The organism is Palleniella intestinalis (assembly GCF_013166595.1).
Lineage (GTDB): Bacteria > Bacteroidota > Bacteroidia > Bacteroidales > Bacteroidaceae > Prevotella > Prevotella intestinalis.
This window is the reverse complement of the sequence record NZ_JABKKG010000004.1, coordinates 346,029-403,616: the sequence shown is the minus strand read 5'-3', so window position 1 is coordinate 403,616 and position 57,588 is coordinate 346,029. Positions and strand designations below refer to the sequence as shown.

39 protein-coding genes, 1 tRNA gene, 1 rRNA gene and 1 pseudogene (1 of these 42 cut by a window edge) are annotated in these 57,588 nt (G+C 49.9%); 23 read left to right on the top strand and 19 right to left on the bottom strand.

The annotated features are described in order from the left end of the window. Nucleotide 1: 1 nt before the first annotated feature. A tRNA-Ile gene (locus tag HPS57_RS08105) sits at nucleotides 2-75 on the bottom strand. A gap of 232 nt (nucleotides 76-307) precedes the next feature. Continuing rightward, nucleotides 308-1,836 (bottom strand): 16S ribosomal RNA (locus HPS57_RS08100). A 428-nt stretch (nucleotides 1,837-2,264) separates the two neighbouring features. On the opposite strand from HPS57_RS08100, the gene HPS57_RS08095 reads away from it, so the two are divergent. Continuing rightward, entirely contained in the window at nucleotides 2,265-2,603 is a 339-nt protein-coding gene (locus HPS57_RS08095) for a hypothetical protein (protein ID WP_172181951.1), read from the top strand. A 276-nt stretch (nucleotides 2,604-2,879) separates the two neighbouring features. Here HPS57_RS08095 and HPS57_RS08090 read toward each other — a convergent pair whose 3' ends face one another. Further along, nucleotides 2,880-3,545 (bottom strand): isochorismatase family protein, encoded by a 666-nt coding sequence (locus HPS57_RS08090; RefSeq protein ID WP_253946498.1) that lies wholly within the window; start codon nucleotides 3,543-3,545, stop codon nucleotides 2,880-2,882. A gap of 176 nt (nucleotides 3,546-3,721) precedes the next feature. Between HPS57_RS08090 and HPS57_RS08085 the strand changes: the two genes are divergently transcribed. Beyond that, on the top strand, nucleotides 3,722-4,558 hold the full coding sequence (locus HPS57_RS08085; RefSeq protein WP_172181948.1) for an OmpA/MotB family protein: 837 nt from the start codon (nucleotides 3,722-3,724) through the stop codon (nucleotides 4,556-4,558). Nucleotides 4,559-4,806: 248 nt separating this feature from the next. Here the strand turns inward: HPS57_RS08085 and HPS57_RS08080 are convergent, their stop codons facing one another. From HPS57_RS08080 to HPS57_RS08050, 7 genes are all read right to left on the bottom strand, one after another. Continuing rightward, complete coding sequence (locus HPS57_RS08080) at nucleotides 4,807-5,970, bottom strand: FprA family A-type flavoprotein (RefSeq protein WP_172181945.1); 1,164 nt, start codon at nucleotides 5,968-5,970, stop codon at nucleotides 4,807-4,809. 70 nt (nucleotides 5,971-6,040) lie between these two features. After that, on the bottom strand, nucleotides 6,041-6,613 hold the full coding sequence (locus HPS57_RS08075) for a chromate transporter (RefSeq protein ID WP_172181989.1): 573 nt from the start codon (nucleotides 6,611-6,613) through the stop codon (nucleotides 6,041-6,043). A 58-nt stretch (nucleotides 6,614-6,671) separates the two neighbouring features. Then, a complete protein-coding gene (locus tag HPS57_RS08070) occupies nucleotides 6,672-7,262 on the bottom strand; it encodes a chromate transporter (protein ID WP_172181942.1) in 591 nt (196 codons plus the stop codon). A 156-nt stretch (nucleotides 7,263-7,418) separates the two neighbouring features. Then, entirely contained in the window at nucleotides 7,419-11,195 is a 3,777-nt protein-coding gene (purL, locus tag HPS57_RS08065) for a phosphoribosylformylglycinamidine synthase (protein ID WP_172181938.1), read from the bottom strand. Nucleotides 11,196-11,426: 231 nt separating this feature from the next. Continuing rightward, nucleotides 11,427-11,678: a hypothetical protein gene (locus HPS57_RS08060; RefSeq protein WP_172181936.1), complete on the bottom strand. Its 252-nt coding sequence runs from the start codon at nucleotides 11,676-11,678 to the stop codon at nucleotides 11,427-11,429. A gap of 234 nt (nucleotides 11,679-11,912) precedes the next feature. Further along, nucleotides 11,913-13,007 (bottom strand): GDP-mannose 4,6-dehydratase, encoded by a 1,095-nt coding sequence (gene gmd, locus HPS57_RS08055; RefSeq protein WP_135938332.1) that lies wholly within the window; start codon nucleotides 13,005-13,007, stop codon nucleotides 11,913-11,915. Between the two features lie 47 nt (nucleotides 13,008-13,054). After that, entirely contained in the window at nucleotides 13,055-14,227 is a 1,173-nt protein-coding gene (locus HPS57_RS08050; RefSeq protein WP_172181935.1) for a GDP-L-fucose synthase family protein, read from the bottom strand. 144 nt (nucleotides 14,228-14,371) lie between these two features. Here HPS57_RS08050 and ispD point away from each other — a divergent pair, with 144 nt between their 5' ends. The 11 genes from ispD (at nucleotide 14,372) to HPS57_RS07995 (ending at nucleotide 27,434) form a co-directional block, all read left to right on the top strand. Next, a complete protein-coding gene (ispD, locus tag HPS57_RS08045; RefSeq protein ID WP_172181934.1) occupies nucleotides 14,372-15,067 on the top strand; it encodes a 2-C-methyl-D-erythritol 4-phosphate cytidylyltransferase in 696 nt (231 codons plus the stop codon). A 197-nt stretch (nucleotides 15,068-15,264) separates the two neighbouring features. Continuing rightward, the gene (locus tag HPS57_RS08040; protein WP_172181933.1) at nucleotides 15,265-15,987 is read left to right on the top strand and encodes an IspD/TarI family cytidylyltransferase; all 723 of its coding nucleotides are present in this window, start codon (nucleotides 15,265-15,267) and stop codon (nucleotides 15,985-15,987) included. After that, nucleotides 15,984-17,012 carry an NAD-dependent epimerase/dehydratase family protein gene (locus HPS57_RS08035; protein ID WP_172181932.1) on the top strand — a complete coding sequence of 343 codons (1,029 nt, stop codon included), beginning with the start codon at nucleotides 15,984-15,986 and terminating at the stop codon, nucleotides 17,010-17,012. Before HPS57_RS08040 ends, HPS57_RS08035 begins: the two co-directional genes overlap by 4 nt. After that, a complete protein-coding gene (locus tag HPS57_RS08030) occupies nucleotides 17,005-17,811 on the top strand; it encodes a LicD family protein (RefSeq protein ID WP_172181931.1) in 807 nt (268 codons plus the stop codon). The genes HPS57_RS08035 and HPS57_RS08030 overlap by 8 nt, the downstream gene beginning before the upstream one ends. A 52-nt stretch (nucleotides 17,812-17,863) precedes the next feature. Next, entirely contained in the window at nucleotides 17,864-18,928 is a 1,065-nt protein-coding gene (locus HPS57_RS08025; RefSeq protein WP_172181930.1) for a hemolysin activation protein, read from the top strand. Between the two features lie 295 nt (nucleotides 18,929-19,223). Beyond that, nucleotides 19,224-20,663 (top strand): lipopolysaccharide biosynthesis protein, encoded by a 1,440-nt coding sequence (locus tag HPS57_RS08020; RefSeq protein ID WP_172181928.1) that lies wholly within the window; start codon nucleotides 19,224-19,226, stop codon nucleotides 20,661-20,663. 36 nt (nucleotides 20,664-20,699) lie between these two features. Further along, nucleotides 20,700-21,758, top strand: a complete 1,059-nt coding sequence (locus HPS57_RS14515) for a glycosyltransferase (RefSeq protein WP_172181926.1) — start codon at nucleotides 20,700-20,702, stop codon at nucleotides 21,756-21,758. Nucleotides 21,759-21,836: 78 nt separating this feature from the next. Continuing rightward, on the top strand, nucleotides 21,837-23,279 hold the full coding sequence (gene pepD, locus HPS57_RS08010; RefSeq protein WP_172181924.1) for a beta-Ala-His dipeptidase: 1,443 nt from the start codon (nucleotides 21,837-21,839) through the stop codon (nucleotides 23,277-23,279). Between the two features lie 155 nt (nucleotides 23,280-23,434). Next, a complete protein-coding gene (locus HPS57_RS08005; RefSeq protein WP_172181922.1) occupies nucleotides 23,435-24,565 on the top strand; it encodes a glycosyltransferase in 1,131 nt (376 codons plus the stop codon). Beyond that, nucleotides 24,558-26,000 (top strand): DUF6080 domain-containing protein, encoded by a 1,443-nt coding sequence (locus HPS57_RS08000; protein ID WP_172181920.1) that lies wholly within the window; start codon nucleotides 24,558-24,560, stop codon nucleotides 25,998-26,000. The genes HPS57_RS08005 and HPS57_RS08000 overlap by 8 nt, the downstream gene beginning before the upstream one ends. A gap of 69 nt (nucleotides 26,001-26,069) precedes the next feature. Then, nucleotides 26,070-27,434, top strand: coding sequence for a DUF6080 domain-containing protein (locus HPS57_RS07995; RefSeq protein ID WP_172181918.1), 1,365 nt, complete (start codon nucleotides 26,070-26,072; stop codon nucleotides 27,432-27,434). A 164-nt stretch (nucleotides 27,435-27,598) separates the two neighbouring features. Here the strand turns inward: HPS57_RS07995 and HPS57_RS07990 are convergent, their stop codons facing one another. From HPS57_RS07990 to cysK, 8 genes and pseudogenes are all read right to left on the bottom strand, one after another. Beyond that, on the bottom strand, nucleotides 27,599-29,611 hold the full coding sequence (locus HPS57_RS07990) for an acyltransferase family protein (protein WP_172181916.1): 2,013 nt from the start codon (nucleotides 29,609-29,611) through the stop codon (nucleotides 27,599-27,601). A 61-nt stretch (nucleotides 29,612-29,672) separates the two neighbouring features. Beyond that, nucleotides 29,673-30,296, bottom strand: a complete 624-nt coding sequence (locus tag HPS57_RS07985; protein ID WP_172181914.1) for a DUF4294 domain-containing protein — start codon at nucleotides 30,294-30,296, stop codon at nucleotides 29,673-29,675. A 28-nt stretch (nucleotides 30,297-30,324) separates the two neighbouring features. After that, nucleotides 30,325-32,454, bottom strand: coding sequence for a type IX secretion system anionic LPS delivery protein PorZ (gene porZ / locus HPS57_RS07980; RefSeq protein WP_172181912.1), 2,130 nt, complete (start codon nucleotides 32,452-32,454; stop codon nucleotides 30,325-30,327). Nucleotides 32,455-32,495: 41 nt separating this feature from the next. Continuing rightward, on the bottom strand, nucleotides 32,496-33,410 hold the full coding sequence (locus HPS57_RS07975; RefSeq protein WP_172181910.1) for a glycosyltransferase: 915 nt from the start codon (nucleotides 33,408-33,410) through the stop codon (nucleotides 32,496-32,498). Between the two features lie 13 nt (nucleotides 33,411-33,423). Continuing rightward, nucleotides 33,424-34,059, bottom strand: coding sequence for a non-canonical purine NTP diphosphatase (locus HPS57_RS14330; RefSeq protein ID WP_253946507.1), 636 nt, complete (start codon nucleotides 34,057-34,059; stop codon nucleotides 33,424-33,426). Nucleotides 34,060-34,086: 27 nt separating this feature from the next. Beyond that, a pseudogene (locus HPS57_RS14325) lies at nucleotides 34,087-34,887 on the bottom strand (YitT family protein); the annotation flags it as partial. A 207-nt stretch (nucleotides 34,888-35,094) separates the two neighbouring features. After that, entirely contained in the window at nucleotides 35,095-37,932 is a 2,838-nt protein-coding gene (gene leuS / locus HPS57_RS07965) for a leucine--tRNA ligase (RefSeq protein ID WP_172181906.1), read from the bottom strand. A 265-nt stretch (nucleotides 37,933-38,197) separates the two neighbouring features. After that, nucleotides 38,198-39,145 (bottom strand): cysteine synthase A, encoded by a 948-nt coding sequence (gene cysK, locus HPS57_RS07960; RefSeq protein ID WP_172181904.1) that lies wholly within the window; start codon nucleotides 39,143-39,145, stop codon nucleotides 38,198-38,200. Nucleotides 39,146-39,513: 368 nt separating this feature from the next. On the opposite strand from cysK, the gene argS reads away from it, so the two are divergent. From argS to HPS57_RS07930, 6 genes are all read left to right on the top strand, one after another. Then, entirely contained in the window at nucleotides 39,514-41,298 is a 1,785-nt protein-coding gene (gene argS, locus HPS57_RS07955; protein WP_172181902.1) for an arginine--tRNA ligase, read from the top strand. 154 nt (nucleotides 41,299-41,452) lie between these two features. Then, entirely contained in the window at nucleotides 41,453-41,935 is a 483-nt protein-coding gene (locus HPS57_RS07950; RefSeq protein WP_172181900.1) for an RNase H family protein, read from the top strand. Between the two features lie 120 nt (nucleotides 41,936-42,055). Further along, entirely contained in the window at nucleotides 42,056-43,894 is a 1,839-nt protein-coding gene (locus tag HPS57_RS07945; protein WP_172181898.1) for a 2-oxoacid:acceptor oxidoreductase subunit alpha, read from the top strand. Nucleotides 43,895-43,980: 86 nt separating this feature from the next. Beyond that, nucleotides 43,981-44,985 carry a 2-oxoacid:ferredoxin oxidoreductase subunit beta gene (locus HPS57_RS07940; RefSeq protein ID WP_172181896.1) on the top strand — a complete coding sequence of 335 codons (1,005 nt, stop codon included), beginning with the start codon at nucleotides 43,981-43,983 and terminating at the stop codon, nucleotides 44,983-44,985. Then, entirely contained in the window at nucleotides 44,985-46,343 is a 1,359-nt protein-coding gene (locus HPS57_RS07935) for a glycoside hydrolase family 28 protein (RefSeq protein ID WP_172181894.1), read from the top strand. The genes HPS57_RS07940 and HPS57_RS07935 overlap by 1 nt, the downstream gene beginning before the upstream one ends. A 315-nt stretch (nucleotides 46,344-46,658) precedes the next feature. After that, nucleotides 46,659-48,059, top strand: a complete 1,401-nt coding sequence (locus tag HPS57_RS07930; RefSeq protein ID WP_172181892.1) for an MATE family efflux transporter — start codon at nucleotides 46,659-46,661, stop codon at nucleotides 48,057-48,059. 232 nt (nucleotides 48,060-48,291) lie between these two features. On the opposite strand, the gene upp is transcribed toward HPS57_RS07930, so the two are convergent. Further along, the gene (gene upp, locus HPS57_RS07925; protein WP_172181890.1) at nucleotides 48,292-48,951 is read right to left on the bottom strand and encodes a uracil phosphoribosyltransferase; all 660 of its coding nucleotides are present in this window, start codon (nucleotides 48,949-48,951) and stop codon (nucleotides 48,292-48,294) included. 227 nt (nucleotides 48,952-49,178) lie between these two features. Between upp and pckA the strand changes: the two genes are divergently transcribed. The 4 genes from pckA to HPS57_RS07905 all read left to right on the top strand — a co-directional run. Further along, complete coding sequence (gene pckA, locus HPS57_RS07920; RefSeq protein WP_172181888.1) at nucleotides 49,179-50,780, top strand: phosphoenolpyruvate carboxykinase (ATP); 1,602 nt, start codon at nucleotides 49,179-49,181, stop codon at nucleotides 50,778-50,780. 375 nt (nucleotides 50,781-51,155) lie between these two features. Next, entirely contained in the window at nucleotides 51,156-54,314 is a 3,159-nt protein-coding gene (locus HPS57_RS07915) for a SusC/RagA family TonB-linked outer membrane protein (protein WP_172181886.1), read from the top strand. 24 nt (nucleotides 54,315-54,338) lie between these two features. After that, complete coding sequence (locus HPS57_RS07910; RefSeq protein ID WP_172181884.1) at nucleotides 54,339-56,294, top strand: RagB/SusD family nutrient uptake outer membrane protein; 1,956 nt, start codon at nucleotides 54,339-54,341, stop codon at nucleotides 56,292-56,294. 1,093 nt (nucleotides 56,295-57,387) lie between these two features. Continuing rightward, nucleotides 57,388-57,588, top strand: partial view of a DUF6242 domain-containing protein gene (locus HPS57_RS07905; RefSeq protein ID WP_172181882.1) — the beginning only. Its footprint extends 1,245 nt past the window's final position; the window shows 201 of its 1,446 coding nt (coding positions 1-201); the start codon lies at nucleotides 57,388-57,390; the stop codon falls past the right edge of the window.

The window sequence follows — 57,588 nt, the reverse complement described above, 5'->3', positions numbered from 1 at the left end:
GTAGTCCCAGGCAGACTTGAACTGCCGACCTCCACATTATCAGTGTGGCGCTCTAACCAACTGAGCTATAGGACTGTCTGCAAAGTTCACGCTCCGCTTCAACCTTCTCTATTATTGAGTACAGACAAGAGGGCGTACAAGAGAAAGGCACAGGAAGGAAACTTCCTTCTGCATCTTTCTTCTTTTGTTTCTTTTTTATTGCTGTGAGCGAAGGACATATATATTATATGATCAGTATTGTCAGTATTGTCGCCACTGTCAGTAATGACAGCAGTGACGAGACCGGACCGTGTCCTCGCTGCTCCAGAAAGGAGGTGTTCCAGCCGCACCTTCCGGTACGGCTACCTTGTTACGACTTAGCCCCAATCACCAGTTTCACCCTAGGCCGACCCTCGCGGTCACGGACTTCAGGCGCCCCCGGCTTTCATGGCTTGACGGGCGGTGTGTACAAGGCCCGGGAACGTATTCACCGCGCCATGGCTGATGCGCGATTACTAGCGAATCCAGCTTCATGGGGTCGGGTTGCAGACCCCAATCCGAACTAGGACGCACTTTCAGGATTTGATGCCATTTGCATGGCACCCGCTCTCTGTATGCGCCATTGTAACACGTGTGTAGCCCCGGACGTAAGGGCCGTGCTGATTTGACGTCATCCCCGCCTTCCTCGCACCTTGCGGCGGCAGTGTCTCCAGAGTGCCCAGCATCACCTGATGGCAACTGAAGAGAGGGGTTGCGCTCGTTATGGCACTTAAGCCGACACCTCACGGCACGAGCTGACGACAACCATGCAGCACCTCCGCAGCAGCCCCGAAGGGAAGGGGTGTCTCCACCCCATGCAGCTGCAGTTCAAGCCCGGGTAAGGTTCCTCGCGTATCATCGAATTAAACCACATGTTCCTCCGCTTGTGCGGGCCCCCGTCAATTCCTTTGAGTTTCACCGTTGCCGGCGTACTCCCCAGGTGGGATGCTTAACGCTTTCGCTTGGCCGCGCACCACAAGGGCGCACAGCGGGCATCCATCGTTTACCGCGCGGACTACCAGGGTATCTAATCCTGTTCGATACCCGCGCTTTCGAGCATCAGCGTCAGTTCCGCTGCAGCAAGCTGCCTTCGCAATCGGGGTTCTTCGTCATATCTAAGCATTTCACCGCTACACGACGAATTCCGCCTGCTTTCCGCGGACTCAAGCACGCCAGTTCGCGCTGCAAGGCCCGGGTTGAGCCCGGACATTTCACAGCACGCTTGACATGCGGCCTACGCTCCCTTTAAACCCAATAAATCCGGATAACGCCCGGACCTTCCGTATTACCGCGGCTGCTGGCACGGAATTAGCCGGTCCTTATTCATACGGTACATGCAAAGCCCTACACGTAAGGCGCGTTATTCCCGTATAAAAGCAGTTTACAACCCGTAGGGCCGTCATCCTGCACGCTACTTGGCTGGTTCAGGCTTCCGCCCATTGACCAATATTCCTCACTGCTGCCTCCCGTAGGAGTCTGGACCGTGTCTCAGTTCCAGTGTGGGGGACCTTCCTCTCAGAACCCCTACCGATCGTAGCCTTGGTGGGCCGTTACCCCGCCAACAAGCTAATCGGACGCATCCCCATCCATGGCCGAAAAAACTTTAGTCCCTGTCGGATGCCGTCAAGGGACGCCATGCGGTATTAATCCGGTTTTCACCGGGCTATCCCGCAGCCATGGGAAGGTTGGATACGCGTTACTCACCCGTGCGCCGGTCGCCATCAAACTTAGCAAGCTAAGTTCATGCTGCCCCTCGACTTGCATGTGTTAAGCCTGTAGCTAGCGTTCATCCTGAGCCAGGATCAAACTCTTCATAGTAGAATATCTTTTCCACATCCCTATATATAATATAAGGTGGGAGAATTGTCTGAATCCGAGGCCGAAGGAGAATTACTCGTTTGTCTCGCCGCTCCGAAGAGCGGATTGACGGTTTCTTTCTTGTACCCTGACTTTCATTGCCCCTTCATCAGGAAGGGTGAAAGTCGCTTCTCTTGTACTACTTGTCTGTATTGCAAATCTTTCAAAGAACCGCTTTCTCAACTGCCTCGCAGGGAGGCGTTTTTCAAAAGCGAGTGCAAAGGTATAGCTTTTTTGCCAATCTCGCAAGAATTCCGAGGATTTTTTTACAGGAAAAGGCATTTTTTGCGCCTTTCGTTGATTTAAATTAACAGGCCGGGAGGGGCACACATTATAATATATTATAGAGGAAGGGTTTATTGATACAGCATGATACAACGGGAGGAAGCATGAAAAAGCATGAGGTGGAGGGGAAAAATGGAGTGGGAAAGATGGAGAGAAAACATGAAGAAAATGCATGGTTATGTGGAATAAGAAAACTCAAGGCTTTTTTGCCTTCTGAGAATCGCCTGCAGAATTTTTGGAAAAAGTTTTTCCGGAAAAACGCAGGAAGTCACATCTCACCTATCATGCTGTTAACCAACGAATTAAACATCTCTCAAAATTTTTCCGCACAGAAAAGGGCAGCCATCCGTTACCTTTCACTGCATGAACCATGGCGGTTTACAGCCCGAAAGGCCACCACAGGAAGAGGAAAACGTTACCTTCAGGTATCCATAATGCCATAATTTAACGTGCGGAACGTGGGAATTGACAAGGAAAAGACATGTTTCCACACATTATGATAAATACAGAATCAGAAAACCCAGGGCATTTTCTAATCGGAAAAATGTGACATAACATGGGGAAATATGCCACCGACAGCAATAGACTCCATAAAAAAACAATATATCCGAAAACAGCATCATATCCTATGCCCGCCACACATGCAAACGCAAACGTGGCATGAACGCCTTTTGCATCCATGCCACGCCATATAGTGGTTTATATGAAAACCCGGAGAGTTACTCCTTCACGCAAAGTTTGTTATCCTTGACAATGCCATTGAGGACAGTGCCATCATCAATGTTGCCGATATACTTTTTCAGCACACAGATGTTCTTTCCATAACCGGCTTTCACAAGATCCTTTATGGTGTTGCCTACGCAGAAATCGCCACAGAGTCCCGCAACCTCAATCACCTGGATGTCGTTGTCCTTGATAATCTGCTGAAGACTTGCCGCACTTGCCTTGTTTGCCATGATTGAATATTCATCAACCTTCACGTCATCGCCCTTGGTAAGCACCGGCGCATCAGCCTGATGAGCATGGACAGCGTCAATAACCGGCTGGAAGATTGCCGCACCATGTGTGTGCTCCACACAGTGGGCAGGCCACAGACCGCCGTTCGGCTTGAACGAAGAGTGGTTGTATGGGTGGAAATCGGCTGTCATCACAATCTGCTTGTATGCCCCCTTCGGCTGTGCCGCGATATAATCCGCGAGAGCCTGCATGGATTCCGGAGCACCGTTCACGGCAAGAGAGCCGTTGATGAAGTCATACTGTACGTCAACGAGCAGCAGCATCTTGTTACCCTTCATGCACTTTGCGTCATTCTTACATGTTTTCTGCGCCATGACGTTTGACGCGCTGACAATCATTGCCATAATCAAAAATAATAATTTTTTCATTTCTATTTGTTTGTATACTGTTTTTGTAAAAAACGGTACAAAATTACAAATAAAAATTATAATATGGTGTTTTTTCTACAAAAAATGCTAAAATGGATATAACTTTTTGTCTTTTTCAACGTCTTAGTAGTAATTTCGCATTCAAATACATTAATAACATAAAAGAAAGAAGCATTATGAAAATGAAAACAATGGCAATCGCCTTGGTTGCCGGCACACTTCTCATGGGTAGCTGTGCAAGTAAGAAGGATCTTGAGAACTGTAAGTCGGAGAATGCCAAGCTCTCAACTAACTATCAGGAAAGCAAGGAGGCTTTGGCTGCTGCCAATGCGCGCATCAGCTCCCTACAGGACCAGCTTTCACAGTGTCAGGGTGTCAACAAGACTCTGCAGGATAACCTCGCAAAGAGCCTTGACAACACATCCGCAAACAGTGTGAACATCGCAAAGCTCGTTGACCAGATTAATGAGTCAAACCAGTACATACGCCACCTTGTCGAGGTGAAGTCAAAGAGCGACTCTCTGAACCTTGTCCTCACAAACAACCTTACACGCTCACTGAGCAAGGAGGACTTGAAAGAGGTTGACGTTCAGGTGCTGAAGGGTGTTGTCTACATCTCTCTCGCTGACAACATGCTCTACAAGAGCGGTTCTTACGAAATCAACGCTCGTGCAGGTCAGACACTGTCAAAGATTGCGAAGATCATCACCGACTACAAGGACTATGACGTCCTCATCGAGGGTAACACTGACGATGTGCCTATCACACGTGAGAACATCCGTAACAACTGGGACCTCTCTTGTCTCCGCGCAGCAAGCGTAGTCATGGAGCTCCAGACAAAGTACGGTGTTGACCCTAAGCGCCTTACAGCCGGTGGCCGTGGCGAGTACAACCCTCTTGTGGCTAACAGCTCTGAGACAAACAAGCAGCGCAACCGCCGCACACAGATCATTATCACTCCGAAACTTGACCAGTTCATGGAGCTTATTGACAAGGCTCCGGAAGACAAGTAATCGGACTTGTTGATAAATCCGACATATCTGGACATACAGCAACAGCAGACAAGGTTACTCCTGCCTGCTGTTGTTTTTTTATGTACCCCCATGTATACCCCCATTAAATTTGTAAAAGCGTGCAAAATGTTGTAACTTTGCAAACGTGAAAAAGAAAACTGGCAAAACCCGCCGGAGGGAAAATCCCTCAAAACCGGTTCTGCCAGTTATATCATGCGGATGCCTGTTCCGCGTTTGTCCTGCAATACTTATTCTGCAAGAAGCGCATCGGCAAGCTCTTGGAGCTTAGGCTCGTCTGCGGCTTTCATGCGTGACATGATTGTCACTATAGGCTCCACGATTTCAACTTCCTTCATATCACTTATCATACATGCCATAACCCTGCCCGCAGTAGGTGCCCATGAGCCATTCTCGATAATGGCAACACGACGGCTGCGGAAGCCTTTCAGTTGCAGATGGTGCAGGAAATCGTGCATCGGAGGGAACACACTTCCGTCATAGGAGGCAGCGGCAACGACCATCTTCCCCATCCGGAAAGCGTCTTCCACAGCCTCTGCCATGTCATCACGGCAAAGGTCGGTCACGGCAACCTTGCCGGCACCTTTCTCACGGAGTATCTCCGCCATGCGCTCTGCGACAGCCTTTGTGCCGCCATGGATGGAAGCATAAGCCACAAGGACTCCCTCTGTCTCCACGCCATAAGTGGACCATGTCTTGTAAAGCCCGATGTAATAATCAAGGTTTTCTGTCAGAACAGGGCCGTGGAGAGGGCAGATTATCTTCACGTCGAGAGTCGCGAGCTTGTCAAGCAGACGCTTCACCTGCATGCCATACTTGCCACAAATGTTGAAATAGTAGCGGCGTGCCTCGCAAGCCCAATCCTCATCGGCAGACAATGCGCCGAACTTGCCGAAGCCGTCAGCAGAAAACACGACCTTATCCACATCGTCATAGCTCACCATGACCTCCGGCCAGTGGACCATTGGCGCGGCATAGAACGTGAGAGTGTGCTCACCAAGGCAGAGTGTGTCGCCCTCTTTTACTGTCACTGAGCGGCCTTCAATGTCTATGCCCTCAAAGAACTGTGGCAGCATCTTCAAGGCTTTGTCCGACGCCACGACCTTCAGCTCCGGATACTCATTGACCATGTCGGCAACGAGAGAGGCATGATCAGGCTCCATGTGATGCACGACAAGGTAATCGGGGGTGCGTCCGGCGAGTGCTTCTGCGAGGTTCTTCTTCCATTCCTCTGCCTTTCTGCCGTCACAAGTGTCCATTACGGCAATTTTCTCGTCAAGGATAACGTATGAGTTGTACGACATTCCGTTAGGCACTTCATACTGGCTTTCAAACAAATCGATATCGAGGTCATCGACACCGATATACTTGATTTTAGATGTTATTTCTTTCATTGTTTTATTCGTTATGTTTGTTTCTTTTGTTTTCCTTTCCATCTTCGCATACGGACAGCCACAATCTTTCTCACCAAAGCAGCAGAAGTCCGGCAAAAGCCGCCATGGCAATCATCTTGATCGGATTCACCTTCACCCAGAAAGTGCCGATGAACGATGCCAGAAAGATAGCTATGGAGACATAAAAATACCATGGGTTCTCCGGTGTGGAGAAATTTTCTGCGGTGAGAAGCATCAGTGTGGCAGCCGCAAGCAATCCTACAACGGCAGGACGCAGTCCCATGAAGACATACTGCACTGTGGCAGAGTCCTTATGCTTCATGAACACTTTGGACACGACAAGCATAAGAATGAACGATGGCAATGACAATGCGAAGGTGGCAATGAAACTGCCAAGAACCGCCATCTCCCCACCCATTCCGGCATTATGCACTGCGGTGTATCCACAATATGTCGCGGAATTTATGCCTATCGGCCCCGGTGTCATCTGCGAAACAGCCACGATATTGGTGAACTCGGCAGATGTCATCCAATGGTGATGCGTCACCACCTCTCTTTGTATGAGGGACAGCATGCCGTACCCTCCGCCAAAGCCGAAGAGTCCGATTTGGAAGAATGTTATGAATAATGTCAGGTAAATCACTGTGATTCCGTTTTTGCCACCCTGCCCTGCCACACATGCAGGCAGGATGTATGGTTTCTCATTTTATGTCCTTTTCCCCTTTGTCATCCTCAGAAAGCATGCCATAGGCATACCCACCGGCACCGGCAGCAAGGATAATATAAATAGGATTCACGCCCAACAGCCATATCAGCAAGGCTGAAGCCGCCGGAATCCAGCAATTGGCGAGTGTCACTCCGGCTGATTTTGCAAGACTGAATGTAGGAGCGGCGATAAGAGCCACCACAGCGGGGCGTATGCCGTTAAAGCATGCCGCAACCCACTCGACATCATTAATCTGGTGGAAGAATGCGGCAATGGCAAGGATTATGAGGAAGGAAGGCAAAGCCGCTCCCAAAGCGGCAAGGACTGCCCCGGGAATCTTATGAAGCTTGTAGCCTATGAATGTGGAGATGTTCATCGCAAAAACCCCGGGGCAGGACTGTGCGACAGCTAACAAATCAATAAATTCCTCACGGTTTATCCAGCGGTTTTTATCTACCACATCACTCTCTATTATCGGTATCATGCCATATCCGCCGCCAAGCGTGAAAAGCCCGATACGGAAGAACACCTTGAAAAGCCGGTATGGGGAACTGCGGTGTCCTTTGTCTGTCTTATCTTCTGCCATAAACCATTTGCCAATAATCAAAGGCGATCATTACGTTATACAGCAGGTCCTGAAAATCATATCTTCCTGTCATGACATCCTGTTGGAAAGCGTTTGCCGCTGCCAACGGACATCTGTCGGAAAGACTTTCAGAACCTGCCGTTCAATGAAAAAGTATTATGCGTTCTTCTCAATCCACTTGCGTGCATTCACAAATGCCTCATGCCAAGGAGTCACCTGGTCTGTCAGGCGGCGGTCTTCAGGATAGTAGCCGCACTGCCATGGGAACTGTGTGCGCTCCGGGTGTGGCATGATTGCAAGATGTCTGCCGTCCTTGCTTGCAAGGGCTGCGACATTATAGTCGGAGCCGTTAGGGTTTGCAGGATATTCGGAGTGGTTGTACTTGGCCACAACGTTGTATTCCTGCTCAGCAAGAGGCAATGAGAACTTGCCTTCTCCGTGAGCCACCCAGCAGCCGATCTTCTCACCTGAGAGTGAGCCGAACATCACTGAGTCGTTCTGTGGTATGGTGAGAGTGACGAATGCAGACTCGAACTTGTGGGAATCATTATGCAGCATCTGTGCATAGTCACGTGCATCGGTTGACGCTGTGGTATTGTTCAACAGTCCGAGTTCCACCATCAACTGGCAGCCGTTACATACACCGAGGGACAGAGTATCCTTGCGTGCATAGAACTTGTCCAGTGCTTCTTTTGCCTTTGCATTGAAGAGGAATGCTCCTGCCCAACCCTTAGCAGAACCAAGGACATCGGAATTGGAGAATCCTCCGCAGAATGCGATGAGGTTAACCTCCTCAAGTGTCTCACGGCCTGTGATAAGGTCGGTCATCGTAACGTCCTTGACATCGAAGCCTGCCATATAGAATGAGTATGCCATCTCACGCTCGGAGTTGGTTCCTTTCTCACGGATGATGGCTGCAACCGGACGCTTTCCTTCAGGACGAGGAGTGACAGTGAGAGGCTCACCGCTTACAGACCACTCGACAGGAATGTTCTTGTAGTTCACGAAACGCTCGGCAGCCTTGCCGTTAAAGCTCTGGCGACGGTCAAGGAGATATGATGTGCTGTACCATACATCGCGGAGTTCGTCGATGTTGAACTCGAAAGTCATCTCGCGCTCGGCTATCTTTCCGTTAGGCACCTGAGCATTGCTCATGGTCTTTGTGATGGTTATCTTGCGGTCGTTGTTCCATACCGGAGCACCGATTTTAGCGTATCCGACACCTGCATCCTCAAGGATTTTCTTCACACGGTTTGCATCTGACTCCTTGACCTGGATGACTACACCGGGATTCTCGGCGAAGAGAACCTTCACGATGTCCTGCTCCTGAATCTTGTCAAGGTTAAGCTCAAGGCCGCCCTTGGTGTTTGCGAAGCACATCTCAAGCAATGTTGTGATGAGTCCGCCGGCAGAGATGTCATGACCTGCAAGCACAAGCCCTTCTTTCACAAGCTCCTGAACAGCAAGGAACGCGTCACGGAAATACTCCGGATTCTTCACTGTCGGCACGTCAGAGCCTACCTTTCCCTGTGACTGCGCAAAGGCAGAACCGCCAAGTTGCAGACTGTCGAAAGAGAAATCTATGTAGTAAAGGCGTGATGCCTCTGTCTCCTTGATTACCGGAGAGACAACTTTCTTAACATCACTGACCTCTCCTCCGGCAGAAACTATCACCGTTCCCGGAGCGATGACCTTCTTTCCGTCAGGATATTTCTGTGTCATTGACAGAGAGTCCTTGCCTGTCGGCACATTAATCTGCAAGTCACAGCAGAAGTCTGAGAGAGCCTTGACTGCCTTATAGAGGCGTGCATCCTCACCTTCCTGTGAACGGCAAGGCCACATCCAGTTGGCAGAAAGTGAAATGCTGTCTGTTCCTTCTGCCATAGGAGCCCATACAAGGTTGGTCAAAGCCTCAGCAACAGAGAGCACAGAGCCCGCCTCAGGATTGGCAAGTGCAGCCTGCGGAGCATGGCCTATGGATGTTGCAATACCTTTATCGCCTTTGTAGTCAAGGGCAACAGCACCGCAATCGGAGAGTGGAAGCTGCAATTCGCCCTGACACTGCTGGCGTGCCACACGACCGGTGACGGAGCGGTCAACCTTGTTTGTCAACCAATCCTTGCATGCAACAGCCTCAAGCTGAAGGACATTCTTGACGTAGTCTGTGAGAGTATCGCTCAGAGTTGACTGTGCAGAGATGCCAGTTTGGTCGTAAGTAACGACATCATACTTGCGCTCCACTGTCTTGTCAACCATGAATGTCTTAGGAGAGCTGCCGAACATCTGGTCGACAGAGAGGTCAAACGGACGCACACCGTCAGCCTGCTCAAAAGCAAAACGATGGTCGCCGGTAGTCTCTCCAACAGTGTACATCGGTGCACGCTCGCGGTCAGCTATCTTCTGCACATGCTCTATGGCAGCCTCATCGATGAGAAGTCCCATACGTTCCTGTGACTCATTGGCAATGATCTCCTTTGCAGAGAGGGTCTTGTCGCCCACAGGGAGCTTGTCCATGTGAATCAGACCGCCACACTCCTCGACGAGTTCCGACAGACAGTTGACATGACCTGCCGAACCATGGTCGTGGATAGATACAATAGGATTGTTCTCTTCCTCACCAAGAGCGCGGATAACGTTGTATGCACGCTTCTGCATCTCAGGGTTCGCACGCTGCACAGCGTTAAGCTCAATGCCGCTTGAATAGCGTCCTGTCTCAACAGAAGACACCGAACCGCCACCAAGACCGATACGGTAGTTCTCACCACCCATGACAACAACCTTGTTGCCTGCCTGTGGCTCGCCTTTCAGACAGTCACGCTCAACGCCATAGCCTACACCGCCGGCAAGCATGATAACCTTGTCATAAGCATACTGCTCCTCATTCTCCTGGTGCTCGAAAGTAAGCACAGAACCGCAAATCAGTGGCTGTCCGAACTTGTTTCCGAAGTCAGAAGCACCGTTGGAAGCCTTGATAAGAATCTGTTCCGGTGTCTGATAGAGCCACTCTCTGACAGGCATAATCTTCTCCCAAGCCTGGCTTGTACCCTCCTTGCGTGGGTAAGAAGTCATGTAAACCGCTGTTCCTGCGATTGGCCATGAGCCTACACCGCCACCCATACGGTCACGGATTTCACCGCCGGTGCCTGTAGCAGCACCGTTGAAAGGCTCCACTGTGGTAGGGAAATTATGAGTCTCCGCCTTCAAAGAGATGACAGACTTCACCGTCTTCACTTTGTAGAGGTCAGGCTGAGAGTGGTCGGCAGGAGCAAACTGCTCTATCTCAGGACCTGCACTGAATGCCACATTATCCTTGTATGCGGAAAGAATCTTGTTAGGGTTCTCCTTGGTAGTCTTCTTAATCATCTGGAACAGTGAAGATTCCTTCTCCTCTCCATCGATGATGAATGTGCCTCCGAAGATTTTGTGGCGGCAGTGCTCAGAGTTAATCTGTGCGAATCCGAATATCTCGGAGTCAGTAAGAGGGCGTCCGAGCTCCTCCTCCACCTTATGGAGATACTCAATCTCCTCCTTTGACAGTGCGAGACCTTCCTGCTCATTGTATTCCTCAAGGTTCTCGACATGCTTGATCGGTTCCGGCTTGATGTCAACGGTGAAGATGTCCTGGTCAAGTCCTTCATACATACGCTGCAGCATTGGGTCATGCTCAGCGTCAGCACTATCAACAACCCAATACTCCTCTATACGCGAAATGCCCTTGAGACCCATGTTCTGTGTTATCTCAACGGCATTCGTACTCCAAGGAGTAATCATCTCACGGCGCGGACCTACATAGAAGCCCTTCAATTCTGCGTCACCAAGAAGTGTCGCGTTGCTGTAAAGCCAGCAAAGTACTTTTACTTCATCTGCGGCAGGCTGATGGTCAATCTGCGTTGCGATGATGCTCTGTGATGGTGTCTTGAAAAAGAGAATCATTGTTCCTATAATGTTTTTTGTTGAATATCTATACTTTCCGCAAAGTTACAAAATTTTAATTAATAATGTGTTTTAGCAGGTTATAATATAAGTTTTTTTAATAGAGGCTACAAAATGCGGATTCGTTTTTATGACGGCTTGCAAAAATATTTTTGCAATACCCATAAGCGGATATTCACTTGTCAGCAGGTAAAATTCCAAAGAGCTTAACTACAAATACGAGTTGATATTTCATAAGCCTAAAGCATCTTGTATCTCTTCCATAGTCATTGTGCGACAACGGCCATTCCTCAAATCCTCCTCACCACGACATATCGCAGCAAGATTCTCCGGATTCTCAAACCATTTGTCACCGCTCGGACTAACAGAAAGTTTATTCTTTCTGCTCTTCTGCACAGTACATCCCAGTTCCTTTGCCAAGGAACGCAAAAGTTTCATCTTGCTTACCGGGACATTCAATGTCAATGTATTATAAGTCTCCATAATTGCTTGCAAATTTATCAGTTAAGCTATTTCAAACGCAAATATATAAATTTTCTGTCAATCCTGCAAATAAAACGAGAAAAATCCTCTTACAGTTGAAATTACACAAATACATTTATCAAAACCACAGACACCACTATTAACCAACAGCGGCACACCTTTCATTGAAGGCATGCCGCTGTTTTTCATTATCATAAAATGGCAGTCAAAACAATGATTGCCATACGGTTGCGATTATTTCACAACGCCTTTTTCGAGGTACTCGGCGAGGTTTGTACGCATCACGCTGGCAACATGCTCGGCAGCAACCTTCTGCATGTCATGCGCAACCATTATCTCAACAAGCTTTTCGAAAGAAGTTGTCTGCGGATTCCAGCCAAGTTCGTTCTTCGCCTTTGTAGGGTCGCCCCAGAGGTTGACAACGTCTGTAGGACGGTAGAAGTCCTCACTGACAGCGACAACGACCTTGCCTGTCTTCACATCGATACCCTTCTCGTTGACGCCTTCGCCTTCCCAACGCAGCTCTATGCCGGCATAGTGGAATGCGAGAGTTGCGAACTCGCGGACAGTATGCTGCACACCGGTAGCGATGACAAAGTCTTCCGGTGTATCGTGCTGAAGGATAAGCCACATACACTCAACATAATCCTTGGCATAGCCCCAGTCGCGGAGAGAGTCAAGGTTACCGAGATAGAGGCAGTCTTGCTTTCCCTGAGCGATGCGTGCGGCAGCAAGAGTAATCTTTCTTGTCACGAATGTCTCGCCACGACGCTCTGACTCGTGGTTGAAGAGTATGCCTGAGCAGCAGAACATGTCGTATGCCTCACGGTACTCCTTGATAATCCAGAAGCCGTAGAGCTTTGCAACAGCGTAAGGAGAGTAAGGATGGAACGGAGTCTTCTCATTCTGAGGCACTTCCTCCACCTTTCCATAAAGCTCTGAAGTGGAAGCCTGATAAATCTTGCAAGTCTTCTCCAGATGGTTTGTGCGCACAGCCTCCAACACACGGAGCACACCTGTCGCATCAACATCGGCAGTGAACTCCGGAGCGTCGAAGCTCACCTGCACATGTGACTGTGCAGCAAGGTTATATATTTCGTCAGGGCGCACAAGTCCGACAAGCTTCACAAGCGACATAGAGTCTGTCATGTCGGCATAGTGAAGGTGGAAATGCGGAGTTCCTTCGAGGTGCGCTATACGCTCTCGGTAGTCCACACTGGAGCGGCGGATGATACCATGAACCTCATAACCCTTGTCGAGGAGGAACTCTGAGAGGTAACTTCCGTCCTGACCTGTCACACCTGTAATCAATGCTACTTTCTTTTCCATAGATACTTTCTGTTGTTTATTGTTTTGAATATTTTATTTTTATTACATTAAGAAATTGACTCCTTGTACCATTCAAAAAGTTTCTGCACACCGTCCTCAATCTCCACTTTGTGCGTCCAACCGAGAGAATGGAGCTTGGAGACATCTATGAGTTTGCGCATCGTTCCGTCAGGTTTGCTTGCGTCAAAGCATACTTCTCCCTCAAAACCTACTGCCTTCACCACAAGTTCGGACAACTCACGGATAGTCAGTTCCTTACCCGTTCCGACATTGATATGGCAGTTCCTTATCTCACCGAGTGACGGAATCGCACCGCCACGGCCTGCGGAATGGTTGCGGTCAACAGCACCATCGACACTCGCGCCATAATGAACACTGGAATATTTCTCTATGCCGATAATGTCCTTGAACTCCACGTTGAGCAGGCAATGCACGGAAGCGTCCGCCATATCCTCACTCCAAAGGAACTCGCGGAGCGGAGTGCCTGTGCCCCACAGTGTCACACGATTGTTCTCTATGCCGTATTTCGCCAGCACTTTCTCTATCTCCTCGTTGCTTGCCTTGCCGTCGACACCCTCCACAGGACGGATGTCCATGTCCTTGCGCAAAGCATCCCAATCGCTCTCATGGATGAGTTTCGCAAGGTAAATCTTGCGCATCATCGCAGGCATCACATGTGAGTTTTCAAGGTGGAAATTGTCATTCGGACCGTAAAGGTTGGTAGGCATCACGGCAATGTAGTCCGTACCATACTGCAAGTTGTATGACTCACACATCTTCAAGCCCGCAATCTTCGCAATGGCGTACTCCTCATTCGTGTACTCCAGTTCGGAAGTGAGGAGGCAATCCTCCTTCATCGGCTGCGGAGCGTTCTTCGGATAGATGCATGTGCTTCCGAGGAACAGGAGTTTCTGCACACCGTGGGCATACGCCTCACTGATGACGTTGCACTGCATCTTCATGTTCATCATCATGAAGTCGGCACGGTACAGCGAGTTAGCCATGATTCCGCCCACGAAAGCTGCCGCAAGGACTACCGCATCGGGACGCTCCTCGTCAAAGAAAGCGCGCACGGCAACCTGGTCCGTGAGGTCCAGTTCCTTGTGCGTACGTCCTACAAGATTGTCATAACCGCGGGCTTTCAGGTTGTTCCAAATGGCAGAACCCACCAAGCCACGATGACCGGCAACATAGATTTTGCTGTCTTTTCTCAGTTTCATTATCCTAATTCTCTTTTTGTTTGTAAACCTCTTTCTATATATAGTTTAAGTCTAAAAATCACTGCAAAGATAGCAAAAATATTATAATAATCTTAGAATTTCAAAAAAAAACAATAATTTTGCACATATTTTTATCATATATCTATGAATATTGCAGTAATCCTTGCCGGCGGCAGCGGTTCGCGTGTCGGCGGCGACAAACCGAAACAGTTCCTCCGTGTGGCGGGAAAAATGATTATCGAGCATACAATCGAGGCTTTCCATGACAATCCGCGCATCGATGAGATTGCCATCGTCTCACGCGAGGATTATATCGAAGAAGTCCGTAAAATGGTTGCTGACAACGGCTATGCCAAGGTGAAACATGTCCTTTGCGGTGGCAAGGAGCGTTACCATTCGTCACTCGCCGCCATAAGCACATGCAGCAATGACAATGACCGCCTGCTCCTGCACGACTGTGTGCGACCGTTGGTGACACAGCGCATCATCAATGATTGCCTTGACTCCCTTGACCGGTATGAGGCTGTGGATGTGGCAGTTCCGACGACAGACACTATCATCGAGACAGCACCCGACGGCAGAATCGTGCGCATACCGTCACGCAACAGCCTCCGCAACGTGCAGACACCGCAGGGCTTCCGCTGCGGAACAATCCGCCGTGCATTTGAGCTTGCCCTGCAGGACCCGGCTTTCATGCCGACGGACGACTGCTCCGTGGTGTTCCGCTACTTGCCGGACACTCCCATTTTCGTGGTCGAGGGCGACCCAATAAACATCAAAGTGACTTACCGCGATGACCTGAAAACTGTGGAGGAGCACATCCTTGGCAGGGTACGGTGACACACTTCACAAAAACATAAAAACACATTGCAAAACAAAAATGTAGCACTTCATCTTACAATGGCTGACGCTTTATGCAACAAATAAAGCACTCCACATTTGCACAGTCAGGAAAATTTCATTACTTTTGCACTACGCATGCCGTTACACAGTAACGGAGGGCGGCAAAGAACAAGCATATTCCATAACGAAACGAAATGAACACAGCAATCATCATAGCAGGAGGCTCGGGCAACAGAATGGGGCAGGACATCCCCAAACAGTTCATAAACGTCTATGACAAGCCTGTACTCATCTACACTCTCGAGGGCTTCCAGAAGCATCCGGGCATCGATGCGATAGGCGTTGTCTGCATCAGCGGCTGGGAAAAGGTTGTCGAAGCGTACGCCAACCAGTTCAACATCACGAAGCTGCAGTGGATAGTACCGGGCGGAAACAGTGCCCAGGAGAGCATCCGCAATGGTGTTGCGCACCTCGAAGGGACATGCTCGCCTGACGACATCGTGGTCATCCACGACGGCATCCGCCCGCTTATCGACGACACTGTGCTGACGGATGTCATAGAGAAAGCCGCCACCTACGGCAACGCTGTTACCTCCATGCCGTACAATGAGCAGATTTTCGTCGTCGACAGCAATGACGAAACGACAACAACACAGTTTATTCCGCGCGAGACTCTGCGGCGTGTCTCCACCCCACAGGCATACCGCTACGACCTGCTCAGTGAGAAATACCACGAGGCTTTCACAAAGGAAATAGGCATTTACGGCTCACATTACACCAACACAATGATGGTTGAACTGGGCGTAAGGCTGCATTTTGCAAAGGGTTCTGACAAGAACATCAAACTGACAACCAAGGATGACCTTGAGCTTTTCAAGGGTTATCTTACCAAAGGAAAGGACAACTGGCTGAAATGATTAACAAGAAACATCCATTATATACAGAAGACATCCGCAATGTCCTCAGCGTGAAAGGCATTGAAAGGCTGCAAGGGAAACGCATCATCGTCACCGGTGCAACAGGACTTCTTGGCGTCCACCTCATCGATGCGCTCATGACTCTCGGCGATGTGGGCATCATTGCCGTGGGAAGAAACCGTGAAAGGGCTGCCGAAAGGTTGGGAGAACATTTCTCTTCCCCACTCTTCTCTTTCCTCGAACAGGACGTCATGCTGCCTTTTCCTGAAGACATCACCGCCGATTACATCATCCCTCTTGCGAGCAACACCCACCCTCTCGCCTACTCACAATACCCGGCGGAGACGATGCTCATCAACCTTAAAGGGGCGGAACATGCTCTCGAACTCGCACGAAGGTGTGGCGCGACAGTGCTTTACCCGAGCACCGTGGAGATTTATGGCAACGCACGCGGCAACGATGTGTTCACCGAGGACTACACAGGTATGCTGAATCTCGCCACAAGCCGTGCCGGCTACTCGGAGTCAAAGCGTTCCTGCGAGGCTCTGTGCCAGTCGTATGGCGCGGAATATGGCGTGAAAGTGAAGATTGTGCGCCTTAGTCGTGTCTTCGGACCGACAATGCTGATGTCGGACAGCAAGGCTTCCTCACAGTTCATAAAGAAGGCTCTTGACGGTGAGGACATAGTGCTTAAATCGGAGGGAAAGCAGTTTTTCTCCTACACTTACACCGCCGACGCTGTCGCTGCAATGCTCCACATCATGCTGAACGGCACGGACGACATGGCATACAACATCGCCAACGACAGCTGCAATGTCCATCTGAGGGACTTTGCTGGGCTTTGTGCGGAACTGTGTGGCAGGAAAGTTGTCTTCGACCTTCCTTCCGAGAGCGAGCGGAAAGGGTTCTCCGTGGCGATGAACGCCATACTTGACACCGAAAAGCTCCGCAATTCGGGCTTCACTCCAATGTACACAATGAGGGATGCCGTGGCGCGGACGATACACATTTTGAAGAATGACTGAACTCGAAGAATACAACAAAAGGCATCTTCCTGCAGTGCACAGGAAGGAACTTGCCATACTTTGCGCGATACACGACATCTGCGTCCGCCACAAAATAGACTACTGGCTTGACGGAGGGACGTGTCTCGGCGCTGTCCGCCATAAGGGGTTCATCCCCTGGGATGATGACATCGACATCGCAATGCGCACGGAGGACATCCCGCGCTTTGCCGAAGTGGCACGGAAAGAGCTGCCTGAGAGCATGTTTCTCCAGACCATGGAGACCGACCCGTCATGCCGTCTGCCGACAATAAAGGTGCGCGACCGCGACTCGTTCGTGGTGGAGTACGGCGACGATTTCAGTCGTCCATACTGCAAAGGGCTGTTTGTGGACATCTTCCCGATGCACTCCTACCCGACCATATCACAAGGTTTCTGCAAGCGAGTGTGCCGTGGTTACTGCCGCGCAAACGGCATTCTGCTCCAACAGCATGTCTATTCATGGCGCGCCGTGGCAGAATTGTTTTGGTTCGGAGCGAAAAGAGCCTATTATAATATAATGTGGAAAGCGGCAAATATGTTGCTGAAACATGACACATATTTCGGCAACCGCATCTCCGACAACGGCTATGGCATCATGCACCGCAAGGACTCTATCTTCCCCGTTAAGCCGATTTCATTCGAGGGAAAGGAGTTTCTCGCCCCTGCAAACCCTGACGCTTACCTCAAAGATCTGTACAAGGACTACATGAAACTGCCGCCTGAGGACAAGAGAAAGGGACACGCAGTGTTCTTCCTCGAGACTCTTTCAGGAAAATGACCATGCGGAAAAGAGCACAAAAGACAACATTTCCAACAAAAAACACTACAACATGAAACCGGCACTCGTTGACATATCGGTACTATTACTCTTCCATGCGCGTCCCGACCACTTCGGGAAAGTGTGGGCGGAGGTCAGGAAAGCGCGCCCGAAACGCCTGTTCCTCTTTCAGGACGGGCCACGCCTTGTGGCAAAGGACGGCACACCTGTGACGGACATCCGCCTTTCAAAGGACCGGCAGGGCATAGAGGAATGCCGCCGTATGGTGGACGACACGATGATCGACTGGGACTGTGAGGTGCACAGAAACTACCAAGAGAAGAACCTCGGATGTGACCCGAGCGAGTTCCTTTCGCAGCAATGGGCGTTCTCGCTGACGGACAAGTGCATAGTCCTTGAGGACGATGATGTGCCGAGCCTGTCATTCTTCACGTTCTGTAAGGAGATGCTTGACAAGTACGAGGATGACCCTCGGGTGACAATGGTTGCAGGATTCAACACTGACGAGGATTCGCGGAAGCATCTGAAAGCGGTCAACGGCACCGTTCCCGACTACTTTTTCACACGCGCTTTCTCCATTTGGGGCTGGGCTTCGTGGGCAAGAGTGATAAGGAATCTTGACGGCGAATATGGTTTTGTGCATGACAAGGCGCAGTTCGAGAAGCTGAAAGAGAAGGCGAAACTCCACCGGCAGCGCAGCGAGATGATCCCACTCTGCCTGCAACACAGCACGACCGGCATCCCTTACTACGAGACTATCTTCTGGGCATACATGACCCTCAACGACGGACTTGCCATAATGCCGTCCGTGAACCTTATCAACAACATCGGCCTTGACGGAGGGACGCACTACGCCACACAGCTTGATTTGCAGCCGAAACGCCTGCGACGGCAGTTCACCATGAGACGACATGAGTTGCAGTTTCCGCTCTCCCACCCTGCCGAAGTGGTTGAAGAACCGGGCTATCAGCAACGCTGGTACTTGCGGAACGCGTGGGACAACCCATGGCGCAAGGTACAATACTCTCTCGAAGAACTGTGGCTGAACCTCCGCAAGGGCAATTTCAGCACCATAATCTCTTCACTCCGAAACCGCATAAAGAAGACTCTCGGATAATGAAAGGCATTGCCTTGCCATACCGGACTTATGCCTTACATCATGTAGCATTGTCCTGCAGAAAAACCATGTGTATCAACGGGCCTTGCAAAAGGTTACCTTTCACCATGCAAAGTGTTACCTTTTGCACCATAAAGTGTTACCTTTTGTACAGTAAAGTGTTACCTTTCGCAAAAGCATAGCTATCCGCCACCGGCACATAGCGCACAAAACGCTGACATACAGCCATATAAACCATTTTTCAACAGTGACCGGCAGCAGCCTTAACCCTGACAAACGAAAGCAACAACAGCCAATGGCGACCCTTAAAGAAAAGACCGCAAAAGGCTTCCTCTGGGGAGCGATGAACAACGGTGCGATGCAGATTCTCAACATGATTTTCGGTGTCGTGCTCGGCAGGCTCTTGTCCAAAGAGGATTATGGACTGATAGGCATGATGGTGATTTTCACCTCTATCGCCGCCGCTTTGCAGGACAGCGGGTTCGTCACGGCACTGACCAACCGCAAGAACGCCACGCACCGCGACTATAACTCTGTCTTTTGGTTCAACATCGGAGTGAGCATGGGACTCTATTGCCTGTTCTTCCTCGGCGCTCCTTTGCTCTCACGGTTCTACGACGAACCGCTGCTGACACCGCTGTTCAGGTATTACAGCCTGTGTTTCCTTGCCGCCTCGTTCTCCATTGTGCCAAGGGCGATGCTCTTCAAGCAGTTGCGGCAGAAGGAACTCGCCATCATCTCCACCGTCTCCCTGCTCGTTTCAGGCATCGTGGGAGTGTCGATGGCATTCGCAGGCATGGCGTATTGGGGACTTGCCACGCAGAGCCTTATCTACACACTGATGGTTTCCGTCGTGAGCTGGATAATCTCCGGCTGGCGTCCCTCGCTCGAAATAACGATGCAGCCGGTACGTGAGATGTTCGGATTCTCAAGCCGTATGCTACTGACAAACATCTTTCAGCAGGTGAACAACAACATTTTCGCCGTCGTTCTGGGCAAGATATACTCGAAAAGTGAGGTGGGCGTCTACAATCAGGCCAACAAATGGAACACCATGGGCACCTCCGTCATCACGGGAATGGTGCAGGGCGTGGCGCAACCTGCCTTTGTCGAGATTGGCGACGACAAGGAACGCCTGTGCCGGGCATTCTCCAAAATGCTGCGTTTCACGTGCATCGTGTCCTTCCCCGTATGCTTCGGGCTTGCCCTTGTGGCACCGGAATTCATCACAATCCTTATCACGGAGAAGTGGCTTCCTTCGGCTTACCTCATGCAGACACTGTGCATCGGAGGCGCATTCCTGCCGATTTCCGCGCTATATTATAATATGGTGATTTCCCGGGGCAAGTCAAACATCTACATGTGGAACATCATCTGCCAGGGCATTGTCATGCTTTCCACAATCCTTGCCATACATTTCCTTGGCGGAGACGTGACGGATATGGTCAGGGCGTATGTCGCTGTAATCATCATTTGGACGGCAATCTGGCATCATTTCGTAAGGCGTGAGATTGGTTTCTGTGCTTTGCAGGCTGTCAGGGACATACTTCCTTTCTGCTTGTTTGCCTATACCACAATGCAAATTACAAAGCTGCTGACGGACGGAATAGGAAACATCTATCTGCTTCTCGTGGCGAAAATCGCGATTGCGGTTGCCATTTACCTTGCCTTTGTATGGCTTTTCAGCAGAAAGGACATGAGGGAGTGCATCGCATTTTTGCGCAAAAAGAAATAAGAAACAATCAAGACAAAAAGACAAACAAAGAGTATCGTGACCGTATATTTCTATCATACACAGGACCTTAACTACATCTACAGAGAGTGGAAAGCCGGGCGTTTTCCCGCTCATCTTCTGTATGGTGCGACGCATCTTCCGGACGAAGGCATCGGTGTGGTCATGCACAAGCATTCCAAAGCTGACGGCAGCCGTATCGTTTCGGCAATGAGGAACGCCGCAAAGGTCATCTTCTGCAAGGAGAAGTTTGACGCTGTCTATGCCACAAAGTATAATGGTCTCGAACTGCTCATATTCCTTCGCGCCCTGGGTCTGTACCGCAAACCGATTATTCTGTGGCATCACCAGCCTGTAGTCGTATCGAAAGGATGGCTGAAGAACATGGTTTCACGGCTCTTTTACAAGGGCATCGACCACATGTTCTTCTTCAGTGACCATCTCCTTGAGGTGTCTTTGGCAACGGGAAAGGTCACAAGGGACAAGGCGGAGCAATGCCCATGGGGTGCCGACCTTGCTTATTACGACCGGCTGATGGCAGCACATCCCTGCGAAAGAAAGGACTTTATCTCCACAGGAAAGGAACGTCGCGACATGCCGACATTGCTTGCTGCCTTTGCGAAATGCAGTGACCAACACCTTGACCTGATAACGGCTGCCGACTGTTGCGGCACGAATTATGAGGAGATGCTTAGTGTTGCGAGCATTCCGGAGAATGTTTCCGTGACCATAAACCGTACGATGTGGATTCCGGAACTTGCGGAAAGGATTCTCCCGCATAAGTGTGTCTGCATCTGTTGCAAGGAGACAAACTACACGGTGGGTCTCACAACGCTTGTCGAAGCACTCGCTTTCGGTATGCCGGTGATTATCTCCAAGAACCCTAACCAGCCTTTCGATGCGGAAGAAGAAGGGTGTGGCATAACCGTAGACTACAACGACACTGAGGGTTGGGTCAACGCCATACGCCGCATTTCGGACAATCCGGAGGAGGCATCCCTCATGGGCAAGCGTGCAAGAAGCCTTGCCGAATCGACGTACAACATAGCCAACTGCGCACGCATTGTGGCGAATGCGCTAAGGAAATTTGAGAAATAGCGACAATTTTGACAATAAAGTCAGTACTGACAATATTGACATTACTGTCAGCACTGCCCCCAAAAACATCCAAAACCAATGAACTCACACTACGACATATTCAACACCCTATGCACCATCCCTCGCCCGTCGCACCACGAAAGCAAGGTGGCGGACTTCCTATGCACGTTCGCCGACAGCCACGGACTGCATTGGCGGAGGGACAAAGAGAACTGTGTTGTCATCGAAAAACCTGCCTCTCCGGGCTATGAGGACCATGAACCAGTGGTCATTCTGAACCACATGGACATGGTCTGCGTGGCAGACGAGGGCTTCAGCTTTAACCCTCTGAAGGACGGAATCACACCTGAGACCATCGAAATCGACGGAGAGAAATGGATGCGTGCCAAAGGTACGTCCCTCGGAGCAGATAACGGTATGGGGCTTGCAATGGCACTTTCCATACTCGCTGACGACTCTTTGAAGCATCCGGCGTTGGAGGTGCTGACGACAACCAACGAGGAGGACGGCATGAGCGGTGCCGCTTCGTTGGCACAAGACTTCATACGTGGCAGACGGGTGCTTAACCTTGCCTCGGAAGCGTATGACGAAATCACCGTGGGAGCAGCAGGGGCGTTCATACAGACCGCACACCTTCCGTTCAAGAAAATACAGAAACCTGACGGTTATGTGACATACACCGTGACTGTGAAAGGCGGAAAAGGCGGCCACAGTGGTGTGGACATAACTCGCGGAAGGGCAAACGCCATCAAGGTTCTTGCCAACCTTCTGTTAGTGGCAATACGCCAACTGGACATCAAACTGTACCTTGTCAGCTTCAACGGTGGCACAGCTGCTGCCTCTATCCCTGGTAATGCAGAGGCGAAAATCGTACTCCCGAAGGACAAGGCCGTGGCTTTCGAGACACTTACAAGCCAGTGTCACGAGGCTGTAAAGCAGCAGTTCGGAAGCACGGACACCGGCATTTCGGTGGCTTGTGAGCCATCTGTATGGCACAGCACAATCGTCAGCGAGGAGGGTACTCATCTTCTTCTCGCCTGCCTTAACGGTATTCCTGTCGGACCAATCGAGATGCATCCGTCAATAGAGGGCACTCCGTTGACAAGCAACAACATAGGTACTGTAAGGCAAACCGCCACAACATTCGACATAACTACCCACACTCGGAGCCTTGACGATAACAAAATGGAGCAGCTTGCAGACCAAATCAGGCGCATTTTCGTCATCAGTGGCGCGACAGTCGACACCGTCATGAACGCTCCGGCATGGCAGGAGGACAGCGACAGCGAACTTATCACACTTGCCTGCGATACCTTCCGCGATGTACTTGGCTTCGAACCGAAGAAGACTGCTATGCACTTCGTCCTCGAAGCGGGCTACTTCGTGCAGAAATTTCCCGGCATACACATCGCAAGTATAGGGCCTCGCATCCTCGAACCGCACAGCACAAGCGAGAGAGTTCAGCTCTCCACAGTAGACAATATACGGCGTGTTGTCATCGAAATGCTGGCAAGGATGTAGGTCATTCCGGCGGTTTCAGATAATTGGCGGTAGCATGATGAATCATGATATAACATGTTTTGTCATGATTCATCATGTTGCATCTTGATTAATCATGCTGCATCCTGAGAAAACATGATGAGTCTCTTAACCTTAACCCACAACCCAACATCACCATGAAAGTCCTTATCCTCAGCACATTCGAGCACACCGGAGGGGCGGCGATAGCAGCCAACAGACTGCTAAGCGCACTGAACCATAACGGTGTCTCTGCCACAATGCTATGCCGGAAGAACATATCTTGGGGGCCGAAAGCACTGCGGAAACAGTCGTGGAGCTCCATTTTCGAGCGTCTGGCGATATGGATTGCCAAAGGATTCTCCGCAAAAGACCTGTGGGCTACCGACCCTGCACTATTCGGACAGGACATAACAACCATACGGGAGTTCATGGAAGCCGACATAATCCACCTCCATTGGATAAACCAAGGGTTTCTTTCCCTTGACACAATCCGCAAAATCACGGAGAGCGGAAAGCGCATCGTATGGACAATGCATGACGAATGGTCCTTGGAAAGTGTATGGCACTACACCGAGGGCGTTATGCCCGACGCACCTTTCGACAAGAGAGTGTTCGCCAAAAAGCAAGACATCCTCGCCCGAAAGAACATCACTTTCGTCGCCTGCAGTGAGTGGCTGGCACGCATAGCCCGGCAGAAAACACTCGGAAAAGGGCAGGACATTGTGTCCATTCCTAACCCTATCGACACCCGACTGTTCCACCCTGCCACCGACAGGACAAAGGAACGTGAGGCGTTTGGTCTGCCCAAGGACAAGAAAATAGTGCTTTTCGTCTCGCAGAACGTCAACGACGAGCGCAAGGGCATACGCTATCTGGGCAAGGCGCAGCAACTCCTCGGCGATGACATCGTGACCATCGCGCCGGGCAGGGACATCCCTTACATCAGCGGAGCAGAGAACATGGCACGACTGTATGCCTGCGCCGACGCCTTCGTGACCCCTTCCTTGCAGGACAATCTGCCAAACACCGTCATGGAAGCCATGGCTTGCGGCACACCGTGTGTGGGCTTTAATGTGGGCGGCATACCGGAGATGATTGACCACAAGGTCAACGGCTATGTGGCAGAGTACAGGAACGCCGACGACCTTGCCAATGGAATACGCTATGTCCTCTATGAGAACAATGCGGAAAGCCTAAGCAAAGCGGCAAGAGAAAAAGTCGAATCATGCTACAGCGAAAGAAGCGTAGCGGAGAAATACATCAACATATACAACAGACATGCTTAAGAAACTATTCGGAATCTTCAGAATACAGAAGGAGGAGCGCACAGGAGCAATCATCGCGCTGCTTGTGTTCATCGCACTGAACGCCCTCAATGTGGCACGCTATTTCAGTGCCTTGTCGGGCGTGGACAACAACACTTGGGCGAAATTCATCAAGGGTTGGCACGTCTCGGGCTTTGACCCGATAACCTATTCCGTACTGACAAAATGGACAATAGGCTACAACATCTACCGCCACCCGCTACTCCCCTACTTCGTATGGCCGTTCAGCAAGCTCAATGAGGGTCTTATGGCACTGACAAACACTAACTTCGCCATCATCATCACGGCGTGCATCCTCGTGTTCTGTGCCTTCTATGCCTACATCTTCCTGAACAGAATCTTTTGGGAAATCATCGGCATAAGGCGCAGCGAAGGTTATGTCCTCTCGGCCTTGACCTTCTCTTTCGCCTACATAATGCTGTCAACTCTCGTTCCCGACCATTTCTGTCCGTCGATGTTCTGCCTTGTGTTGACGCTCTATCTCTGCGGCCTCAAACTGCAGAGAGGCAGGGCTTTGAACTGGTGGCAGACGGTACTGATGTTCTTCTTCACGGCAGGAATATCGCTGAACAACGGTCTGAAAATCTTCCTTGCGGCACTTGTGACGCGTGGAAGACGCTTCTTCCGCCCGGGCTACCTTGTCGTTGCGGTGCTTCTGCCGTCAGCTCTCATTTGGGGAAGCGCACGCTGGAGCTACAAGGAGTTTGTCTGGCCGAAGGAGATGCAGCGTAAGGCGAAGAAGGAGATGATGCAGAAAAAACAGCTCGATCGCATACGCCGGCATGTCATGGACACAATAAAGACGAAGGACAGCGCTGCCGTGGCCGCCGTCATGGACAGCGTAAAGGCACGGATAGAGAAGAAAAGGGAGCGACGGAAAACCATGAGCGCGGCCTACAAGCATACCGGCAAACCGATGGCGCAGGGAGAATTCATGCGGTGGACGGACATCAGCACCTCGCGCACCGATGTCGCAATAGAGTCGCTTTTCGGAGAGGGAATAATGCTGCATGAGGACTATCTGCTGAAGGATGTCCTCGTCAACCGCCCTGTAATAGTGCACTACCGCAACTGGGGCAACTACATCGTGGAAGCGTTCCTTGTCGCAATGTTCCTCGCAGGAGTATGGTTCGGCAGACGCTCACGCTTCATGTGGACGGCGATGTCATTCTTCCTCATGGACATGGCACTGCACATCGGACTCGGATTCGGCATAAACGAGGTGTTCATCATGTCTGCCCACTACCTCTTTGTGCTGCCGATAACAATGGCTTTCGTGCTGAAAGCGATGCCGGAAGCGTGGCGCAAGCGGCTGACAATAGCACTCGCTATAGTGGCGGTGTACTTATGGATATGGAACACGGCACTGCTAACGCAGTACCTTTACTTCTTGTAAGTATGTGGGACGGTATGGACAATATTGACAGTACTGACAGAAATGCCAATACTGACAGCTTGAAAAAACATGAAAAAACTTATCACAAAGCATCGTGAGACGCTCCTCGTGGCACTCCTCGGACTGGTCATCTTCGCCCTGCTCAACTACCTTATGGTGCAGTGGCATGAAGAACCGTGGACAAATCCGAAGATGGGCTATTGGAGCGTGTTCCGCAAATACTTCTGCCTTTCGGGCTTCGACGCCCACACTTACGTAACAGTCTCCAAGTGGCGTCCTCTCTACGAACTCTACCGCCACCCTATGTTGGCACTCTACATGTGGCCGCTCTCGTGGATAAACGGCCGGCTGAACGACATCTTCCACATAAACTGCGCCATATACACCGTGGCGGTGGCGTGGACAATCCTCAGCACCGCAACGTGGACACTGCTCTACAAACTCCTGCGCAACGTGGTCGGACTTGCCGTCGGCAGCGCACTCCTGCTGTGCCTGTTCCACTACTCTTTCTCCCATGTCATGCTGGCTGCGATAGCTCCCGACCACATGATTATTACGCAATTCCTGCTCATCCTCACCCTTTTCCTCGCCACACGACGCAAAGAAGGTCTCTCCTCATGGCAGGCTTTGACGCTGTGCTTCGTCAGTGCAGGCGTGAGTCTGACAAACGGCATAAAGATTTGGCTCATGGACATCGCTTCACTGGCACGGGAAAAACTCACAATCAACAACATCATGCGCCGCTCCCTGCTCTACCTCATACCAGCATCTATGCTTGGCGCAATGTACTTCATACAAACAGAAACCACCGAAAAGGAGGAGCACCAATGGCAGGTGACGATGCGCGACAAGAGAATCGCCAAGGACAGCACTTACCTTGTCCGGCTCCGCGCCGACAGTCTACGGCAGGCAAAGGAGAGAAGCCGGCAGACAACGGACAGCAAACTCTTCCAATGGACTGACAATTCCGTGGAGCGAGTGCCGCTGCTCGTGGAGAACATCTTCGGGGAAGGGCTTATCCTTCATGAGGAGCATCTGCTCGAAGATGCCAATCTGACGAAGAATCCGCGCCCTGTAATCATACGTTATGGCAACAATTGGGAATACATCGCCGAGGGAACTATCGTCGCCCTCTTCGCACTCGGGCTGTTCTGCGCCATACGCAAGCGGTTGATGTGGATGGCTCTGCTGCCTTTCCTCTTCGACATGTTCCTGCATGTCGGCATGCGTTTTGCCGCCTCTGATGCCTACATCATGACCGCCCACTGGGCTTTCGTCATCCCGATAGCCGTGGCGTACCTTGTCAAGAGGGCCGGAGAGATGGACAAACGCCACATTTTGCCCTTGCTCCACGTTATGCTCCTTGTCCTCACCGCCACACTTTGGTGGCATAATCTGTCATTGATTGCAGGAAAACTCTTGGAGCATTCATAAGCCAACGACCACACCCCACAACCAATTGATAACAAACCACTTACAAAAGCATAACACATCATACGACAAAAGGTTACCTTTCGCATAACGAAAGGTAACCTTTTGTATGGTCAATCGTTACCTTTTGTCCGGTGAAAGGTAACCTTTCACTCAGCCAAAAACGGTCATCTGTTTTCAGAACATTCAACTTTCCTTTCATGGCCGCACAGGATTGTCATAAGCATCGGCAGGGCGGCATCCCAGTAAGTCAGGTCGTAGCCTGTAAAAATTAATGTCCAGCCATCGGTAACAAACATATTATGTCCCCATGCCACTGCCACTACAGCAAGAAGCATCAGTGCAGAATGCAGCATCAAACGTTTTGCGTTGCCTTTCCATGTGACAGCGAGATAAACGGCAAGAGCCAAAAGCAGAACGACATCACCGGGATGACCTTGCCGCGTCTGAAGGGAAAATGGGTTGTTGACTGCAAAGAACAGGCTATTGCTGTCCCATACCACTAACGGCAAAAATGTTGCACAGAAGACCAGCAATGCTATAATTGGCACCTTTATCTTTGTTTTCATGCCCGACTGAAGCCATGAAGGGAAGAACATTATGAACAGTGGGAAGAATGTGCTTATACGCGTGGAAAGCCACAAGCCTGAGACAACAGCCACGAAATAAGGGTGTTTCTCCAAAGTCTTCCCACTCCAAAGCATATAGTTCAGGAAGGCTCCGAGGAGGAAGAAATTGGAAATCATATCACTGCGCACTGCCACTTCATACCATACATTTACAGACAGCAAGATGAATATAATGGCTTTGATACCGGCTTTATAGCCGTATAGCAGCACAATGCTGCATGCAAACAAAGCACTTGTCACTATCTCCGACAGGCCGACATTACCCAAGAACCAGAAAGGAATGTGGAAGACCATCCACATAGGAAACGGAGATGCATTGCCTCCAAGATGAGTTGGGGCATTGTAAGGGAACTCTCCGTCAAACAAATAGGTCAACGGATAATCGATTGCAGACCAACGGTCGACGTTGTTTTCAAGCGGATCGAAATAAGACTGGACGGCAAGCATCGCACAAGCCATTACTGCCAAAAGCGTGAAGAACAGGAGTTTCTTGCGTCGTTTGATACATCTGTCCACAATACCGATATGCACGAATGCAACAGCAAGCAGCATTGCATAAGGAATTGCTTCGTATCCGAACTGTTCGGTGACCCTCATGCTGTACTTGCAGTTTAAGGTGTAGCATATTGTTATGAATAATACTGCCGCTATGCCATTGATTGTCCTGCCATTTTCTCGCAGCTTGGCATTGAACCCGGCAAACACATCGCCGATGACAGTTGACATGGCAGAGAACTTCAACACAGAGGCAACACTTGCTATGCAAGGCATAAAATTGAAGTGGACGATATAAAGTTCATAGCTTATCTTTCCGAAATACCCGAAAAAACCGGCCTTTTTAATCCAAGGCAAAAGATATGGCAGCGTAATCACAACTATCGCCAAAGGCATCCTTATGTTAAGGAGCAGAAGATTGAATGGCAGTGTACAGATGAATTGTCTTACGTATGGAATCTCCTTTATGAGTATGAATACTGTGGCATAAAGGAAAGAAAAGGCAGTAATATTGAATATGCTTTTCTTGCTCAAGGTGCGTACTTTGTCGTAATGTTCCGATGCAAGATAGCCTGCGAAGAACGAGAAAGCCTGTTCGCAAACAAGTTGTTCGCGGAATATGCAGATTGCACCAAAGAAAAAAAGAATATGTGTAGTGTACTTGCTGAACAGTTTGCGGGCAAGCCAGTAAACGATGTATAACTGTATGATATAGTCAACAAACCACAGTTCGGAGTCTATGAACGTGAGGTTTTTGAGAAAACTCTCTATGGAAAACGTGTCTAAGTAAGGCAGTCTGAAAGCGAAGACTATCCAGCAAGGAATTATCACTCTAAGGAAACGCTTCTTGATATATCCGTCCAGTCCTGTCTTCTTATAGCTCTCGTTGAGTCCGAAACCGGAAACAAACAAAAACACTGCAACACCTTCACCGCCTAAGATATTCAAAAACCTTGGGTATCCGTCTATCTGCATTACAAAATGCATGATCATAATGGCTAAGGCCGACATGCCTTGGGCACACAATGTGTTCTCCTTGGATAAGATATGTTTCATCGTGTTGTTTGCGTTCTGTGATAAAAACAAATATTTGTTGTCCGTTTTTTTTGCAGCATTCTTACATCTGTCCTGATTCCACGAGGCGGGCGCAGCGTTCTATCTCGGCATCCTCCGGGTCGTTCTCCGGGTCGTAAGTCTTCTTCAGTGACGCGCCGAAAGTCCATGCGAACACCTGATAAAGCCCGGCTTTCAACGGTCCTATGAAAGCATTTATAAGCTCATATCCCGAAGAGTTGCACTCACGGTGGACAAGCTTAATGAGAAGTTTTCCCTGTGCGAGTGTCAGTTTCCTCATCTTCGGAGTGTACTGTTCCTTCACTCCCTTCTCCACAAGTTTCAGATGAGCCTCACGCGCCTTCTTGTTCGGGAGCGTCTGCAAGTACTCGTAAGTCTCAAGCATCACATGCCTTACCTCCTTGGCGATAGGCAGAACCTTTTTGACATTATACATCGTCCTTGTGTAACGTTTCCTTTCCTTGGCGTTCTTGAACAGTTTCGGCGGATAGCAGTAGACCTTGTTAAGCTCCATATACTGCACAGAGTCACCGTCAAGCATGGTCTTGCTGACCTTCATCGTTGGGACGAATGTCGGCGTTGTCTTCAGATTGTCGCCCTCTTTCTGCGCATTGGCAGTAAGGGTGAAGGCTGACAAAATGAGTATTATGAAAAGGAGTTTCCTCATTAATCTGTTTTTTGTTGTCTGTCACTTGTTATCTTACAATGGCTATTTTCGTCACAACGCCCTTTTCACCGTCCGGGGTTGCCACATTCACCATATACACACCCGATGCCACTTTCCTGCCTTTCATGTCGCATCCGTCCCATTGGTAGGAACCTCCGGAGCATGTCCCTTCGTTGACAAGCTGCCCTGAAGCGGTGAGAATCTTCACTTGTGCGCCGGGAGTAAGCCCTACAACAGTAATCATGCCTGTATGTTCAGGTGTGACAGGGTTAGGGTATGCCCACACTGTCTCTTTTGCCATTCCTTCAGCATTGGCATTGCTGACATCACCTTGATAGGCGCATATTCCTTTATCTGTCGCGAAATAGACGATGCCGGTTGCGTAATCAATGAGAATATCAAAGACTGTATTTGAAAGAAGTGGCGAGTTTTCTGTCGTGAAATGATGGATTTCATTGTTGTTGTCGCTACTTATCAAGTAGGCTCCTGCTCCCGATGTACCCATCCATTTACGATTGGCAGCGTCAACGGCGATAGTCCTTACAGGCACACCGGCAAGGAGATAGTCGGCATAGTTTGTCCCGTCATTTCGCGGAACCTTGTGTTGGACGAACAGGATGTTGCCATCACTGCCGGCGGCATCTGCACGTGGGATGTAGAACGGACCGCCATCGGTTGCCACCCAGATGTTTCCTTCTTTATCCTCTGCTATCCCGGGCATCATGTTACAAGCTATTTGTGCACCGTCTTCATTTACAAAGTTGTTGAATACTGTCAAACTGTTGTTCTTCCAGTCGTAACGGTAGACAGCAATATTTTTCCAAATATTATTGCACCACCATAGATAGCCGTTTGTAGGACTGACGAATGCTTTCTGAGCATCAACGTTTGTAACGTCACCAAATGATATTTCCTTCTGTGGGAATGACTGTGATTTCCCGTCACGGGAGAACCTTACCAATGGCACGTCGCACCATCCGTTCATCGCCCAAAGGTTGCCGTCCGGGTCGTAGACCATGGAGCAGATGACCGAATAACGCTCGTCAATCTCATATATTGGTGACAGTGAACTGTTTTTGGAGTTATAGGCGTTGACAGGAATATTGTCCTTATACTCATAGAGTCCTGAATATGCGCCTACCCAAAAGTGGTTCTTGTCCAACGGATCAAACACCATGCAATTGGCGTGAAGATAGTCATCACCCGTCATTTTGCCGGGGTCAGTGAGCTTTGTCCATGAGTTTCTATCATAAATCTGCACTAAACCGGGGATTGTCCAATCGGGCATTCCAAAACTGAAATTACCACATGTGGCAAAGAGTTTGCCGTCATGAAGGTACAATCTCCACGCTCTGTTCGACAGAGGGCCGTCAGGCACAACACCGCTGCTTGTCTGCTGCATCGTGCCATATTCATCCTCCTCGTATCGTGTGAGCTTTCCTTCCGAGTCATTTCCCCAATAGCAGTTGTTCTTGTTGTCATGGAAGAGTGTGCCAAAAGTGTTGGAAAGGTTCTTGGACGGCTTCAGAGTGCTCCAGTCATCGCCACTGTCTGTCCATGAATCTTTATTGAGCAGATTGCTGCTTAACGGTGCGCGCTTCACTCCTTCGTCTGTCAGGGCATAGATGTGTGTGGAGTTCACGAAAGCATCATTGACCTTTATGCCGAGGTTGTATGTATCAACGACATACTCTTCGACGGCGTCGAACTTCATGATGCCGAATCCTGTGCAGACATACGCATGCCGTCCAAAGACACATATATTATATATTGTTTTGTCGCCTGTCATCTGCTTGTCGGCAAGGTCCGTGAAAGTCCTGACATCCTTGTCAACAGACAGCAGGTCTATCTTGTGGTTTTCGTAAGCCACTATCAGTCTTTTTGCCATTTCACACCATGCTATCCGTCCTATACCACTGCTTGAAAGGCATCCTCCGTCAAGGGACGACGAGACATCATCCTTATAATAAGTGGTCAGGGAGTTGTCGGAAAGGTGCAGGGAATAGAGGCTTCCGGAGGCAAGCGCAAAGACATCCGTGCCGGCAGGCTCCACCTGTGTGATGTTGTAGTAGCTTGGGAAGAGAGTCCACTTCCCTATCTCTTCGGCTGCCGCCGTAAGGGATAGGACGGTAAGGATGGATAGGAGGATTCGTCTCATGAGTGTTTGTTTTTATGGAGTGGTGTCAGTGAATGAAGCCGTCAGTCAACTATTCCGCCCTTGTCAATCTGTTCCTGCAGGGCGTTGTTTATGGCTGTGCGCTGTTCATCCTTGAACCATCCCCATTTGTTGAAATACTTGCAGATGCTGAATATATGCACAAGGAGGAGATGCAGACTGTGCCTTGAGCCGCGGCTGAACTTATGATAGACCGGCACTTTCGGATAATAGAGGGTCTTGTACCTCTCATTCATGCGTCGCGAGATGTCGATGTCCTCGCCATAGAGGAAGAAATGTTCATCGAACATGTTTATCTCCTGTATCGCGGACATGCGGAAGAACATGAAACATCCGGAAAGGAAGGGCACGTTTAGCACCATATTGAAGCCCGAATATTCCAGTTCAAAACGGCGGTTGCGCTTGTTGATGATGCACTTCGGCAGACATAGCCGTCCGAACATGTCAAACGGTGTGGGAAGCATCTTCGCAAGACGTTGTATCTCGCCATTGGGATAAAGGACTTTCGGCATCATCTGCCCCACATCCTTATGCTTGTCCATGTATCTCCTCAGCTCCGGTATCACTCTCGGTCCGAACCATATATCAGGGTTCACCACAAGATGATACTCGCTGCCGATGCTCAATGCTTTCCGCATGGCGAAATTATGTCCGCCTCCATAGCCGTTGTTGTCATGGCGGAAATAGAGGAGTTGCATGCCTGCCTCAACACGCTTCTGCAGTTCCGGTTCACCGGTAAGGACGCGCTTGGCAAACTGTTTCAGCTCCGCCTCTAACTGCATCATGTGCTCCGAATGGTCAATGATATATATGACATCCACCGGTGATGCGAAGAGACTTCGCAACACCGGCTCTATGTCAAGGAAATGATGGTCGTAAGTTACTACTGACGCTGTAATCATCGGTCTTTTCTTTTCTGTGTTCTCATAGCTGTTCATTAACCATGCCTTGTTATTTCAGCAGGAAACCGGCGAGTTTCTCTGTCGCCAAAGCACGATGTGAGATGCGGTTTTTAATGTCCCCCCCAAGTTCCGCGAAGGACTTGTCATAACCTTCCGGCCGGAACACAGGATCATAGCCGAAGCCCTCCGTGCCGTGCTTCTCAGTAAGGATTGAGCCATTGATGATTCCATCAAAGAAATACTCCTTACCTTTATATATAAGAGCGATGGAGGTGCGGAAGCGCGCCTTGCGGTTCTCCTTGCCATCAAGCTTATGGAGGAGCTTGCGCATGTTCGCCTCAGAGTCATGGTCGGCCCCTACAAGAGGGTCATTGTAATCTGCATCCTCGATGTTGGCATAGCGTGCCGAGTAGACTCCCGGTGCTCCGTCAAGGGCATCAACCTCAAGACCTGTGTCGTCAGCGAAACAGTCAAAGCCGTAGTATTTATTGACATAGCGTGCTTTCTCCAAAGCATTCTCCTCAAGCGTGTCATGAGTCTCCGGCAGTTCGGCGTTGCATCCCACCTCCTTCAGTGAGCGTATCTCAAACCTGTCCCCAAGTATGCTGCGTACCTCAGCGAGTTTGTTCTTGCTGTTGGTGGCAAAGACAAGTATCGGTTTCTGGTTCTTTACCTTTGTCTTCATGGTCTCAAATCCCTCGCCATATACTCCGAGGGCGTTTGTCACGGAGACAAAGCAGAACGGGTCAACAGACTGTATGGCCCGCATGATTGTCTCAGCATAGCGCCTGCTGCACACACACATCACGACGTTACGCTCAGACTTTGTGTACCAGCCTTCACCTGACAGCACCGTCACTCCGAAGCCTTCCTCCGCTATGCGGTCGGCAATGGCGGAATAGTTGCGCGAGAACACCTTGAACTCCACTGCCTGACAGAGCTTTCGCATGAAATAGTCGAGTGTCATGGCTGCCACCACAAGGAGTATGAAGCCGAATATAATACGCTGTACATCATGGAAAATGAAATAGCTGCTGCTGACAATGATGATGTCGCAAATCATCATCATCTGTCCCAAGGAGACATTCATGTACTTGTTGACAATGGCTATGATGATGTCCGTTCCTCCGGTGGAGCCGTTGTTATAGAAACAGATTGCAAGCCCGAGACCTTCAAGGATACCAGAGAGCACGCACGCCATGAACAGTTCGTTGCCGAGAATCTGCGGCAGCTGGTGGGTCACGGGGTCTCTGAGAATAGGGTCAAGGACTGTCAGCCACATCGTGATACTGCCAAAGCCGAAAAGCGACTTGATACAGAAGTTCAGTCCGAGAATCCTTGCACCGAAAATCAGGAAAGTGATGTTTATCAGCGCATAGCTTATCGGCACCTGCAGTCCTGTGGCATAGTAAATCAAAGCCGAGATACCCGCCACACCTCCTGTGGTAAGCTGGTACGGGAGCATGAACAGCTCCACACCAATAGCGTACATGAATGTGCCCACAAGAACCATGAAGTAGTCATGCACTTCCTTCAGGATTCTTTTCTTGTTCAACATTTCCTTGGTCAACATAACCGGTTGTTTTTATTGTTTTGTCTTTTTTGAAAAGAGGAAGGGAGGATAAAAACTCCCTTCTATTCTTGTTTATTTATCAGGTTGCAACATGATGCATCATGATTAATCATGACCAACCATGGCAACCTTAACGCATCATGACAACTATTTCACCACAATGTTTATGATTCTTCCCGGCACAACGATGATTTTGACAATCTGCTTGCCGTCAGTGTATCGTGCCGTGCGCTCATCAGCAAGAGCCGCCTTCTCGGCATCCTCCTTGGAGATTCCCGCAGGGAGCTGTATGGTGAAGCGTGTCTTTCCGCAGAACTGCACAGGCATTGTTATCTCGGAATCCACCATTTTCTTCTCATCCCACACAGGCCACTGTGCGTCACAGACGGTAGTTGTCTCTCCGAGAGCAGCCCACAGTTCCTCGGCAATATGAGGAGCGAAAGGCGCAAGAAGGATGACAAGTTCCTTCAGGACAGCCTTGTCACGGCATTTTGAAAGTTCGCCGACAGCAATCATGAATGCTGCGATTGATGTGTTGTAAGAGAACTGCTCGATGTCCTGTGTCACTTTCTTTATGAGCTTGTGCAGAGACTTCTCCTGCTCGGCAGTAGCCTTTGCCTCAGCGTCAGGCATGAAATTGCCCTCGCGGTCATAGAAAAGTCCCCAGAACTTCTTCAGGAATCGGTGGCATCCGTCAATGCCGTTGGTGTCCCATGGCTTTGACTGCTCGACAGGACCGAGGAACATCTCGTACAGGCGCAGTGTGTCAGCACCATATTTCTCGACAATCATGTCAGGGTTGACAACGTTGAACATTGACTTTGACATCTTCTCCACAGCCCATCCGCAGACATACTTTCCTTCATCGTTAAGAATGAATTCCGCGTCATTGTACTCCGGACGCCAGTTCTTGAACGCTTCAACATCAAGGATGTCGCCGGAAACAATGTTCACGTCCACATGGATTGGTGTTACATCCAAGCCTTCTTTCTTGTCAAGAGACACAAAAGTGTTGGTGTCCTTTATGCGGTAAACAAAGTTTGAGCGTCCCTGAATCATGCCCTGATTGACAAGTTTACGGAATGGCTCTTCCTTCTTTGACACACCGAGGTCGTAGAGGAACTTGTTCCAGAAGCGTGAATAGATGAGGTGACCTGTGGCATGCTCCGAACCGCCGACATAGAGGTCTACATTCTGCCAGTAGCTTGCTGCATTCTCGCTGACAAGGCACTCGCTGTTCTTCGGATCCATATAGCGGAGGTAATATGCAGAAGAACCTGCAAAACCGGGCATGGTGTACAGTTCGATAGGGAACACTGTCTTCTCGTCCACAAGAGCCTTGTCGACAATCTTCTTGTTCGCCTCATCCCACGCCCACAACTGCGCATTGCCCAAAGGCGGCTCGCCTGTGGCAGTAGGCTTGAAGTCCTTCACCTGCGGAAGCTCGATAGGGAGACACTCCTCAGGTATCATTGTCGGCACACCGTTCTTGTAATACACAGGGAACGGCTCGCCCCAATATCTCTGACGGGAGAAGATTGCGTCACGCAGACGGTAGTTCACCTTCACGCGGCCGAGGTTATGCTCGGAGACAAACTTCTTGGTGGCAGCGATAGCCTCCTTGATTGTCATGCCGTTGAGTGAGAATCCCTCGAAGGCAGTCTTTCCCGGCATTGGCGAATTCATCACGATTCCTTCCTTCGCATCGTAAGACTCCTCACTCACATCCGCACCTTCGACAAGTGGGATTATAGGCAGATTGAAATGCTTTGCGAAAGCATAGTCGCGCGAGTCATGGGCAGGCACTGCCATAATAGCTCCTGTGCCATAGCCGGCAAGCACATATTCTGAGATGTAAATCGGACATTTGTCGCCTGTGATAGGGTTTATTCCGTATGCTCCGGAGAATACACCTGTCACAGTATGGTCTATCATGCGCTCACGCTCTGTGCGGCTCTTCACATACTTTATGTACTCCTCAACCTCTGCCTTCTTGTCTTCTGTGGTGACAAGGCTGACAAGGTCACTCTCAGGAGCGAGGACAAAGAATGTCACACCGAACATTGTGTCGGCACGTGTGGTGAAGATTGTGAAACCATTCTCCGTGCCGTCAACCTTTATCTGCACCTCCGTGCCTTCACTTCTGCCAATCCAGTTGCGCTGTGTCTCCTTGATTGACTCGCTCCACTCCACTGTCTCAAGACCGTCAAGCAGCCTTTGGCTGTATGCGGAGACACGGAGACACCATTGGCGCATCTTCTTCTGCTCCACAGGGAAACCGCCACGGACAGACACTCCATCGACTACCTCGTCGTTGGCAAGCACAGTTCCGAGACCGGCACACCAGTTGACCATTGTCTCACCCATAAAGGCTATGCGGTAGTTCATGAGGATGTCTGACTTCTCCTTCTCAGTCTTTGCGTTCCACTCCTCAGCAGTGAACGACAGTTCCTCGCTGCAAGCAGCGTCAAGTCCCTCTGTGCCTTTTGCAGCGAAAGCCGCCTCCAACTCAGAGATAGGGCGTGCCTGCCGGGAAGCGTTGCAATAGTAGCTGCCAAACATCTTCCGGAACGCCCACTGTGTCCAATGGTAGTAGTCAGGAGTGCAGGTGCGTATCTCACGGCTCCAGTCAAAGCAGAAGCCTATCTTGTCAAGCTGCTCGCGGTAGCGGCCGATGTTGTCGAAAGTCGTCTTCTCTGGATGCTGTCCCGTCTGTATGGCATACTGCTCTGCAGGAAGACCGTAAGCGTCGTAGCCCATAGGGTTGAGGACATTGAAGCCCTGCAGGCGCTTGAAGCGTGCATAGATGTCACTGGCGATATATCCCAGCGGATGACCGACATGAAGTCCCGCTCCCGAAGGGTAAGGGAACATGTTGAGCACATAAAATTTCTTCTTGTTCTCATCCTCGCAGACCTTGTAGGTGTTGTTCTTCACCCATTCCGCCTGCCATTTTTTCTCGATTTCTCTGAAGTTATATTCCATTGCTTTTGTTTTGTTGTTTTCGCATTACGGTTACAGAAAGCCGCCCGACGGCACACGCGCCATCGCTTGTGGCATTCCCTGAAAAGGCACATCCCCGTTATAAACTGACAACGGCAATGCACCTTGTTTATTTTATAATCTGTGCAAAAGTACAAAAAAATATGCAATAATACAACCTTTTGCGCAAATATATTGCGACATGCGTGTGTGGCTATCCCTTGACAGGCTGTATTGCCAGTCCACATCTCATTATACCAAACGTATTCTAAAGTGGATAGTTTTCAAAATCATACAGTTCGGTAGAAAGATAGCGTTCGCCTGTATCCGGCAGCATGACAACAATCTTCTTGCCACTGTTCTCCGGACGCTTGGCAACCTCCGTAGCGGCATAAAGAGCTGCGCCTGAGGATATTCCGACAAGCAGGCCTTCCATTGCGGCAACCTCACGCCCTGCAAGGATTGCGGCATCGTTTTCCACATCAAGCACTTCATCGACAAGGGAAGCGTCATAAGTCTTCGGCACAAAGTTCGCGCCGATTCCCTGAATCTTATGCGGACCGCTTTGGCCACCGTTAAGTATCGGTGAGGATGCAGGCTCCACAGCGACAATCTTTACAGAAGGATTACGCTCTTTCAGGTATCTCGCCACACCGGAAATGGTTCCGCCCGTGCCAACACCTGCCACAAAGATGTCCACTTTGCCATCTGTCTGCTGCCATATCTCCGGGCCTGTAGTGGCATAATGGCGCGCCGGATTTGCCGGATTCTCAAACTGCTGAAGGATAATGCTGCCCGGAATGCTGTCACGAAGTTCCTCCGCAGCACGCACTGCACCTGACATGCCATCCTTTCCTGCTGTCAGGCACACTTCCGCACCATAGGCTTTGACAAGGTTGCGGCGCTCAACGCTCATCGTCTCGGGCATGGTTAGAATCAGCTTATAACCTTTCACTGCTGCAACAAGTGCAAGCCCAACGCCGGTATTCCCACTTGTCGGTTCGATGATTGTCGCACCGGGCTTCAGCAATCCTTTACGCTCCGCATCCTCTATCATGGCGAGGGCGATGCGGTCCTTCACGCTTCCACCCGGATTGAAATACTCTATCTTGGCGACAAGTGGCACGAGAAGCCCTTTCGCCGTGGAAAATCTGGTAAGTTCAAGAAGAGGGGTGCTTCCGATAAGCTCCGTCAGTTGTCTTGCAATCTTTGTCATAGTCAAATGCCTTTTTTAATGATTCACAAAAGTTTTCCCCTGCAAAGATACAAACTTTGCTACTACATTCCAAATTCATTTCCAACACAAAATACCCACGACACACTGACAAAAAGACAGGAAATATCATGTTTTTACGCAGAAATACCGATTATGACAGCGCAAAAGCACCGATTGCCATGTCCCGAACAATACAAAACAGACTGACAGGCTTTTACGCTAACTTTTCTAAAAAATGTTGAAATTTTTGCATATATCAGAAATTTTCACGAAATTTGCACACTTACATGTAATGTAAGGCTATGGCGTACCACAGACAACAGCCTGTGACCGCCAAAAGAACCTGCAAAAAGAAAATTACACTGAATATGAACATAGAAGAAAGAATACAGCAGGCAGCCATTGAAGCTGTCAAGACTTTGTACGGCATAGAGCCGGAGAAGAAGAGCGTGCAACTGCAGAAGACACGCGCGGAATTCGAGGGAAACCTCACTCTTGTGGTGTTCCCTTTCGTGAAAATCGCAAAGAAAAAGCCGGAGGAGGTTGGCGAAGAGATTGGAAAAGAACTCGTTGAGCATAGTGGCATCGTGTCCGCCTACAACGTAGTGAAGGGCTTTCTTAACCTCTCTGTCGCTGACAACGCATGGCGAGAGATGCTTGCAGCAATCTCTGCCGATGAGCATTTCGGCGAGAAAAAGGCGACAGAGGAGAGCGACCTCGTCATGATTGAGTACTCTTCTCCTAACACTAACAAGCCTCTGCACCTCGGACATGTGCGCAACAACCTCCTCGGATGGTCACTGAGCCGTATCATGGAGGCCAACGGACATAAGGTTGTGAAGACAAACATCGTCAACGACCGTGGCATACACATCTGCAAATCAATGCTCGCTTGGCTGAAGTACGGCAACGGCGAGACACCAGAGACAAGCGGAAAGAAGGGCGACCACCTCATCGGCGACTACTATGTGGCTTTCGACAAGCACTACCGCGAGGAGGTGAAGGAACTCATGGCGCAGGGCATGGATGAGGAAAAGGCGAAGCAGGAAGCACCGCTGATTAAGGAAGCGCATGACATGCTTGTGAAATGGGAGAACAACGACCCTGAGGTTCGTGCCCTTTGGGCTCGCATGAACGAATGGGTTTATGCGGGATTCGACGAGACCTACAAGATGATGGGTGTCGGATTCGACAAGATTTACTATGAGTCTCAGACTTATCTCGAAGGCAAGGAGAAGGTTGAGGAAGGTCTTGCAAAGGGCATCTTCTACCGCCGTGACGACAATTCCGTATGGGCAAATCTCACAGAGGACGGTCTGGACGAGAAGCTTCTGCTCAGAAGCGACGGCACATCTGTGTACATGACTCAGGACATCGGCACTGCAAAGCTGCGCTATCAGGACTACCCTATCGACAAGATGATTTATGTCGTTGGCAACGAGCAGAACTATCATTTCCAGGTTCTCTCACTGCTCCTTGACAAACTCGGCTTCAAATGGGGTAAGGACCTTGTGCATTTCTCTTACGGCATGGTTGAGCTGCCTAACGGAAAGATGAAGTCCCGTGAGGGAACTGTGGTCGATGCCGACGAACTTATGGCTGCAATGATTGAGGATGCACGCCGTACAAGTGACGAACTTGGCAAGAATGCTGACATGACTGAGGAGGAGAAGCAGGAGATTGCACGCATCGTGGGTCTCGGTGCTTTGAAGTATTTCATCCTGAAGGTTGACGCCCGCAAGAACATGCTCTTCAACCCTGAGGAGTCAATCGACTTCAACGGCAACACAGGTCCTTTCATCCAGTACACCTATGCACGTATCCGCTCTATCCTCCGCAAGGCTGCCGAGCAGGGCATCGAGGCTAAATGCACCGACATTGCATTGGCACAGAAGGAGGTTGACCTCATACAGAAAATCAACGACTATGCCGCTGTGGTTGCTCAGGCAGGAACAGACTATTCTCCTTCCGGCATAGCAAGCTACTGCTACGAACTGACAAAGCAGTTCAACCAGTTCTACCACGACTACAGCATCCTCAATGCTGACACCGACGAGCAGAAGCAGTTCCGCCTGCTCCTCGCACAGAACGTGGCAAAGACTATCAAGAACGGCATGGCTCTCCTCGGCATCGAGGTGCCTGAACGCATGTAATACTGTATCGGGAGGGTCATCATGACTCTCCCGATATGTAACTGTTGGAAATTAGTTTATACTAAAAAGAACAAGTTTTAGTACAAACATAACGTAAATACAAAGTAATTTACAATAGTTACTTATGATATGCTTAAACAGCAAAACGCTGAACATGGACAAAATCTACAATCCACCTTCATGGCGAAACGACACTGTCCTTCCGCTGCCACCGGAGGTGAAAGCCAATGCATGGGCTGTCGACGCAGGCTGCTCAGGCAATCCGGGACCGATGGAGTACCAGTGCGTTGACCTGCAGACAGGTGCCAGAATCTTCCACCACGGGCCACTGCAAGGCACGAACAACATCGGTGAGTTCCTTGCCATTGTCCACGCCCTCGCCCTCATGGAGCAGAAGGGGATGACGGAAAAAGTCATCTATTCCGACTCCGTAAACGCACAACTGTGGGTCAAGAAGATGCAGTGCAAGACAAAACTTGAACGCACTCCGCAGACAGCAAAGGCTCATGAACTCGTGCAAAGGGCAGAGCTATGGCTGCGGACACACAGCTTCCGCGTGCCTATCCTCAAATGGGACACCAAGAAATGGGGAGAAATCCCTGCTGACTTCGGAAGGAAAAGCGGCTCGAAAAAGTAATGCAGTGATTCAAGAAAGCCGTGACACCGGCTCAAAAAAGCAATAACATAAAAAGATAATGCATGGCATTCTCCAATGCCAAACATTATTATATATAATACATCATACAAACAAAACATCATGACAGACAAACTGGAGATAAAGGAAGTCGCAGACATCGTGGTACGATTCTCGGGCGACTCGGGCGACGGCATGCAGCTTGCCGGCAACATCTTCTCTACGGTTTCTGCAACCGTAGGCAACGGCATTTCCACATTCCCTGACTATCCTGCTGACATCCGCGCACCGCAAGGCTCACTGACGGGTGTCTCCGGTTTCCAAGTGCATATCGGTGAGGGAGAGGTTTACACACCGGGCGACCTTTGCGACGTACTCGTGGCAATGAACGCCGCTGCACTGAAAACGCAGTACAAGTACTCCAAGCCACAGGCGACAATAGTCATCGACACTGACTCCTTCGGCAAAAAAGATCTTGACAAGGCACAGTTCCTGACAGAAGACTATCTCGGCGAGATGGGCATAGACCCTGACCGCGTCATCGCCTGCCCTATAACAACAATGGTAAAGGACTGCCTTGCCGAGTCCGGAATGGACAACAAGGCTATGCTTAAGTGCCGCAACATGTTCGCACTCGGACTTGTCTGCTGGCTCTTTAGCCGTGACCTCGACCTCGTTGCCAATTTCCTGAGGGAGAAATTCGCCAAGAAACCTGCCATCGCAGAAGCAAACATCAAGGTCATTCAGGCAGGATACGACTACGGACACAACACTCATTCCAACGCGACAAACGTCTACCGCATAGAGACAAAGGAGAAAGTGCCGGGACGATACATGGACATCACAGGCAACAAAGCCACTGCCTACGGATTCATTGCGGCAGCTGAGAAGGCGGGACTGAAACTGTATCTCGGCTCCTACCCTATCACTCCGGCAACAGATGTGCTCCACGAACTTGCAAAGCACAAGTCACTCGGCGTCACAACAGTACAGTGTGAGGACGAGATTGCAGGCTGCGCGTCAGCGATAGGAGCATCATTCGCAGGAGCACTCGCCGTGACCTCAACCTCCGGTCCGGGACTTTGCCTTAAGTCTGAGGCTATGAACCTCGCCGTGACAATGGAGCTGCCACTCGTTGTCCTTGACGTTCAGCGTGGCGGACCGGCAACAGGACTGCCTACAAAGTCCGAGCAGACCGACCTCCTGCAGGCTCTCTTCGGACGCAACGGCGAATCTCCTATGCCTGTCATCGCGGCAACATCACCGACAGACTGCTTCTATGCTGCTTACGACGCGGCAAAAATGGCATTGGAGCACATGACTCCTGTCATCCTCCTCACCGACGCATACATCGCCAATGGCTCAGGAGCTTTCAAGCTGCCTGACCTGAACGCCATGGAAAGCATCAACCCTCCTTACGTTCCTGAAGAACTGAAGGGCGAATGGACTCCGTACATGCGTGCCGAGAACGGCACACGCTACTGGGCTGTACCGGGACGCGAGGGCTTCACACACATCCTCGGCGGACTGGAGAAGGACGACAAGACGGGCGCAATCTCCACAGACCCAGAGAACCACCACCTCATGACTCTCAAGCGCCAGGCTAAGATTGACAACATCAATGTGCCTGACCTCGAGGTGATTGGTGACACAGAGGACGCAGAGCTCCTCATCGTCGGCTTCGGCTCAACTTACGGTCATCTGCATGCGGCAATGGACGAGATGCGCGCAAAGGGCAAGAAGGTGGCAATGGCTCAGTTCAGATACATCAACCCTCTGCCAAAGAACACTGCCGAAGTGCTCATGAAATACCCTAAGGTGGTTGTCGCAGAGCAGAACATGGGACAACTTGCAGGCTACCTCCGCATGAAGGTTGACGGCTTCGTTCCTGCACAGTACAACCGGGTCAAGGGACAGCCTTTTATCGTAAACGAACTGGTAGAGGCTTTCGAGAAACTTTGATTACATAGTCAGGAAACAGACTGCAAAACTGAAAGAAAGACGAAACGGTTTACAGAACACAGAAAAACAAAAACAAAAGAATAACTATGGCATTCACAGCTACAGAATATAAGAAAGGACAACCACGCTGGTGTCCGGGATGCGGCGACCACTTCTTCCTCGCATCTCTTCACAAAGCCATGGCGGAAATAGGCACAGAGCCATGGAACACTGCCGTAATCTCCGGTATCGGATGTTCCTCCCGCCTGCCTCACTACATGGCAACCTACGGCATGAACACCATCCACGGACGCGCCGCGGCTATCGCCACAGGATGCAAAGTGGCAAACCCTGACCTCACTGTATGGCAGATTTCCGGCGATGGCGACGGCCTCGCTATCGGCGGCAACCACTTCATTCATGCCAACCGACGTAACATAAACCTCAACATCGTACTCCTCAACAACCGCATCTACGGTCTGACAAAGGGACAGTACTCACCTACTTCGCCACGTGGCTTCGTCTCCAAGTCATCACCTTACGGCACTGTAGAAGAGCCATTCTATCCTGCCGAACTGTGCTTCGGTGCACGCGGCCATTTCTTCGCACGCACCGTGGCAACCGACGGAGCGCACACAGTGGAGATGCTGAAGGCTGCCAACGCACACAAAGGCACGAGTGTGACGGAGGTTCTGCAGAACTGTGTCATCTTCAACGACGGCACACACGCAAGCGTATATAACAAGGAGGGACGCGCAAAGAACGCCATCTACCTCGAGCACGGCAAACCTATGCTCTTCGGTGAGAACCATGAGTACGGCATCATGCAGGAAGGATTCGGTCTGAAGGTGGTGAAAATCGGCGAGAACGGCATAACAGAGAATGATGTCCTCGTACATGACGCTCACTGCGCCGACAACACTCTCCACACAAAGCTCGCCCTCATGGGCAACGGCGACGGATTCCCTGTTGCCCTCGGTGTCATCCGTGACGTCGAGGCTCCTACTTATGACGATGCCGTAACAGCACAGATTGAGGAGGTGAAGGCTGCGAAGAAGTACCACAATTTCGCTGAATTGCTTGAAACAAACGACATTTGGACAGTAAAATAATGTACAGAAAACTTATCACTGTGCTGTTGTCTGCCGTGGCTGTTGTCACGACGGCAACGGCACAGTCGCGTTATACGCCGGAGGCACAACGGCTGCGCGACTCTATCCTGAGCGTAATCACAGGCTCGGAAGCCGTAGGCAAAACACAGAAAGTGCTGAACCTGAAAGACTTCAAAGGCAACTTCAACCGCGCCATGCGCAAGGCGGAGAGGATGGGCGGAGCACGCATCATCGTACCGAAAGGCGAATGGTGGAGCAACGGACCTATCAATTTCGTGTCCAATGTGACACTGGAACTGCAGGAGGGAGCTACCGTCAAGTTCAATCCTGACCCGACTTTGTACCCTCAGGTGCTGACTTCATGGGAGGGTACGATGCTCTACAACATCTCGCCTTTCATCTATGGCAAAGGTCTGCACGACATTGCAATCGTGGGAAAAGGCACTATCGACGGCTATGCCATGAGCACTTTCGCCACATGGAGACCTCTGCAGCGTGAGGGACGCGACAAATCACGCGACATGAACCACCGCGAAGTGCCTGTCAGTGAGCGTCGTTTCACTAAGGACGACCATCTCCGTCCGCCGATGATTCAGTTCTTTGACTGCCGCAACATCACCGTGGAGGGCATCTTCATCACCAACTCTCCTTTCTGGTGCCTGCACCTTCTGCGCTCCGAAAACATCATCTGCCGCGGCATACGCTACGATGCAAAACTCGTGAACAATGACGGAATAGACCCGGAATACACTCGAAACCTGCTCATCGAGGACATACATTTCAACAACGGCGACGACAATGTGGCAATCAAGGCTGGACGCGACAACGACGGATGGGCGAACGCTGCCACGCCGTCGGAGAACATCATCATCCGCAACTGCCATTTCAAGGGGCTGCATGCCGTAGTCCTCGGCTCGGAAATGTCTGCCGGCGTGCGGAATGTCTTTGTCGAAGACTGCGACTATGCAGGCTACTGCAAGCGCGGAATCTACATCAAGACCAATCCTGACCGTGGCGGATACGTGCGCAACCTCTATGTACGTAACTGCAAGTTTGACACGGTGGAGGACCTTTTCTTCATTACCACACAGTATGCCGGCGAGGGAAAGGACTCGGCATATCCGTCTGAAATCGACAACATCAGCATCGACGGTCTCACCTGCAACCGTGCGACTGCGGCGGCACTCGTGGTGCAGGGCACAGAGAGGAAGCCTGTAACGGGTGTCTCACTGCGAAACATCGAAGTGGGAGAAGCCAAGAATGCCGTCAGTTTTGACAACTGTGAGCCGGTACTTATGCAGAATGTGCACATAGGAGGGTATGCCGGAACACCGTCACAGGCAGGTGCAGGCAAGTAATATATAAATTGGTGTCAGGCAAAAACGCAAGTAATGGCAAACATGTCAAAGAACGCTGTAACCAATACCCGATGAATTCTTTGGTTTGATTACTTTACAAAGACAGTGCAAGACGGATGCAATAAAGCTCACTTTGATTGCTGAGCCGCAGCCTGTCTTTGTGCAAAGATACAACATTTCGCAAGCGATTCCAAATTCTATAGGGGTATCAATGGGGGTATGCCGTATAAACCATAACAGTTTATGCCGAACACCAACACAATGACGAGCAACAGAAACAAGGAAAAAGATTAATTTCAGAATAACACATACATCATGATTTCCGTAAAGAAAGAGCTGACAAGGCTCACCATGCCCATATTCATAGACATCGCACTGGTGCTGCTGCTCGGTGCGGTCGACACCGTCATGCTCTCACAGTACAGCGATGACGCCGTGGCGGCGGTAGGACTTGACAACCAACTTGTGTCACTCGTGTTCCTCGTCTACAACTTCGTGGCAATGGGAGCAGCTATCCTCTGTGCACAGTATTTCGGCGCAGGGATGAAGACACGGTTCGTGCAGATTGTGGGGATAGCCCTCGGCGTGAACACTCTCCTCGCCCTTCTCACCAGTGCCGTGCTGTGGCTGTGGGCAGAACCAATACTCATCGCCTTCGGACTACGTGAGAACCTTATGGCTGACGGTGTGCTTTACCTCAAGATAACCGGCTCACTGTCATTCTTCCAAGCCATCTCACTGACCATCAGCGGAGCACTGCGCTCCACGGGACGCCCGCTTTATCCTATGCTCGCCACCGTTGCCGTGAACATCCTCAACATAGGCGGCAACTACGCCCTCATCTTCGGCAACTGGGGATGCCCTGCCATGGGAGTGGAGGGAGCGGCATGGGCAACGGCTGTCAGCCGCATCGTGGCGACGCTCATCCTCCTCTGCACACTGCCTTCTCTATGGCCCGGCAAGCGGAAGGTGTTCACCAATCCGCTGCGCATAGCCCTGCATCCGATGTACAGCATACGCCGGCAGACAATTGTCGTGAAGAACAATTTCCGCCCGTTCCCTTGGGATGAGATGAAGAATCTCTTCAAGGTGGGCATACCTGCCATGAGCGAGGAACTGTCCTATGCTCTCTCGCAGATAGTCATCACCTATTTCATAAACAAACTGAGCACGGAGGCTCTGACGACAAAAATCTACTGCTCGACCGTCATCACATTTGTCATACTCCTCAGCCAGAGCATCGTGCAGGGCGGTGACATCCTCGTCGGACAGTACGTGGGACAGCTGCGCTACCGTGCGGCATACATCCTCGGCAACTACATCGAACGCTTCGCCATGCGCCTGACGCTCATCGTGGCGGCACTGCTCGCCATAGGTGGCAGATTCATCCTTGAGGCACTGACCGACAATCCGTGGATAATCGAGACCGGCACCTACATATTTATAATAGACTGGTTCCTCAGCGTAGGCCGTGTGAAGAACATCTTTGCCTGCGGCACGCTCCGCGCTGCCGGCGACGTAGTCTATCCTGTCATTGTGGGAGTAATCTTCCAATGGACTGTCGCTGTGGGACTGGCATGGGTGATAGGCATGCCTCTGGGCTTCGGACTCCTCGGTTTCTGGGTGGCTTTCGCCCTCGACGAGAACCTCCGCGGCATAACCCTCATGCGCCGCTGGCACAGCAAGCGGTGGCAGGGAAAGGCATTTACGACATAAGGCATACTATCATTATAATCAACAACTTACTGTCTCCCAAAGAAAGAAAACATCAAACCAACAAGATTAGTCCCACATAAATGAAACAAACATAATATACGTTTCATTTATGTGGGACTAATATATAAATTCAGCCACCAAAATTAATTTGCATTACCTGTCCCGCTATAACGATTGGCAAATGATGCCGCTTGATGTTGGTGACTAACTTATCAATGCGAAAACAAACACCTTACAGCTTGTCACCATACATCAAGTCACCGGCATCACCCAAGCCCGGCACGATGTACTTATGGCTATTCAGCTCCGGGTCGATAGCACCGCAATACAGTGCGACATCGTTTGACGGGAAGAACTTCTTTAGATAATCCACGCCACCCTTGGCAGCAATCACGCACGCCATGATGAGCTTCTTCGGAGTACCCTTTGTGCAGAAAGCCTCATAGGCAAGCTCCATCGAACCGCCCGTGGCAAGCATCGGGTCGACAAGTATCAGTGTCTTGCCCTCAAGGTCAGGAGTGGCGATGTACTCTATCTTTATGCCCACATCCGTCCCCTCCTTGTCCTTGTAGTAACGGTAGGCAGAGACAAAGGCGTTGCCGGCTTCGTCAAAGACATCAAGGAAGCCTTGATGCAAAGGAAGACCGGCACGGAACACCGTTCCGATGACAATTTCCTCGGCAGGGACACTCGCCACAGCCTCCGCCAAAGGAGTCTGCACCGTGATGTCCTTATACTCCAACGACTTGCTTACCTCGTAAGCCATGGCATGACCTATACGCACCACATTCTGACGGAAGCGCAGACGGTCCTTCTGAACGTTCACATCACGCAGTTCACTGACATATTTGTTGATGACAGTCCTCTGCTTGCTGAAATCCACTACTTTCATTTCTTTATATTGTTGACTTATGTTAGCTAATCAAAAGGTTTGAATGCAAAGTTAGCAAAATAATTTTAAAATAAAGTCCAAGTATTGTATAATTTCCAAGTTTTTCGTAATTTTGCATTCAAATAGACACGTTCTGCCACGCCCTTCAACGGAGTGCATGGTAGACTATACGTGTGAACAGGAAAAACAAGTTAAAGTTTTACAAACCAATAAATTATTACACAACAATGGCAAATTTGGATTTGACTCAGTACGGCATCACCGGCTCAACAGTGATTGCCCACAACCCTTCCTACGAGCAGTTGTTCGAGGAAGAGACAAAGGCAGGTCTCGAAGGTTACGAGGTAGGTAAGGACACAGAGCTTGGCGCAGTGAACGTCATGACAGGTATCTACACCGGTCGTTCACCTAAGGACAAGTACATCGTCATGGACGAGAATTCCAAGGACACAGTATGGTGGACAACAGAGGAGTACAAGAACGACAACCACCCAATGTCTGAGGAAGTATGGGCTCAGGTCAAGGAAATCGCCAAGAAGGAGCTCTGCGACAAGAACCTCTATGTAGTTGACGCATTCTGCGGTGCCAACAAGGACACACGCATGGCAGTGCGCTTCATCGTTGAGGTTGCATGGCAGGCACACTTCGTAACAAACATGTTCATCAAGCCTACAGCTGAGGAGCTTGCTGAGTTCACACCTGACTTCGTTGTCTACAACGCATCAAAGGCAAAGGTAGAGAACTACAAGGAACTCGGACTCAACTCTGAGACTTGCGTGGCATTCAACACAACAAGCAAGGAGCAGGTTATCATCAACACATGGTACGGCGGTGAGATGAAGAAGGGCATGTTCTCAATGATGAACTACTTCCTCCCACTCAAGGGCATCGCTTCTATGCACTGCTCTGCTAACTGCGACATGAACGGTGAGAACACAGCTATCTTCTTCGGTCTCTCCGGCACAGGCAAGACTACTCTTTCTACAGACCCTAAGCGTCGCCTTATCGGTGATGACGAGCACGGATGGGACGACAACGGCGTCTTCAACTTCGAGGGTGGCTGCTATGCAAAGGTCATCAACCTCTCTAAGGAGAACGAGCCGGACATCTACGGTGCTATCAAGCGCAACGCTCTCCTCGAGAACGTGACTGTTGCTGAGGACGGCACAATCGACTTCAACGACAAGTCTGTGACAGAGAACACACGTGTCTCTTACCCAATCGACCACATCAACAACATCCAGCCGGGCTCATCTGCACCTGCAGCCAAGAACGTTATCTTCCTTTCTGCAGACGCATTCGGTGTGCTCCCTCCGGTATCTATCCTCACACCTGAGCAGACTCAGTACTACTTCCTCTCAGGATTCACAGCTAAGCTCGCAGGTACAGAGCGTGGCATCACAGAGCCAACTCCTACATTCTCTGCTTGCTTCGGCCAGGCATTCCTTGAGCTCCACCCAACAAAGTACGCTGAGGAACTCGTGAAGAAGATGCAGAAGTCAGGCGCTAAGGCATACCTCGTAAACACTGGCTGGAACGGTACAGGCAAGCGTATCTCTATTCCTGACACACGTGGTATCATCGACGCTATCCTCGACGGCTCTATCCTCGAGGCTGAGACTAAGAAGATTCCTATGTTCGACTTCGAGGTTCCAACAGCGCTTCCTAACGTTAACCCTGCAATCCTTGACCCACGCGACACATACGCTGACGCAGCTGAGTGGGAAGAGAAGGCTAAGGACCTCGCTGGACGCTTCATCAAGAACTTCGCGAAGTACACAACAAACGAGGCAGGCAAGGCTCTTGTCGCTGCCGGCCCACAGCTCTAAACAGCACATCTGCGGACAGGATGTCCTACAACAAGGATTCAGCCCTGCACGCAAGAGGGGAAAGGTGAACAAGACTATTGCCACCTTACCCTATAATCTCAGTCCGACTTCCGCATGGAAGCCGGACTGTTTTGTTTTTATATCCCCATCAAATAAATCCATTAGAAAATATCACACCAAATTAGAAAAAGCATTTTTGCACCATTTAGAGAGAAAGGGCTATACAATATGTTAAGAAAACCTAAAACTAACAGGGGGGGGTAAAATGTGTTAAATAGGATTCCTGATTAATTAAAATACATTTCAAATGTATTACTTTTGCACCGTCCTAACAGACAAATGTAAATAAATCTATCAAACAACTAACTTAAAATCATGCAAAAAAACAAAGCTTTGGTCAACAGAGCCATGACGGCGATGTTGTTGGCTGGCTTTGCAGCAACTGTGAATCCGGTATCGGTCTTTGCCGATACAAGAACACACACATTTGTGCAAACCCGGCAGAATGCTATCACGGGAACTGTTGTTGACGAAACGGGGGAGCCTATGATAGGCGTCACTATCAAGGTGAAGAACTCGCAGGCAGCCACCATTACCGACATCGACGGCAATTTCTCACTGAATGCTCCCAAGGGAGCGGTTTTGGAGTTCTCCTATGTGGGATATACAACCCAGACGGTAAAGGCATCTAACGGAATGAAGGTCCAAATGGCTTCCGACTCCAAGGTGATGGACGAGGTTGTGGTCATCGGTTACGGTACGCAGAAAAAGCGTGACCTTACCGGTGCAATCGTATCGGTCAAGAGTGAGGAAATCACAAAGAATCCGGGAAGCAACCCTATGGAAGCATTGCAGGGCAAGGTGGCAGGTCTGGACATCACTCGTGCTTCCGGCCAGCCGGGTGAGGGCGTGACTATGCAGCTGCGTGGCACACGTTCATTCTCTGCGGATGGCAATCCGACTTTCATCATCGATGGCATGCCGGGCGATTACTCCACTCTCAACCCGAACGACATTGCATCTATTGAAATATTGAAAGACGCATCCTCTACGGCTGTCTATGGTGCCAGCGGTGCCAATGGTGTTGTCATCATCACCACAAAGAGCGGCAAGGAAGGAAAGCTGAATGTGAATTTCAACGCCTTCGCAGGATTCAACGGATGGTCAAAGACTCCGAAGATGCGCAGCGGAGAATCCTACCTTCAGGGACTGCGTGAGGCTAACAAGGCTACAGGTAACTGGACATCGGAGGCTGATGACCGAAAAGTGTTCCCATCGGAAGATGCCTACCGGTCACATCTCAACGGTGAATACATCGATTGGGTGGATGAACTTATGCAGAACGGTTACACACAGAACTATTCCTTGTCCGTATCCGGCGGCACAGAGAAGACAAAGGGCTACTTGTCCATGAACTTCTCGGACGAGAACGGTCAGTACAAGAATGACAACTACAAAGTCTACTCCACGAACATGCGCATTGACCATAAGGTAAAGAACTGGTTGAAAATAGGCGCAAACCTCCAAGGGTCCTATGTGCACCGCAACAAAGCTTTCGCAAAGCTGGAGACAGCCATGGCCGGAGAGCCTTTGGGCAAGCTCCGTGACGAGAACGGCAAGCTGATTGTCAACCCATGCCATGGCAGCACGTTCACCAACCTGCTGCTGAACTCTGAGGGTGGCACATACAAGAATCAGGACCAAAACTTCAAGGTATATTTCAATCCGTACATCGAGGTGAATCCTATGAAGGGGCTTTCACTGATTTCCCGTATGGGTGTCTCTTTGGAGTACATGCGCAACAACTATTTCCAAGGTGAAGGCTCATACCAGTACTATTACCAGAGCGGTTCTTCTTCCGTAGGCACAAACGATAATGTGTATGCTACAATCACAAACAAGCGAAACCTTAATTACAAATGGGAGAACATCCTCACATATAATTTCAACATCCGGGACAAGCATGACATCACTCTGACCGGTGTTGTGTCGTGGGAGGACAACCAATACGACTACTCTTACATGAAGCAGACAAACATAGAGAGCAACAAGTTCCTGTGGCATAACATGGATGCCGGCTCCCAATTCTCCACAAACTCTTCAGAGTATACGATGTCCAAGGCTTTGGGTTTTGTAGGCCGTGTCAACTATTCTTACATGGGCAAGTATCTGTTCTCGGCTTCCGTGCGCCATGACGGCTCTTCCCGCCTTATGGACGGCAACCGCTGGGACACGTTCCCTGCATTCTCTTTGGGTTGGCGTATCAGTGATGAGAAGTTCATGGAGTCAGCACAGGGTTGGCTGGACAACCTCAAGCTGCGCGTCGGCTACGGTGTGACAGGCACAGCTTCCATAAGCCCTTACACCTCAATCTCAAGCCTTGACTTTAAGGGAATGGCTTTGGGTGGCAGCCTTATCAATGCTTACACATTCTCGAAGAACTATACCAACCCTGATTTGACCTGGGAGAAATCCTACAATACAAATATCGGTGTAGACGCATCTTTCCTGAGAGGACGAATCAACTTCACGGGTGATTTCTATATCACAAAGACCGATGGTGTCATCTGGTCACGCAATCTGCCTATCACCAATGGCGGATTCAGTGCCACCGAGTACTATTACATGAACCAGAACATTTGTGAGACAAAGAACACAGGTATGGAAATGACATTGAACACACGCAACATAGTGAAAAAGGATTTCCAATGGAGCTCAACTGTGACGTTCACATACAACAAGGAGAAGATTGTCTCCCTTATCGACGGAACTTCCGACAACATACAGAACGGAAGCACCGGCTATACACTTTCCAAGAACCATCCTGTAAACTCTTTCTACCACTACAAGCTCGATGGTGTATGGCAGTTGGGCGAAGAGGCTGACGCTGCTGTGTTCGGAGCAAAGCCGGGCGACTTGAAAATCAATGTGCCGGGCATGGAACGCGAGAGCGAGGGGCGCTACTTCAAGATTGGCGAGGACGGTGAACGTGTGTATTATGACAAGGACAACCGCTACACTGTCAGCAACAAGGATTATCAGGTGCTTGGGCACAACTCTCCTGACTGGACGTTGGGCTTCCAGAACCAGATTACCTATAAGAACTTCGACCTGAGCATATTCATGTATATGCGTTGGGGACAGATGATCAACTACTCGATGTTGGGGCGCTATGATCCGAGCGGCGTGCGCAACTTCCCTGAGTATTTCAACTACTGGACAGTCGACAACCCTTCCAACGACTTCCCTGCAATCTATGCGGGACGCAACCTGACCAACTATGTCGGCAGTGCGGCTCTGTCCTATGTCGACGGTTCTTTCTTCAAGATTAAGAACATCACTCTTGGCTATACCCTGCCAAAGAATCTTGTCAAGAAAGCAGGTATAGAGAAATGCCGCTTCTATGGCACTATTACCAATCCGCTGGTTGTGGCAAAGAGCCATCTCATCAAGGACTACGACCCTGAGATGAACGGTGCGCTGGAGTATCCTCTGACCAGACAGCTGGTGTTTGGCGTGAACCTGTCATTCTAATTTCATTATTTAAGTTATCACACAATGAAGAATACATTTAATAAAATAATAATGGGAACTTGCATGGCAGCTGCGTTGCATGCTTGTTCACTTGACGAATATAACCCGACATCACTCGATGCCAACGAGCGTCTGAGCACTTTTGAGGGGTGGAAAGGCATGCAGTCATATTGCTATCAGGCTCTCTCCGGCTATCTGTTCAACTATGAGTACCTCAGCCTTGCCGAAGGCGGTACAGACCTTTGGATTACTGCCAACAACAAGACATGGGCACAGGAGGTATATTATTATGAAGGGCTTGCGCCGAATGTGCAGTATCCTAACGTGACCTTCCGCAATGCCTATTCGATGATCAACAACTGCAACGCTGCAATAGAGCGTGCAGACCGGGTTCAGGATGGCGACCCTGACAAGATAAAGAGGATGGTTGCCGAGGCACGCTGCCTGCGCGGATTCTATTATTCAGTGCTTGTAACCCACTACGGTCCTATTACGCTCAACCTTAAAGAAGCGGACAAAGTGAACAACCGCCCGCAGCGCAACACCATCGAAGAAATCTACGGACAGATAGTGGAGGATTTGAAATATGCCGCAGAGAATCTTGCTGTCGACCCTGTTGACGACAACTATGCGCGCTGTACGAAGAAGACGGCATTAGGCCTGCTGGCGCGTATCTATGCACAGGGAGCAGGTGAGGGCTTGAAGGATAACGGCAAGCCTTATTGGGAGTGTGCCAAGGAGGTTGCGGAGCATCTTATCAAAAATGCGGCACAGTACAAGGCGGAACTTTATGATGACGTTGCAGATGTGTGGGCACAAACAAACAACCGTAACAACAAGGAGGCTCTTTTCGTTGCCTCCGGTCCCAACCCTTACGATGCTTCCATGAAGGTGGGCAAGCAGACTAACATATTCTCGTTTATGTCACCGAATCCTTACAAGTGTAATGACTTGTATAAGACACAGGACAAGTCCAACTATTACCTTGGACGTGTGAACAATAATATTCTTGCTCCTTCAAAATACCTTATCGACTGTTTTGACGCCAAGTACGACAAACGTTGGGAGAACTCCTTCATGACAGCTTTCGGAGAATTCTCCATGGAGCAGTCAGGATGGGGAATAACCTATGGCAGCAAGAAACTTGAACTGACAAGTGCAATTTGCGAGAAATACGGAATCGCACAGGAACACGCTGGAAAGTTCATCTATCCTTATGTTGATGCTACCGCAATCCCTACGTCAAATGGTGCCGGCAACCAGTATCCTGCTAAGGTATGGCCAAAGGGTGACCATTCCGGAGATGTGTCAAAACTGGAGGCTGTCAAGAATGTCTACAGCCATCCTTACCCGTTGGCAGAGGATGAGGACCGCTTCATCATCTACCTGAGCAAGGAACCGCTGACCGCAGCGGAGAAGGCTAAGCGTGCATACGTGACCGTGAACATCGACGACCTTTTCGATGCAGAAGGCAAGTACAAGGAAGCAAGTTTCGATGCCGGTGGCACAAACCTTTACCAGATGTACCCGGCCTTCACCAAGTACAACTGGAACTTCGACGGCGCTTTCAACGGCAGCAACCTTCAGTATAAGTGCGGAGACATAATGATTATGCGCATGGCTGAAGTTTATCTGATTGCCGCTGAAGCCAATCAGATGCTTGGCGATGAGGTGGCAGCAGCAAAGCACCTGAACGTCCTGCGCAAGCGTGCCTGCCGCAACGCAGCAGACTATGAGACTCACATGAAGCTGACAAAAGCTACCGAAGAGGATGTGTTTGACGAATACGCCCGTGAACTATGCGGAGAGTACAGCCGCTGGGCATTGCTGAAGCGCCACAAGGCTTTTGAGGCCCGCCTGGCCAAGTATAATCCGCGTGCGGCAAGGTCTTTTGAGAAGAAGCACTATCTCCGTCCTATTTCTTATGATTTCCTCAGCCAGATAGACAATGCTGACGAATATGGAAACAATGGTTACTAAACTCTTGTTTTCTTTTACAGACAAAACTTTTGCATAAATAAGTTGAGACTCCGTCACGATCTTCTTTTTACAAAGGAGAGAGTGGTGGAGTCATTTTTTTAAATATCAATGCCGTCCGCAAAACCAACCTTTCCAATAACAGCAGGACGGCAAATCCTTTGCATGAAAGGTAACGATATTGCCGGCAAAACAAAAGGTAACACTTGACCATGCAAAGTGATACCTTTCACCATGTCAAGTGTTACCTTTTGCAACGTGAAGTGTTACCTTTCGCAAGAGTGCCTGAAACATGCTGATTTATCATCCCTCAACCACCCTCCTACCGGATTTCACCTATCATAAATCAAAAGACATAATTTGCCCTATTTTTCTTGTATAAAATACACCCAAACCCCTTATTGTGTACGTGCACAGTGGGGTTGCTTAACATTGGTCAATTTATCCACCGAAAATAAAAAAAACAGTTTATTGTGTACGCACACAATCAGAAAAAAGTTATACCTTTGCATCGCATTTGGGATAAATGCATTCATTTAGGTTAGTTAGTTTGATAGATTTTTTAAGGTAAAAGATTATGTTATTAGTAAGACTGTGATTTCAATCACGTCTTGACAGCGCCCAGTATAAGTGATTATGCTGGTCGTTGTTTTTTTATGCGTATATACGGCAAAAAAACAAACATAGCATTTCGCCGCATTCCTCCCACAGCGGCGGACGGCGGCCCGGCAGCCAAAAGCGGCAGCGCTCGCACCGCACGCCTGCCCCGGCCGCCGGAGCATGCAATCGGCAGGAATGCGCCACGCACAGCAAAGGAACAACATGAAGTCATTAATAATCAATGGAAACAACACTGCCAAACAGCACCGAAATGCCACATTGTTTAGTCAAAAGACCTTAAAAAAGGTGGTAATAATATATAATTTCGATAATTAAAGATGTGAAAAGTGCGGTTTTCCGAATATTTAAATTAATTTTGCAAAGAATTAGGTTGATACCCGGAAAACTCCGGGCAGTTTCTCCTATTCCCACAAATGATAACTTACATAAACAAAAGTTCCCGGAAACACCCCGTAACACATCCACAAAACAGAATATGAGCAACAAACATTCCATAGCGGCCATCATCATCACAGCAGTGGCGATGCTGTCCTCATGCATCGATGACAACAATGTTGAGATAACCTACTATGACGATGTCGCTGTGACAGCATTCTCACTCGGCAACATCAGCCACACTGTCTACACAAAAAAGAAAACCGACCCGACACAGGATTCTTCCTATGTCGAGACACTG

Coding starts and splice junctions, on each gene's coding strand:
- HPS57_RS08095 (WP_172181951.1), top strand. CDS start 2,265: ATGAAAAAGCATGAGGTGGAGGGGAAAAATGGAGTGGGAAAGATGGAG.
- HPS57_RS08090 (WP_253946498.1), bottom strand. CDS start 3,545: ATGAAAAAATTATTATTTTTGATTATGGCAATGATTGTCAGCGCGTCA.
- HPS57_RS08085 (WP_172181948.1), top strand. CDS start 3,722: ATGAAAATGAAAACAATGGCAATCGCCTTGGTTGCCGGCACACTTCTC.
- HPS57_RS08080 (WP_172181945.1), bottom strand. CDS start 5,970: ATGAAAGAAATAACATCTAAAATCAAGTATATCGGTGTCGATGACCTC.
- HPS57_RS08070 (WP_172181942.1), bottom strand. CDS start 7,262: ATGGCAGAAGATAAGACAGACAAAGGACACCGCAGTTCCCCATACCGG.
- purL (WP_172181938.1), bottom strand. CDS start 11,195: ATGATTCTCTTTTTCAAGACACCATCACAGAGCATCATCGCAACGCAG.
- HPS57_RS08060 (WP_172181936.1), bottom strand. CDS start 11,678: ATGGAGACTTATAATACATTGACATTGAATGTCCCGGTAAGCAAGATG.
- gmd (WP_135938332.1), bottom strand. CDS start 13,007: ATGGAAAAGAAAGTAGCATTGATTACAGGTGTGACAGGTCAGGACGGA.
- HPS57_RS08050 (WP_172181935.1), bottom strand. CDS start 14,227: ATGAAACTGAGAAAAGACAGCAAAATCTATGTTGCCGGTCATCGTGGC.
- ispD (WP_172181934.1), top strand. CDS start 14,372: ATGAATATTGCAGTAATCCTTGCCGGCGGCAGCGGTTCGCGTGTCGGC.
- HPS57_RS08040 (WP_172181933.1), top strand. CDS start 15,265: ATGAACACAGCAATCATCATAGCAGGAGGCTCGGGCAACAGAATGGGG.
- HPS57_RS08035 (WP_172181932.1), top strand. CDS start 15,984: ATGATTAACAAGAAACATCCATTATATACAGAAGACATCCGCAATGTC.
- HPS57_RS08030 (WP_172181931.1), top strand. CDS start 17,005: ATGACTGAACTCGAAGAATACAACAAAAGGCATCTTCCTGCAGTGCAC.
- HPS57_RS08025 (WP_172181930.1), top strand. CDS start 17,864: ATGAAACCGGCACTCGTTGACATATCGGTACTATTACTCTTCCATGCG.
- HPS57_RS08020 (WP_172181928.1), top strand. CDS start 19,224: ATGGCGACCCTTAAAGAAAAGACCGCAAAAGGCTTCCTCTGGGGAGCG.
- pepD (WP_172181924.1), top strand. CDS start 21,837: ATGAACTCACACTACGACATATTCAACACCCTATGCACCATCCCTCGC.
- HPS57_RS08005 (WP_172181922.1), top strand. CDS start 23,435: ATGAAAGTCCTTATCCTCAGCACATTCGAGCACACCGGAGGGGCGGCG.
- HPS57_RS08000 (WP_172181920.1), top strand. CDS start 24,558: ATGCTTAAGAAACTATTCGGAATCTTCAGAATACAGAAGGAGGAGCGC.
- HPS57_RS07995 (WP_172181918.1), top strand. CDS start 26,070: ATGAAAAAACTTATCACAAAGCATCGTGAGACGCTCCTCGTGGCACTC.
- HPS57_RS07990 (WP_172181916.1), bottom strand. CDS start 29,611: ATGAAACATATCTTATCCAAGGAGAACACATTGTGTGCCCAAGGCATG.
- HPS57_RS07985 (WP_172181914.1), bottom strand. CDS start 30,296: ATGAGGAAACTCCTTTTCATAATACTCATTTTGTCAGCCTTCACCCTT.
- porZ (WP_172181912.1), bottom strand. CDS start 32,454: ATGAGACGAATCCTCCTATCCATCCTTACCGTCCTATCCCTTACGGCG.
- HPS57_RS07975 (WP_172181910.1), bottom strand. CDS start 33,410: ATGAACAGCTATGAGAACACAGAAAAGAAAAGACCGATGATTACAGCG.
- HPS57_RS14330 (WP_253946507.1), bottom strand. CDS start 34,059: ATGAAGACAAAGGTAAAGAACCAGAAACCGATACTTGTCTTTGCCACC.
- leuS (WP_172181906.1), bottom strand. CDS start 37,932: ATGGAATATAACTTCAGAGAAATCGAGAAAAAATGGCAGGCGGAATGG.
- cysK (WP_172181904.1), bottom strand. CDS start 39,145: ATGACAAAGATTGCAAGACAACTGACGGAGCTTATCGGAAGCACCCCT.
- argS (WP_172181902.1), top strand. CDS start 39,514: ATGAACATAGAAGAAAGAATACAGCAGGCAGCCATTGAAGCTGTCAAG.
- HPS57_RS07950 (WP_172181900.1), top strand. CDS start 41,453: ATGGACAAAATCTACAATCCACCTTCATGGCGAAACGACACTGTCCTT.
- HPS57_RS07945 (WP_172181898.1), top strand. CDS start 42,056: ATGACAGACAAACTGGAGATAAAGGAAGTCGCAGACATCGTGGTACGA.
- HPS57_RS07940 (WP_172181896.1), top strand. CDS start 43,981: ATGGCATTCACAGCTACAGAATATAAGAAAGGACAACCACGCTGGTGT.
- HPS57_RS07935 (WP_172181894.1), top strand. CDS start 44,985: ATGTACAGAAAACTTATCACTGTGCTGTTGTCTGCCGTGGCTGTTGTC.
- HPS57_RS07930 (WP_172181892.1), top strand. CDS start 46,659: ATGATTTCCGTAAAGAAAGAGCTGACAAGGCTCACCATGCCCATATTC.
- upp (WP_172181890.1), bottom strand. CDS start 48,951: ATGAAAGTAGTGGATTTCAGCAAGCAGAGGACTGTCATCAACAAATAT.
- pckA (WP_172181888.1), top strand. CDS start 49,179: ATGGCAAATTTGGATTTGACTCAGTACGGCATCACCGGCTCAACAGTG.
- HPS57_RS07915 (WP_172181886.1), top strand. CDS start 51,156: ATGCAAAAAAACAAAGCTTTGGTCAACAGAGCCATGACGGCGATGTTG.
- HPS57_RS07910 (WP_172181884.1), top strand. CDS start 54,339: ATGAAGAATACATTTAATAAAATAATAATGGGAACTTGCATGGCAGCT.